General features: G+C 59.9%; 56 protein-coding genes (2 of these 56 running past the window's edge). 35 read left to right on the top strand and 21 right to left on the bottom strand.

The annotated features are described in order from the left end of the window. On the bottom strand, positions 1-362 hold the 5' portion of the coding sequence (locus tag JNB88_RS04235; protein WP_220354425.1) for a branched-chain amino acid ABC transporter permease. 535 nt of this gene lie to the left of the window's left edge; 362 of the gene's 897 nt are visible here — the first part of the coding sequence; its start codon is at positions 360-362; its stop codon lies beyond the left edge, outside the window. Positions 363-425: 63 nt separating this feature from the next. Between JNB88_RS04235 and JNB88_RS04230 the strand changes: the two genes are divergently transcribed. Further along, positions 426-977, top strand: coding sequence for a CGNR zinc finger domain-containing protein (locus tag JNB88_RS04230; protein WP_220354424.1), 552 nt, complete (start codon positions 426-428; stop codon positions 975-977). Next, entirely contained in the window at positions 974-1,477 is a 504-nt protein-coding gene (locus JNB88_RS04225; protein ID WP_220354423.1) for a hypothetical protein, read from the top strand. Before JNB88_RS04230 ends, JNB88_RS04225 begins: the two co-directional genes overlap by 4 nt. Positions 1,478-1,546: 69 nt before the next feature. Here the strand turns inward: JNB88_RS04225 and ndk are convergent, their stop codons facing one another. Continuing rightward, positions 1,547-1,969, bottom strand: a complete 423-nt coding sequence (ndk, locus tag JNB88_RS04220) for a nucleoside-diphosphate kinase (protein ID WP_037134611.1) — start codon at positions 1,967-1,969, stop codon at positions 1,547-1,549. Between the two features lie 336 nt (positions 1,970-2,305). Between ndk and JNB88_RS04215 the strand changes: the two genes are divergently transcribed. From JNB88_RS04215 to JNB88_RS04195, 5 genes are all read left to right on the top strand, one after another. Continuing rightward, positions 2,306-3,358: a GGDEF domain-containing protein gene (locus JNB88_RS04215; protein WP_220354422.1), complete on the top strand. Its 1,053-nt coding sequence runs from the start codon at positions 2,306-2,308 to the stop codon at positions 3,356-3,358. A 46-nt stretch (positions 3,359-3,404) separates the two neighbouring features. After that, positions 3,405-5,288, top strand: a complete 1,884-nt coding sequence (gene abc-f, locus JNB88_RS04210) for a ribosomal protection-like ABC-F family protein (RefSeq protein WP_220354421.1) — start codon at positions 3,405-3,407, stop codon at positions 5,286-5,288. Positions 5,289-5,416: 128 nt separating this feature from the next. After that, positions 5,417-6,244 (top strand): polysaccharide deacetylase family protein, encoded by an 828-nt coding sequence (locus JNB88_RS04205; protein WP_220354420.1) that lies wholly within the window; start codon positions 5,417-5,419, stop codon positions 6,242-6,244. 99 nt (positions 6,245-6,343) lie between these two features. Next, positions 6,344-7,270, top strand: coding sequence for a Gfo/Idh/MocA family protein (locus tag JNB88_RS04200; protein ID WP_220354419.1), 927 nt, complete (start codon positions 6,344-6,346; stop codon positions 7,268-7,270). A gap of 60 nt (positions 7,271-7,330) precedes the next feature. Continuing rightward, positions 7,331-7,876 (top strand): GrpB family protein, encoded by a 546-nt coding sequence (locus JNB88_RS04195; RefSeq protein ID WP_220354418.1) that lies wholly within the window; start codon positions 7,331-7,333, stop codon positions 7,874-7,876. Positions 7,877-7,888: 12 nt separating this feature from the next. On the opposite strand, the gene JNB88_RS04190 is transcribed toward JNB88_RS04195, so the two are convergent. Both JNB88_RS04190 and JNB88_RS04185 read right to left on the bottom strand, forming a co-directional pair. Beyond that, positions 7,889-8,338, bottom strand: coding sequence for a DNA polymerase III subunit chi (locus JNB88_RS04190; RefSeq protein ID WP_037134602.1), 450 nt, complete (start codon positions 8,336-8,338; stop codon positions 7,889-7,891). Next, complete coding sequence (locus JNB88_RS04185) at positions 8,335-9,828, bottom strand: leucyl aminopeptidase (RefSeq protein ID WP_220354417.1); 1,494 nt, start codon at positions 9,826-9,828, stop codon at positions 8,335-8,337. Before JNB88_RS04185 ends, JNB88_RS04190 begins: the two co-directional genes overlap by 4 nt. Before the next feature lie 260 nt (positions 9,829-10,088). On the opposite strand from JNB88_RS04185, the gene JNB88_RS04180 reads away from it, so the two are divergent. The 7 genes from JNB88_RS04180 (at position 10,089) to rsmA (ending at position 18,489) form a co-directional block, all read left to right on the top strand. Continuing rightward, positions 10,089-10,787 carry a phosphatase PAP2 family protein gene (locus tag JNB88_RS04180; protein WP_220354690.1) on the top strand — a complete coding sequence of 233 codons (699 nt, stop codon included), beginning with the start codon at positions 10,089-10,091 and terminating at the stop codon, positions 10,785-10,787. A 97-nt stretch (positions 10,788-10,884) separates the two neighbouring features. Further along, on the top strand, positions 10,885-12,051 hold the full coding sequence (lptF, locus tag JNB88_RS04175) for an LPS export ABC transporter permease LptF (RefSeq protein ID WP_220354416.1): 1,167 nt from the start codon (positions 10,885-10,887) through the stop codon (positions 12,049-12,051). Continuing rightward, positions 12,048-13,136: an LPS export ABC transporter permease LptG gene (gene lptG, locus JNB88_RS04170; protein ID WP_220354415.1), complete on the top strand. Its 1,089-nt coding sequence runs from the start codon at positions 12,048-12,050 to the stop codon at positions 13,134-13,136. Before lptF ends, lptG begins: the two co-directional genes overlap by 4 nt. After that, on the top strand, positions 13,136-15,493 hold the full coding sequence (locus tag JNB88_RS04165; protein WP_220354414.1) for an LPS-assembly protein LptD: 2,358 nt from the start codon (positions 13,136-13,138) through the stop codon (positions 15,491-15,493). Before lptG ends, JNB88_RS04165 begins: the two co-directional genes overlap by 1 nt. A 187-nt stretch (positions 15,494-15,680) precedes the next feature. Beyond that, a complete protein-coding gene (locus JNB88_RS04160) occupies positions 15,681-16,631 on the top strand; it encodes a SurA N-terminal domain-containing protein (protein WP_220354413.1) in 951 nt (316 codons plus the stop codon). A gap of 5 nt (positions 16,632-16,636) precedes the next feature. Next, positions 16,637-17,662, top strand: a complete 1,026-nt coding sequence (gene pdxA, locus JNB88_RS04155) for a 4-hydroxythreonine-4-phosphate dehydrogenase PdxA (RefSeq protein WP_220354412.1) — start codon at positions 16,637-16,639, stop codon at positions 17,660-17,662. Next, positions 17,662-18,489, top strand: coding sequence for a 16S rRNA (adenine(1518)-N(6)/adenine(1519)-N(6))-dimethyltransferase RsmA (rsmA, locus tag JNB88_RS04150; RefSeq protein ID WP_220354411.1), 828 nt, complete (start codon positions 17,662-17,664; stop codon positions 18,487-18,489). Before pdxA ends, rsmA begins: the two co-directional genes overlap by 1 nt. A gap of 67 nt (positions 18,490-18,556) precedes the next feature. Here the strand turns inward: rsmA and gmk are convergent, their stop codons facing one another. The 7 genes from gmk to fabD form a co-directional block, all read right to left on the bottom strand. Beyond that, positions 18,557-19,222, bottom strand: a complete 666-nt coding sequence (gmk, locus tag JNB88_RS04145; protein WP_037134591.1) for a guanylate kinase — start codon at positions 19,220-19,222, stop codon at positions 18,557-18,559. 3 nt (positions 19,223-19,225) lie between these two features. After that, entirely contained in the window at positions 19,226-20,113 is an 888-nt protein-coding gene (locus JNB88_RS04140) for a YicC/YloC family endoribonuclease (protein ID WP_037134590.1), read from the bottom strand. Between the two features lie 15 nt (positions 20,114-20,128). Beyond that, positions 20,129-21,364 carry an endolytic transglycosylase MltG gene (gene mltG, locus JNB88_RS04135; protein WP_037134589.1) on the bottom strand — a complete coding sequence of 412 codons (1,236 nt, stop codon included), beginning with the start codon at positions 21,362-21,364 and terminating at the stop codon, positions 20,129-20,131. Between the two features lie 116 nt (positions 21,365-21,480). Further along, the gene (gene fabF / locus JNB88_RS04130; RefSeq protein ID WP_220354410.1) at positions 21,481-22,743 is read right to left on the bottom strand and encodes a beta-ketoacyl-ACP synthase II; all 1,263 of its coding nucleotides are present in this window, start codon (positions 22,741-22,743) and stop codon (positions 21,481-21,483) included. Positions 22,744-22,835: 92 nt separating this feature from the next. Further along, a complete protein-coding gene (locus tag JNB88_RS04125) occupies positions 22,836-23,072 on the bottom strand; it encodes an acyl carrier protein (RefSeq protein ID WP_003547058.1) in 237 nt (78 codons plus the stop codon). A 289-nt stretch (positions 23,073-23,361) separates the two neighbouring features. Next, the gene (fabG, locus tag JNB88_RS04120; protein ID WP_037134586.1) at positions 23,362-24,099 is read right to left on the bottom strand and encodes a 3-oxoacyl-[acyl-carrier-protein] reductase; all 738 of its coding nucleotides are present in this window, start codon (positions 24,097-24,099) and stop codon (positions 23,362-23,364) included. Positions 24,100-24,128: 29 nt separating this feature from the next. After that, entirely contained in the window at positions 24,129-25,073 is a 945-nt protein-coding gene (gene fabD / locus JNB88_RS04115) for an ACP S-malonyltransferase (RefSeq protein ID WP_220354409.1), read from the bottom strand. A gap of 204 nt (positions 25,074-25,277) precedes the next feature. On the opposite strand from fabD, the gene JNB88_RS04110 reads away from it, so the two are divergent. The 6 genes from JNB88_RS04110 (at position 25,278) to rplI (ending at position 30,997) form a co-directional block, all read left to right on the top strand. Then, on the top strand, positions 25,278-26,321 hold the full coding sequence (locus JNB88_RS04110; RefSeq protein WP_220354408.1) for an aldo/keto reductase: 1,044 nt from the start codon (positions 25,278-25,280) through the stop codon (positions 26,319-26,321). Between the two features lie 191 nt (positions 26,322-26,512). Beyond that, positions 26,513-28,288 (top strand): adenylate/guanylate cyclase domain-containing protein, encoded by a 1,776-nt coding sequence (locus JNB88_RS04105; RefSeq protein ID WP_220354407.1) that lies wholly within the window; start codon positions 26,513-26,515, stop codon positions 28,286-28,288. 253 nt (positions 28,289-28,541) lie between these two features. Further along, positions 28,542-29,000, top strand: a complete 459-nt coding sequence (rpsF, locus tag JNB88_RS04100; protein ID WP_112656099.1) for a 30S ribosomal protein S6 — start codon at positions 28,542-28,544, stop codon at positions 28,998-29,000. 12 nt (positions 29,001-29,012) lie between these two features. Beyond that, a complete protein-coding gene (gene rpsR / locus JNB88_RS04095; protein ID WP_007531286.1) occupies positions 29,013-29,261 on the top strand; it encodes a 30S ribosomal protein S18 in 249 nt (82 codons plus the stop codon). Between the two features lie 155 nt (positions 29,262-29,416). Further along, complete coding sequence (locus JNB88_RS04090) at positions 29,417-30,400, top strand: hypothetical protein (protein ID WP_037134578.1); 984 nt, start codon at positions 29,417-29,419, stop codon at positions 30,398-30,400. 21 nt (positions 30,401-30,421) lie between these two features. Continuing rightward, a complete protein-coding gene (gene rplI / locus JNB88_RS04085) occupies positions 30,422-30,997 on the top strand; it encodes a 50S ribosomal protein L9 (RefSeq protein ID WP_220354406.1) in 576 nt (191 codons plus the stop codon). Positions 30,998-31,056: 59 nt separating this feature from the next. On the opposite strand, the gene JNB88_RS04080 is transcribed toward rplI, so the two are convergent. The 3 genes from JNB88_RS04080 to JNB88_RS04070 are packed head-to-tail and all read right to left on the bottom strand — an operon-like array spanning position 31,057 to position 34,273. Further along, the gene (locus tag JNB88_RS04080; RefSeq protein ID WP_220354405.1) at positions 31,057-32,121 is read right to left on the bottom strand and encodes an HlyD family secretion protein; all 1,065 of its coding nucleotides are present in this window, start codon (positions 32,119-32,121) and stop codon (positions 31,057-31,059) included. A gap of 15 nt (positions 32,122-32,136) precedes the next feature. Further along, positions 32,137-33,819, bottom strand: coding sequence for an MFS transporter (locus JNB88_RS04075; protein ID WP_220354404.1), 1,683 nt, complete (start codon positions 33,817-33,819; stop codon positions 32,137-32,139). Between the two features lie 10 nt (positions 33,820-33,829). Beyond that, positions 33,830-34,273, bottom strand: a complete 444-nt coding sequence (locus tag JNB88_RS04070) for a MarR family winged helix-turn-helix transcriptional regulator (RefSeq protein ID WP_037134573.1) — start codon at positions 34,271-34,273, stop codon at positions 33,830-33,832. Positions 34,274-34,614: 341 nt separating this feature from the next. Here JNB88_RS04070 and JNB88_RS04065 point away from each other — a divergent pair, with 341 nt between their 5' ends. Beyond that, positions 34,615-36,108: a replicative DNA helicase gene (locus JNB88_RS04065; protein WP_037134820.1), complete on the top strand. Its 1,494-nt coding sequence runs from the start codon at positions 34,615-34,617 to the stop codon at positions 36,106-36,108. Between the two features lie 28 nt (positions 36,109-36,136). On the opposite strand, the gene JNB88_RS04060 is transcribed toward JNB88_RS04065, so the two are convergent. The 3 genes from JNB88_RS04060 to JNB88_RS04050 all read right to left on the bottom strand — a co-directional run bounded on the left by JNB88_RS04060 (position 36,137) and on the right by JNB88_RS04050 (position 38,033). Beyond that, positions 36,137-36,439, bottom strand: a complete 303-nt coding sequence (locus tag JNB88_RS04060; RefSeq protein WP_220354403.1) for an AzlD family protein — start codon at positions 36,437-36,439, stop codon at positions 36,137-36,139. Continuing rightward, positions 36,436-37,140 (bottom strand): AzlC family ABC transporter permease, encoded by a 705-nt coding sequence (locus tag JNB88_RS04055; RefSeq protein ID WP_220354402.1) that lies wholly within the window; start codon positions 37,138-37,140, stop codon positions 36,436-36,438. Before JNB88_RS04055 ends, JNB88_RS04060 begins: the two co-directional genes overlap by 4 nt. A gap of 71 nt (positions 37,141-37,211) precedes the next feature. Next, positions 37,212-38,033 carry an AraC family transcriptional regulator gene (locus JNB88_RS04050; protein WP_220354689.1) on the bottom strand — a complete coding sequence of 274 codons (822 nt, stop codon included), beginning with the start codon at positions 38,031-38,033 and terminating at the stop codon, positions 37,212-37,214. Positions 38,034-38,212: 179 nt separating this feature from the next. On the opposite strand from JNB88_RS04050, the gene alr reads away from it, so the two are divergent. Continuing rightward, the gene (alr, locus tag JNB88_RS04045; RefSeq protein ID WP_220354401.1) at positions 38,213-39,379 is read left to right on the top strand and encodes an alanine racemase; all 1,167 of its coding nucleotides are present in this window, start codon (positions 38,213-38,215) and stop codon (positions 39,377-39,379) included. A 4-nt stretch (positions 39,380-39,383) separates the two neighbouring features. Here alr and JNB88_RS04040 read toward each other — a convergent pair whose 3' ends face one another. Continuing rightward, positions 39,384-40,019 carry a LysE family translocator gene (locus JNB88_RS04040; protein ID WP_220354400.1) on the bottom strand — a complete coding sequence of 212 codons (636 nt, stop codon included), beginning with the start codon at positions 40,017-40,019 and terminating at the stop codon, positions 39,384-39,386. A gap of 151 nt (positions 40,020-40,170) precedes the next feature. Here JNB88_RS04040 and radA point away from each other — a divergent pair, with 151 nt between their 5' ends. The 4 genes from radA to JNB88_RS04020 all read left to right on the top strand — a co-directional run bounded on the left by radA (position 40,171) and on the right by JNB88_RS04020 (position 44,776). After that, positions 40,171-41,574, top strand: coding sequence for a DNA repair protein RadA (gene radA / locus JNB88_RS04035; protein WP_220354399.1), 1,404 nt, complete (start codon positions 40,171-40,173; stop codon positions 41,572-41,574). 93 nt (positions 41,575-41,667) lie between these two features. Then, positions 41,668-42,300: a CvpA family protein gene (locus JNB88_RS04030; protein ID WP_220354398.1), complete on the top strand. Its 633-nt coding sequence runs from the start codon at positions 41,668-41,670 to the stop codon at positions 42,298-42,300. Positions 42,301-42,471: 171 nt separating this feature from the next. Further along, positions 42,472-43,962, top strand: coding sequence for an amidophosphoribosyltransferase (purF, locus tag JNB88_RS04025; RefSeq protein WP_037134564.1), 1,491 nt, complete (start codon positions 42,472-42,474; stop codon positions 43,960-43,962). Between the two features lie 73 nt (positions 43,963-44,035). After that, positions 44,036-44,776 (top strand): SDR family NAD(P)-dependent oxidoreductase, encoded by a 741-nt coding sequence (locus JNB88_RS04020; RefSeq protein ID WP_220354397.1) that lies wholly within the window; start codon positions 44,036-44,038, stop codon positions 44,774-44,776. 7 nt (positions 44,777-44,783) lie between these two features. On the opposite strand, the gene JNB88_RS04015 is transcribed toward JNB88_RS04020, so the two are convergent. Continuing rightward, on the bottom strand, positions 44,784-45,548 hold the full coding sequence (locus JNB88_RS04015; protein ID WP_222857920.1) for a glycoside hydrolase family 25 protein: 765 nt from the start codon (positions 45,546-45,548) through the stop codon (positions 44,784-44,786). A gap of 334 nt (positions 45,549-45,882) precedes the next feature. Between JNB88_RS04015 and cysS the strand changes: the two genes are divergently transcribed. Genes cysS through cimA form a run of 6 tightly spaced genes read left to right on the top strand, consistent with a single transcriptional unit; the run spans position 45,883 to position 51,307 of the window. After that, a complete protein-coding gene (cysS, locus tag JNB88_RS04010) occupies positions 45,883-47,274 on the top strand; it encodes a cysteine--tRNA ligase (RefSeq protein ID WP_220354396.1) in 1,392 nt (463 codons plus the stop codon). Next, positions 47,271-47,747: a GFA family protein gene (locus tag JNB88_RS04005; RefSeq protein WP_220354395.1), complete on the top strand. Its 477-nt coding sequence runs from the start codon at positions 47,271-47,273 to the stop codon at positions 47,745-47,747. Before cysS ends, JNB88_RS04005 begins: the two co-directional genes overlap by 4 nt. Further along, complete coding sequence (locus tag JNB88_RS04000; RefSeq protein WP_220354394.1) at positions 47,744-48,232, top strand: GFA family protein; 489 nt, start codon at positions 47,744-47,746, stop codon at positions 48,230-48,232. The genes JNB88_RS04005 and JNB88_RS04000 overlap by 4 nt, the downstream gene beginning before the upstream one ends. Beyond that, a complete protein-coding gene (locus tag JNB88_RS03995; RefSeq protein ID WP_220354393.1) occupies positions 48,229-48,705 on the top strand; it encodes a GFA family protein in 477 nt (158 codons plus the stop codon). The genes JNB88_RS04000 and JNB88_RS03995 overlap by 4 nt, the downstream gene beginning before the upstream one ends. Then, on the top strand, positions 48,702-49,661 hold the full coding sequence (pip, locus tag JNB88_RS03990; RefSeq protein ID WP_220354392.1) for a prolyl aminopeptidase: 960 nt from the start codon (positions 48,702-48,704) through the stop codon (positions 49,659-49,661). The genes JNB88_RS03995 and pip overlap by 4 nt, the downstream gene beginning before the upstream one ends. 29 nt (positions 49,662-49,690) lie before the next feature. After that, positions 49,691-51,307 carry a citramalate synthase gene (gene cimA / locus JNB88_RS03985; protein ID WP_220354391.1) on the top strand — a complete coding sequence of 539 codons (1,617 nt, stop codon included), beginning with the start codon at positions 49,691-49,693 and terminating at the stop codon, positions 51,305-51,307. A gap of 2 nt (positions 51,308-51,309) precedes the next feature. Here cimA and JNB88_RS03980 read toward each other — a convergent pair whose 3' ends face one another. Continuing rightward, a complete protein-coding gene (locus JNB88_RS03980) occupies positions 51,310-52,200 on the bottom strand; it encodes a protein-L-isoaspartate O-methyltransferase family protein (protein ID WP_338110954.1) in 891 nt (296 codons plus the stop codon). A gap of 80 nt (positions 52,201-52,280) precedes the next feature. Between JNB88_RS03980 and rarD the strand changes: the two genes are divergently transcribed. Beyond that, positions 52,281-53,195 (top strand): EamA family transporter RarD, encoded by a 915-nt coding sequence (rarD, locus tag JNB88_RS03975; protein WP_220354390.1) that lies wholly within the window; start codon positions 52,281-52,283, stop codon positions 53,193-53,195. Positions 53,196-53,204: 9 nt separating this feature from the next. Here the strand turns inward: rarD and JNB88_RS03970 are convergent, their stop codons facing one another. Then, positions 53,205-53,831 carry an LOG family protein gene (locus JNB88_RS03970; RefSeq protein ID WP_081930956.1) on the bottom strand — a complete coding sequence of 209 codons (627 nt, stop codon included), beginning with the start codon at positions 53,829-53,831 and terminating at the stop codon, positions 53,205-53,207. A 155-nt stretch (positions 53,832-53,986) separates the two neighbouring features. On the opposite strand from JNB88_RS03970, the gene JNB88_RS03965 reads away from it, so the two are divergent. Both JNB88_RS03965 and JNB88_RS03960 read left to right on the top strand, forming a co-directional pair. Further along, positions 53,987-55,975, top strand: a complete 1,989-nt coding sequence (locus tag JNB88_RS03965; protein WP_220354389.1) for a LysM peptidoglycan-binding domain-containing protein — start codon at positions 53,987-53,989, stop codon at positions 55,973-55,975. A gap of 203 nt (positions 55,976-56,178) precedes the next feature. After that, positions 56,179-56,573, top strand: partial view of an ABCB family ABC transporter ATP-binding protein/permease gene (locus JNB88_RS03960; RefSeq protein WP_220354388.1) — the 5' end (the start) only. Its footprint extends 1,483 nt past the window's final position; 395 of the gene's 1,878 nt are visible here — the first part of the coding sequence; it begins with the start codon at positions 56,179-56,181; its stop codon lies off the right edge, out of view.

Raw genomic sequence — 56,573 nt, 5'->3', positions numbered from 1 at the left:
GCAAGCCTCGCCGTTTCCATCAAAACGATTGTGATGCCGAGTGCCGCGACGATCACGGTGTTGGATGACTGGCGCACCAGCGGCAGCATGATGGAGCGTCCGATCCATACCGCGGCCAGCATCGAATAAACAACCGAGAACAAGGCTCCCAGCACCAGTGCGGCCGGCAGGACAAGCCACAGCCTGTTATAACCAATGTCGGTGAAGAGCAGGAGAATCTGGCCCGAAAACGCGAAGATCGCCCCATAGGTTATATCGGCACGCTTGGTGACCCCGAAGGCGACGGCGTACCCAAATGCAAGCGCAGCATAGAGCGCAGCCAGCGGCACCGCGTTCGCCAATTGCTGCAGCAGATAGGCCATGAGAAGCTCCCGATTGCAGAAATCATAACTAGCAAAACTTATTTTACCAGTTATATTTTCGGAATGAGTTTTGCCTGGACCCCTCACCGCTTTTCCGGAGGCGCGTTGGCACTGGATGTGGCCAACAGCGTCGTGCTTCGGCATGACGAGGCGCGACGGATCGACCGTTTCGACGCACCGGCCCAACTTGAGGCCTTTCCGCAAGCTGCCGCCGCATTCTGCGCCGAGCGCGCGCTCTTCGGTGATATTATCGGCCCAGCACCAAGCAACCGGTCGAACTTCCTGGAACTGCGAGAGGCGATTGACAGGTATTTCCGGGCTCGTGTCTCAGGCGAAATCGATGATCGGTTGCTCGTCGACCTCCTGGAGGCGCTGGCGCGTACGTTGCGAGGCGCCAACGGAGAAAACGGCCTCGATGCAGCAACCGCGCATTCGGTGTTGCGGCTGATCGCCATGCCGGATCCCGAACGCATGAAGATCTGCAGCAATTGCGGCTGGCTCTTCATCGACCGCAGCAAGAACCGGAGCCGCGCCTGGTGTGACATGGCGGTGTGCGGCAATCGCGCCAAGGCGAGCCGCCACTATCGCCGGAGGAAAGAGGAGGAAGCGCCATGAAAGTATTGTCGATGGCCGTTCTCGTTGCAGCCGTAGTGCTGACGGGATGCCAGCGGGAGACCGACAAGCTGGTAGAGATCAGTGGCCGCGTCTTCGTTTTCAACTACAGGATAGCAGTTGCGACCTATGTCGTAACCTTGAACAAGAAGGCACCAATCCCGGAAGGTACGGTTGCCATCGCAGAATTCGAGAACCCGGCAGGCGGCGACGTGCTGGTCACCAACGAAAAGATCTATCCGTTCTGGGACAAGATCACGCTTCAGAGCCCGGCAATTCATTGCGTGAAGAAAGATAAGCCTTACGCCGTGAACGTTCGTCTTGTCGACACCAAGGGAGAGACCCTGCAAAGCCTGAAGACCGAAGTGATCTCCAGCCTCGACCAATCGGCCATGCCGGGCAAGCCGCTGGTCATTGGGCCGCTCTACACAAAGAACCCTGAAGTCTTCAAACCAGACGGCACCGTGGACTACGACTCCGCTGCCACCTGCCCTTCAACGTAAGAAGCCGGAGCAGAGCCCCGGCTTTCAGAGTCAATTCAAAAGCTTCAGCGGTTTTGCTGAGAGCCTGAATCAGCCGACGATTTCGGTGTCGGAGAACCAGTACTTGATTTCCTGAGCAGCGGTTTCCGGAGCGTCCGAGCCATGAACCGAATTTTCGCCGATCGACAGAGCGTGCGTCTTGCGGATCGTGCCTTCGTCGGCGTTTGCCGGGTTGGTCGCGCCCATGACTTCGCGGTTCTTGAGGATGGCGCCTTCGCCTTCCAGAACCTGAACGATGGTCGGGCCGGAGGTCATGCCTTCGACCAGCTCGCCGAAGAACGGACGTTCCTTGTGAACAGCGTAGAAGCCTTCAGCTTCGCGCTTGCTCATCCAGACGCGCTTGGAAGCGACGACGCGCAGGCCGGCATCTTCGAGCATCTTGGTGATAGCGCCCGTCAGGTTGCGCTTCGTTGCGTCCGGCTTGATCATCGAGAAAGTGCGTTCAATCGCCATGGGTCGAATTCCTTTATTCCGTGGGAAAAGTGGGCGGTGTTTACCCGCCTGATAGCCTGAAAACAAGTGGGCACTGGCAATTTCACGCCGCTGTCATGTAGCGACCACCCCTGGCCCCGCGGGTGCGATGCCTGTTACTGCACGATATCGCGTCCGCTTAGATCAATATCCAAGATCCAGCACGGCAGTAAATGTCAGATGGATACTCTCCATTAACTGCGTTTGACTGTTCGGCACCGCAACTCAACTATAAACGCCCGAATTTAAGCTATTTTTAGCGCGGTAGTTGCATAGACAAACCGAACGCCACGCTGCGGTCGGAAAAAGGGAAACGTCATGCGAACTGCGCCGAATTCACAGGCACAACGAGAAGCAGTACAGCGTCCGGCCGCCGCTCCGACCGATATCCAGCGCATCGCCCAGCATATGGCGCGACTTGCAATCGCCGGCCTGCCTCGCAACTACGAACTTCTGCATGAAGCGATCATCGGCCAGAACGCCGCGCTGGCGCAGGACATCGCAGCGCTCGGTCCGACCCCACGACAAGCCTCCCTGGATGAGCTCGGCTTGAAATACCGACTTGTGAGCCATTGCGGACTTGCGAATGAAATATCCCATGCAGAGACGAGCAAGATGCTGCGAGATGCGGCTGACCGTCTTTCGGAAGTCCTCCGCCAAAAGCAGGCCTTTGTGCGAGCCGCGGAAACGGTGCTGCAATCCATTGCGGGCAACCCGGATCAGAGCCTCAGTTCGTTCATGAGCGAGATGGATTATCTCTCGACCTCCCTCTCGAACGTGGTGGCTTCGGAAAAGGACATCGAGGCCCGGCTGAAGAGCGACGTCGAACGCCTCGAGGCAATCGAACTCGGCATTGCCGCCGCTCATTCCGCGTCCGCAACCGACAAGCTCACGGGGATCCCCAACCGTATCGCGCTCAACAAGGCCATCGCCGATCTCTATGAACGCGAAGAAGGCGCGTCCGGCAATGCCCTCATCATGGTCGACGTCGATGACTTCAAGGCGCTCAATGTCCGATACGGCACCCAGGTGGGCACGCGACTGCTGAAGAAATTGGCGGATCTCTTCCGCAAATCGATCAAGAAGAACGATCTCGTCGCCCGGACGGACGGAGATGAGTTCGCCTTCCTGTTTGCGAATGTCGGCATGCAGGAGGCTCTGGCCATAGCCGAGCGCCTGCGCGCGTCTGTAGAAGATCACATGACCTTCGCAGCGTCGGACAACTCTGCCACTGTCGGGCTTACGATTTCACTCGGGGTCGCCTTGAGCGCGGACGCAACGACGGCATCGCAGCTGCAGGCAAATGCACGCGTGGCGCTCCTTTCGGCTCAGTCGAACCGCCGCCAACCAGTGCAAGCCTTCGGGCGCTGAGTTCAGGCTCTTGCGCTGATCGCGGCTTTCGGCCAAAACGCCGGCCATGATTACGATTTCCGATATCTCCGCACGTATTGCCGGCCGGCTGCTCCTCGATCATGCCAGCGTTTCTCTACCAGCCGGTACGAAAGCTGGTCTTGTCGGCCGGAATGGCGCGGGCAAGTCGACGCTTTTTCGAGTCATCACCGGCGATCTGGCTTCGGAAAGCGGCTCGGTGTCGATCCCGAAGAATGCCCGCATCGGACAGGTTGCCCAGGAAGCACCGGGAACTGAAGACGCCCTGATCGAAATCGTGCTGGCCGCCGACAAGGAACGCTCTGCCTTGCTGGCTGAGGCAGAAAGCGCCACAGATCCGCACCGGATCGCCGAGATCCAGATGCGACTGGTCGATATCGACGCGCATTCAGCGGAAGCTCGTGCCGCCAGCATCCTGGCAGGCCTTGGCTTTGATCAGGAAGCACAATCACGGCCGGCATCGTCCTTCTCGGGCGGCTGGCGAATGCGTGTCGCCCTTGCAGCAGTGCTATTCGCCGAACCAGATCTGCTGCTCCTCGACGAGCCGACCAACTATCTCGACCTCGAAGGCACCTTATGGCTTGAGGACTATGTCCGTCGGTACCCGCACACGGTCATCATCATCAGCCACGACCGCGACCTGCTGAACAACGCGGTCAACTCGATCGTTCATCTCGATCAGAAGAAGCTCACCTTCTATCGGGGCGGCTACGACCAGTTCGAAAGGCAGAAGGCAGAAGCCGACGAGTTGCAGACCAAGGCACGCGCGAAGAACGAGGCGGCGCGCAAGCACTTGCAGAGCTTCATCGATCGTTTCAAGGCAAAGGCCTCCAAGGCACGCCAGGCCCAGAGCCGCGTCAAGGCGCTGGAACGCATGGGAACGGTGGCTGCAGTCATCGAGGATCACGTACAGCCGATCACGTTCCCCGAGCCGGAAAAGCAACCTGCCTCCCCGATCGTGGCCATCAGCGGTGGTGCTGTCGGCTACGAGCCAGGCAAGCCGATCTTGAAGGGCCTGAACCTGCGGATCGACAATGACGATCGTATTGCCCTGCTCGGCTCCAACGGCAACGGCAAATCCACCTTCGCGAAATTCATCTCCGGTCGCCTCCAAGCCGACGCGGGCGATGTGAAGCTCGCCCCGAACCTGAAGATCGGCTTCTTCGCACAGCACCAGCTCGACGACCTGATCCCGGACCAATCACCCGTCGATCACGTGCGCCGTCTGATGCCGGATGCACCGGAAGCGAAGGTACGGGCGCGTGTCGCCCAGATGGGCCTTGCGACCGAAAAAATGTCAACGGCGGCCAAAGACCTGTCGGGCGGAGAGAAGGCGCGCCTGCTCATGGGGCTCGCCGCGTTTCATGCGCCGAATCTCCTGATCCTCGACGAGCCAACCAACCATCTCGACATCGACAGCCGTCGGGCGCTGATTGAGGCGCTCAACGACTACGAGGGGGCCGTTATCCTGATCTCGCACGACCGCCATCTCATCGAGGCGACAGTCGATCGACTTTGGCTCGTCAACAAGGGGACCGTCACGGCCTTCGAAGGCGATATGGACGAATACCGCGACCTCGTTGTCGCCTCGGGCAAGAAGAAGGACGAAAAGCCCCAGTTCGTTGAAGAGTCTGCCTCGAAGGCTGACCAGCGCAAGCTGAATGCCGAAAAGCGCGCATCGCTTGCGCCGCTCAAGAAAAAGATCAACGAAATCGAATCCTTGACCGGCAAGCTGGAGAAACTGATTCAGGCGCTTGATGCGGAACTTGCAGATCCGCTGCTCTACGAGAAAGCGCCCGCTAAGGCTGCGGAGAAGGCAAAGCAACGCGGCGAGGCTGCCGCAAAACTTGCCGCAGCCGAGGAGCAGTGGCTGGAGCTCTCCACCCAATACGAGGAGGCTATGGCAGGATAGCCACAGCCCTCGGCCAGAGCATGGCTGGCACTGCACTATTCGGTGCGCTGCCTGGCAATCGAAACCGTTCGTTAACCATAATCATAAAGGTTGTCTCAACTTTCATTACTGATTTGTTGAGCCCTTTCATGCGTCGCTTCGCCTTCCTTTCCGGTCTCCTCTTGAGCGTGGCGCTCGCCGGCTGCCAAACCGCCAAGCGCCCCGCGCCCGATACCACGATCAAGACCTCCTCAATCGTTGCGCCGGAAGGTCAGATTTCAGGAACCGAAGGTAGCCCGTTTCAAATGTCTCGCGATACGCGTCCGCATCACCTCGCCGGTCGAACGTTGACCGTGGCTTCCATCCACGACCTGCGGCTTGGGGACAAGGAAGTCATCCTCAGCTTTGACGACGGTCCGATTCCCGGCCGGACGGACCGCGTCCTCTCGACGTTGGACCAGTTCGGGGTCAAGGGTGCCTTCATGATGGTCGGAGAAATGGCCGAGTTGCATCCAGAGCTTGCCCGCAGGGTCGCGATGGAAGGCAATGCCATCGGCAGCCACACTTACCGGCACGAAAACCTGGCCGCGCTCACCTTCGATCTGGCAATGAAGGAGATCACCCGCGGCGAAGCCGCTGTCACCAAGGCGACCGGTGTCGATGTCAACTTCTTCCGCTTTCCGTACCTTGCAGACAGTCACAAGCTGCGCGCGGCCGTCGCAATGCGCGATATGGTCGTGATGGATGTCGACGTAGACAGCAAGGACTACTTCAACACATCGCCTGCCGCCGTGACCAAGCGAACGATGGATCGCCTGCACGAACGCGGTCGCGGCATCATTCTCATGCACGACATTCACAATCGTACGGCCACAATGCTACCCACGCTGCTTTCAAGGCTCGAGGCGGAAGGGTATAAGGTGGTGACGCTGCAGTTCAAGAAGTCAACCGCGCCCGCCGAGATGGCGTCTCTCTGAATGGGGCTATCGACGCTTGCCCACCGGCATCTTTCTGGTAAAACAGCCGCAAAATAAGTCATACTTTTTTGAGCGAAACACCGAACGCGAGCCAACAGCATGTCACCTATCAATCTCGCCATCGTCGGCGTCGGCAAGATCGTCCGCGACCAGCACCTTCCCTCGATCGCCAAGAACCCGGACTTCAAGCTCATTGCGACGGCGAGCCGTCACGGCACCGTCGAGGGCGTCCAGAGCTTCACCACGATCGATGCGATGCTCGACGCCGTTCCTGATATCGATGCGGTTTCGCTGTGCATGCCGCCGCAATATCGCTACGAAGCTGCACACAAGGCGCTTTCGGCGGGCAAGCATGTCTTCCTCGAGAAGCCACCAGGCGCCACGCTGAGTGAAGTGGCCGACCTCGAAAGCCTGGCGGCAAGCAAGGGTGTTTCGCTGTTCGCGAGCTGGCATTCACGCTATGCGGCTGCCGTGGAGGCAGCGAAATCTTTTCTCGCGTCGACCACGATCAAGAGCGTCCATGTCATCTGGAAGGAAGATGTCCGCCATTGGCATCCGAATCAGGACTGGATCTGGCAGGCTGGCGGCCTCGGCGTCTTCGATCCCGGTATCAATGCCCTGTCGATCGTCACGCATATCCTGCCGAAGGCGATTTTCCTGACAAGCGCGACGCTGGAGTTCCCCGAGAACCGCGATGCACCGATTGCCGCCGATCTGCACTTCAAGAACGCCGACGGCATTCCCGTTCATGCTGAATTCGACTGGAGGCAGACCGGCAAACAGAGCTGGGACATCCTCGCTGAGACCGAAGCCGGCCACATGGAGCTTGCCGAAGGCGGCTCGAAGCTTTCCATTAACGGCGAGCTGAAGTTCTCGGCTCCCGAAGAGGAATACCCGTCGCTCTACCGCCAGTTCGCCGAACTCGTCAAAACAGGCAGGTCCGATGTAGACATCGCGCCGCTGCGTCATGTGGCCGACGCCTTCATGCTCGGCAAGCGCAAGTTCGTCGACGCATTCCACGATTGATGCAAAATTGCCGAACCCCGTGATACTGTGGTTGTGCTCACTGGTATTGCGGAGTTCGGCATGCGGGATGATGCGTCTTTCGGCCTTGGATTGAAGAACCTGACGGTTTCTCTGGCCGCGCCGAACAAACTGTGGAACGACGCATACGAGAGCGAAGCCGAAGCCATTCGGCTTGCGCTTGGCGATGCGGCTCTAGGCATTGAGCATGTCGGTAGCACGGCCATTCCCGACATCAAGGCAAAACCGATCATCGACATCATGGTCGGCATCAAGCGCTTCGAAGACGGGCCAAAGCTTGTCGGTGCGATGGAAGCGATCGGCTATGACTACGCCGGAAAGGACATCGTTCCCGACGACCATATTTTCGGCCGCGGCATCAAAGGCGAGACCCGCACTCATCTCGTCCATGTCGTGGAGTATCACGGCTATCACTGGAACCGCATGCTCGCCTTTCGCGATGCGCTACGGGCCGACCCGGGCCTTGCGCGCGCCTACGAGCGATTGAAGGTCGGCTTGGCCGACGAACATGCCGATAGCCGTTCAGAATATACGAAATCCAAACGAGAATTTATCGACAAGGTCGTGGCCGACGCCGGCCTGCCCTGACCGTCAATCAGGTCAGGCCTTCTTTTCCCAACGACCTTCAGCCGTTTGCTGCCAATAGGTGAGGTTATGTCCCTCACCTTTCAGCTTCTTCCACTGCGCACGCGCACCCTCCAGCTGTTCCTGGTCGTAACCATCGAACATGAAGACAACCCGCTGATAGGAATCGACCGGTGGCGGCTCTGCGCCATCGACGATAAATCGAACGGTCGCAGCATTGGCATTTCCCTCGGAAATAGTGAGTAGAACCGGCTGATTTTCAGCCATGTCCCCCTCGTCGGTGCCGTGCGGCAAGAAGCTATCCTCGCGAAATGTCCAGAGATGCTGATCGAGCAGCTCCCGCCGTGACCCTTCCTTCAACTGCACGGCGACGCGCCAGCCACGCTCCACGCTTTTCTCGAGCAGCGGCGGCAGCGCGTCCTCCAATTTGGATTCCGTCAGATGATAGAACAGAACTTCCGTCATGACTCGTAGTTGGTACGAACCAGCTCGTCGAGAAGCCGCACGCCATAGCCGGAACCCCAGGACTGATTGATCTCATCCTGCGGCGACCCCATGGCCGTTCCCGCGATGTCGAGATGCGCCCAAGGCGTATCCTGCACGAATCTCTTCAGGAAATGGGCCGCTGTAATCGAGCCTGCATGACGGCCGCCAGTGTTCTTCATGTCGGCAAACTTGCTGTCGATCATCTTGTCGTATTCCTTGCCGAGCGGCATGCGCCAGAGCTTCTCGCTGGTCGTCAGACCCGCCGCGGTCAGCTGTGCCGACAATGCATCATCGTTGGAGAACAGACCGGCATGGACATTGCCGAGTGCGACAAGAATAGCGCCGGTCAAGGTTGCCAGGTTGATCATGAACTTCGGCTTGAAGCGGTCGTTGCAATACCAGAGCGCATCGCAGAGGACGAGCCGACCCTCTGCATCAGTATTGATCACCTCGATCGTTTGGCCGGACATCGACGTGACGATGTCGCCAGGACGCTGAGCGTTACCATCAGGCATGTTCTCGACCAGGCCAATGATGCCCACGGCATTCACGGCAGCCTTGCGAGCGGCAAGGACGTGCATCAGACCGGTGACCGCTGCGGCTCCGCCCATGTCACCTTTCATTTCTTCCATGCCGGCGGCTGGCTTGATCGAGATGCCACCGGTGTCGAACACGACGCCCTTGCCGATGAATGCGATCGGGCTTTCACCATCCTTGCCGCCCTTCCATTGCATGATCGCAAGTCGCGGAGGTCTGACAGAGCCTTGTGCCACGCCCAAAAGGGCGCCCATGCCGAGTTTCTGCATCTCCTTTTCAGTGAGGATTTCCACCTCGACACCAAGCTTTGCCAGCTCGCTGGCCTTGGCCGCAAATTCGACAGGTCCCAGGACATTCGGCGGCTCATTCACGAGGTCGCGCGCCAGATTGACGCCAGCAGCAACCGCCTCTGAACCCTTGAATGCCTTGGCAGCGCCAGCCGCATCTGCCGTGACTATTGTCACCGCGATCCGACCGTTCTCACTGTTGCCGTCCTCGTCCTTCTTCTTGGTCTTGTAGGTATCGAAGCTATAGGCTCGCAGCAGCATGCCGAGGGCAAAATCCGCCGCTTCCTTGGCTCCGACACTGACGTCAGGAGCATCGATAAAGATCGCGACCTTCCCTGCCTTCTTGATCTTGGAGGCAGCGACCCCACCCGCCTTGAGCCAATCGTGAGTGGTCAACTCGTCCGGCTTTCCAACACCAATCACGAGAAGGCGCTCGGCCGCAGAGCCTTCCGGCGCGACGAGATCAAGCACGGTCGTCGGCTTGGCCGAAAAACCGGCGATCTTTGCCGCTCTGGCAATCACGCCCGCAGGGTCCGCGGCCTTTGCACCGGCGGCGACCGCCGCGCCTCTTGCTTGCAGCAGGACCGCGTAGCCACCGGCGATTTCGGCGGACTTCTCAAACGAAATATCGAATTTGGCTGACATATCTTCTCCAGTGGGATTTTCCTAAATCCGCTCTACCCAATCATTTCGGGTTTCACCCCCGAAAACAAGTCTTCAACCAATAGCGGCGCTACGCGCCCTGCCAGGTCTCGTTAACGGGATGTCATCTTCGGCGCATATTCCTCCAGTGGAATTGAGTCCACAGGAATTGCCACGTGATTTCGGCACTAAGGTCATCGGTGACAGCAGCGCCTTGGCGCATCGCAGCACTTGAAACCGTTCCCGCCCGCGCATTCATCGCCATGCTCTGTCTCTGGTGGCTGCTGCTCCTGCTGTTCAGCACTTTTCCCCAGATCGATCTCTACGCATCAACACACTTCTTCGTGCGGGAGGCCTGCAAGACTGCGGCAACCCTCGGGGAAAATTGCGGGTATTTCCCCTACCGGCGCGAAACCTATCTCGGGCTCCTGCGAATCGTCTTTTTCCGACTTCCCTATGTCATCGCCATAGTGATGTTGTGGAAACTCGCGCATTGTTATTGGCAGTTTGGATCCACATTCAATGTCGTACGCGCCCGCGCATTCAAGGTCGCGCTCGGCTCGCTCATCATCGGTCCCGGGCTCCTGGTGAACCTGGTTCTGAAGGAGCACTGGGGCAGGCCTCGCCCCTGGCAGACGGTGGATTTCGGCGGCCAACTCGACTTCGTGCAGGCCGGGTCAGTGGCCGGCAAGTGCGTGTCAAACTGTTCCTTCGTTTCCGGTGAGGCGGCAGGCGCAGGCTGGCTCTTCTGCCTCATCGTCTTCGTACCACAACCGGCACGCTCCGCTCTTGCCCTCCCGCTGGCCGCGATCTCGTTCCTCGCGCCTGCCATGCGGCTCGCCTTCGGCGCTCACTACCTATCGGATGTGACCCTCGGCTGGCTCTCCTCCGTCGTCGTTTTCGCCGGCCTGCTTGCACTCACCGATTCGCCACAGGGCGAAAAAAAACTGAAATTTGAATGAATTTTCGATTCTGCCTTGTCGCAAAAGCAAACCAAAGAGCGTAGATGGATTTCGCTGCATAGCGGCATCGGTTCGCAACTGGCGTTCAAGGGCATGAATGAAACTGCTTGAGACATATATACTCCGGCGCGTTGGCCAGATGTTTCTCGTTGCCCTGTTGCCGGTGCTCGCGATCATTTGGACGACCCAGGTGCTGCAGCGCGTCAATCTGGTTACCGATAGCGGCCAGTCGATGGGCTCGTTCGCCAAATTGGCGACGCTGATCCTGCCGTCGATCATTCCGATCGTGCTGCCGTTCGCCTTGGTCATCGGCGTGACTCAAACGCTGACGACGATGAACAACGATTCGGAACTAACCGTCATCGACGCGGCTGGCGCCAAGCGCGGTATCATCCTGCGGCCGATCCTGATTCTCGCGGCTGTCATCAGCGCTTTTTCTTTTTTTGTAGACAACGTCGTGGAGCCGAAGGCCAAGACCGGCGTTCGGCAGATGGTGGCCGCCGCCTACGCAGATCTGCTTTCCACGGTCATCGAAGAAAAGAACTTCCGCCGCATCGACACCGGTCTCTACGTGCAGATATCCGAAAGGCTTGCCGGACGCGTGCTGAAGGGCCTCTTCGTCGTCGACGAACGCGATCCCGCATTCGAGCTTATCTATTATGCACGCGAAGGCGCGGTTGACGAGAAAGGCACCTCGCTCATCATGCATGACGGCGAGGTTCATCGCAAAACGTCGACCGGTGATGTCTCGGTCATCCGCTTCGATTCCTACTCTTTCGACCTTTCCGACCTCACGCAGAATCGTGGCCAGGCAACCCTTCGCGCCTCGGACCGCGAGCTTCCGTTCCTTTTCAACCCCGATCCGACCGACAAGGACTATATTGCCAAGCCCGGCAGCTATCGAGCGGAGTTGCACCGCCGTCTGACAGATTGGGCTTTGCCCATGGTGTTCGCATTGATTTCGCTTGCCATTGCCGGTGACGCACGCTCCCACCGTGAGGCGCGCCTGCATCCCATGGTGGCGGCGCTCATATTTGCATTTGCGATTCGCTGGGCGTCATTTTACGCCGCCAACCAGATCGATACCGATCCGGAATATATCGGTATCCTCTATGCGATTCCTGTCGTCGCGAGCCTTCTCGCGATCGCATCGATCTCGCATCACAAGCGTCTTGGGGTCATATCGACAATGAGCGACCGCGCTGCCACATTCTGGCAGAAGGTTCAGCGCCGGCTAAATCGCTCTACCGGGAGCAGCGCATGATTTTCGGAACGCTCAGCCGCTACTTTTTCCGTCGCTACCTCCTGACCACGATGTGGTTTTTCCTCGGTGTTATCGGCATTGTTTTCCTTGTCGATTTCAGCGAGACGGCCGGTCGCCTTTCCGGTCTGCCCGGCTATACCGTGACCAGCGGCCTCTTGATGACTGCCGTGCGCCTGCCGCTGATCCTGCAGCAGACCGTTCCCTTCATTGCCCTCTTTGTGGGGATGACGGTCCTGATCGGCCTCAACAGAAAATACGAACTGGTTGTTACGCGCGCTGCGGGCATTTCAGTCTGGCAATTCATGTCGCCCTTCCTTGCTGGCGCCTTTCTGCTTGGCGTCCTCGTCATGACGGTCCTCAATCCGCTCGCAGCATGGGGACAACGCCAGGCGGCCGTCGTCGAAAGCAACTGGCGCGGAGAGAGTTCGACGTCCAACGCGGCACCCCAGGTTCCATGGATCCGCCAGATCAGCGGCAAGGACGATGTGATCATCGGAGCGCATACGATTCTCGAGGACGGCACGCTGCTCATGGACGCGGTCTTCGTGCATTTTGATTCGACTAATCACATCGCCCTGAGACAGGACGCCGCGTCGGCAAAATTGGAAGATGGTTACTGGCTTCTTAAGAATGTTGTGGAGCGTCGCCCCGGCGAAATCGCAGTCCGCAAAGATGAGGTGCGAGTCCGCACCAATTTGAAACAGGATTTCGTCCAACAGAGGCTCGCATCCCCTGAAACCATTGCGTTTTTTGACCTTTCGAGCCGAATTCAAGCAGCCAAATCCTTCGGGATTCCGACCAAGGCTCTGGAAACCCAATTTCACTCGTTGCTGTCTCAACCACTGCTGCTCGTCGCAATGACTCTCATTGCTGCAACAGTGTCCCTAAAATTTAGCCGGTTCAACCAATCGAGGTCAGTGATTCTGGGTGGAATCCTGTCAGGCTTCGTGCTTTATGTGGTCACCGTGCTTGTAAAAGCATTCGGAAGCAGTGGGGTTGTCCCGCCTTTCGTGGCGACGTGGATTCCGGTCACCGTCGCCTTGGCTTTGGGTGCAACAATTCTGCTTCATCAGGAGGATGGCTAGTGGCGGCAGGCGACCGCAAGACTCTTAGTAAACAGATGGTTGCCCTGCTCGTAGGCGCAGCCCTGTCCACCTATTCCAGTGGCTTTCCTGCTGCTTTCGCACAAGATGCCCTGCAAGGTTTGAAGCCGAACGTATCGGGCGAACAGAAACTGATTCTGTCGGCCAACGAACTTGTCTACAACAAGGACGCGCAGATCGTTTCCGCCATCGGTGGCGTGCAGATCAACTACGGCGGCTACCGGATGGTATCGCAGCGCGTAGAGTATAATCAGCAGACCGGGCGCCTGATGGCGCTTGGCAACGTCGAACTCATTGGCCCCGACGGCAGCCGCATGTACGCCGATAAGCTCGATGTCACTGACGACTTCGGGAACGGCTTCGTAAACGCGCTCCGAATCGAAACCCCTGACAATACGCGCCTGGTTGCCGAAACCGGTGAGCGTGTCGGCGGCACGCAGATGATTCTGAACAAGGGCGTTTACACCGCCTGTCTGCCTTGCGCCGAGAGGCCGGAGCGGCCTCCGTTCTGGCAGGTCAAGGCTGAACGCGTCATACAGGATGGTGTCAAGCACACTATTCGGTTGGAAAAGGCCCGTTTCGAACTCCTCGGACACCCGCTCGCGTATGTTCCTTGGATCGAGGTTCCCGACAACACCGTGAAGCGGAAGTCCGGCTTCCTCTTTCCCAGTTTTGTCACGGCTGAAAACCTCGGTTTTGGCCTGTCGGTCCCGTACTACTACGTTATCTCTCCCAGCAGCGACGTAACTGTTACCGGTACTGGCTATACGACGCAGGGATTCTTGCTGGACGCAGAGTATCGCCAGCGGTTCGAGAACGGCACGCATATTCTTCGAGTGGCTGGAATTAATCAGCTCAGCCCCGAAACCTTCACACCCGGCACCAGTGATGCCGAAAACGACCTCCGTGGGGTGGTCTCGTCAAAGGGCGCTTTCCAGATCAATCCGCGCTGGGCGTTCGGCTGGGACGTGATGGCCCAGAGCGATAACAATTTCTCCCGCACCTACAGCCTCAACGGGTTGGATGGTTCAACGCAAACGAACCAAGTCTATCTGACGGGCCTCGGCAAGCGGAATTTCTTCGATCTTCGTTCGTTCTACTTTGATGTTCAGAACGCCGATCCGAATGATGTCGCCGAGAAGCAGCAGGCGATCGTCTATCCGGTGATGGACTATCACTTCGTTGCACCGCAGCCACTCGCCGGAGGTGAGCTTTCGGCTGACGTCAACTTCACGAACCTGTCGCGCACCCACGATGATTTCTACAGCGTCGCAGGCTTTGACCGGTTCCGTGGCCTTGAAGGCCAGACCTCCCGGCTCACCGGCGAACTGGAATGGAAGCGGACATTTGTCACGCCTCAGGGTTTCCTGATCACTCCGCTGCTGGCCGCCCGTGGCGACGCATTGGCGTTGAACATGACTGCGCCGCCGACCTCCGGCACATTTGCCTATGATGGCAACTACGAGGACGGCAATGCGGCGGCCCGCTCGATGTTCACCGCCGGATTGGAGATGCGTTATCCGATCCTCGGGACGACGGCAAACAGCACGCACCTGTTCGAGCCGATCGCGCAGATTTACGCGCGTCCCAACGAACGCCTCGCCGGTGCGCTTCCCAACGAAGACGCACAGAGCTTCGTGTTCGACGCGACGAATCTTTTCGAGCGCGACAAGTTCTCGGGCTATGACCGCATTGAAGGTGGTACGCGCGCCAATCTCGGTTTCCAGTACACCGGCACGTTCGATAACGGCTACAAGCTGCATGGCATTTTTGGCCAGTCTTACCAGCTCGGCGGTCAGAATTCCTTCGATACGGCCGACCTTGTGAACGTCGGTGCCGATTCCGGCCTTGAGACCGATGTCTCCGACTTTGTCGGTCTGGCCGGCATCGAGACGCCACAGGGTCTGGCGCTTGCAGCGTCTTACCGGCTTGACGAGAAGGACCTCGCGTTCCGCCGTGGCGATTTGACCGCTGGCTTCCAGACAGACAGCTATCAAAGCCAGCTCATCTATACCCATATTTCGGCACAACCAGAGTATGGCTTTGCCGATGACAATGATGAAATCCAGGCCAAGGGAAGCGTTAAGTTCAAGGATTACTGGACGGTATTTGGCGGCGTTGCTTGGGATCTCCAGGAAAACACTCTCGTTAGGAAGACATTCGGCCTGACCTATGAGGACGAGTGCACGATCTTCACCATCGCTTACACCGAGAAGCGCGACACCAGCGCCGAATCCGCGAGCGACTGGACGATTGGCGCCAGGTTGACGTTCCGGACGTTGGGAGACATCAACGTCGGCGGCGCGGTGGATACCAGCACAACGATCTATCAGAACTGACGTACAGTTCAGTCTTACGGCGAAAGAAAGGGCCTTTCTTTCGCCGTAAGACTATGCAGGACATTGTCGCCAGTTGATATCTGGGGCATATGCTGAATTTTCAATTTGAAGCGGTAGTGCCCGTTTGTCTCGAAAAGGTATGTGCGCCGCGACGCAAATGCGCGGCGTCAATGGGAAGGGTCGATAGATGATTGGCGCCAAAAGAACCATCAAAACGATGATTGCCGGCGTGGCTTTCGCGGTGCTGGCAGCATTTGCCGCGCCACAGGCCGGATCGGCGTTTGCCGCAAGCGAAGTCAGAGTGGTTGTCAACGGCACGGCAATTACCAGCGGCGATGTCGCCAAGCGTCAAGCATTCCTCAGGCTGCAGCATCAGAAAGCGGACGCCAAGGCAGCAGAAGAGCAGCTGATCGACCAGACGCTGAAGCAGCAGGAAATCTCGCGCGTGCGTATGTCGGTTTCCAAGGACGACGTCGACGCATCCTTCGCGCGCTTTGCAAGTGGCAACAAGCTGACGACCGCCCAGATGACGCAGATTCTCGATCGCGCCGGCGTCGGCGTCGATCATTTCAAGGCTTTCATTGCCGTGCAGATGAGCTGGCCGCGGTTGGTGAACGCGCGCTATGGCTCAAGCGCCCGCATGTCGAATTCCGACCTCGTCGCTCGCATGATGGAAAACAAGCAGAAGCCTGAAACTACAGAGTATATTCTGCAGCAGATGATCTTCGTCGTCCCTGCAAGCAAGAAGGGCATCGTCGGCAAGCGCAAGAGCGAAGCCGAAGCGTCGCGGTCGAAGTATCCGGGTTGCGACCAGGCGAAGGTATTTGCGGCAACGATGCGCGACGTCTCGGTACGCGACCTCGGCCGCGTTCTTGCACCAGAGCTCCCCGCCGAGTGGAAGCCGCTCGTCGAGCAGGCCAAGGGAAATACGACGGCTACCCGAGTGACCGAGCGCGGTGTCGAGTACATCGCGATCTGCAGCCAGCGTCAGGTATCTGACGACCAGGCCGCTGAAATGGTGTTCCGCCAGGAAGACCTCGACAAGGCGAAGGCAGACAAGAACGGACCTGCGGAGAACCCGAACGCCAAGAAGTATATCGATGAGCTGCGCAAGAAGGCGCAGATCATGCGCCCCTGAGCCAAATGACAATTCCGTTCTCGCGCCCCCTCGCTCTTAGCCAGGGCGATCCGGCCGGTGTCGGCCCTGATATTACATTGCTGGCATGGCTGAGGCGCAGGGAATTGGGCCTCCCACCGTTTGTCTATATAGGCGATCCGGATGTGCTGGCCCTGCGTGCACGGCTGTTGGGCTTGGCGGTTACCGTCCGCGAGACCGATTGTGCGAACGCCGGTGACACGTTTGCTGACGCGCTACCGGTTCTTCCCATCTCAGCGGGTATCGAGGTGGTAGCAGGCGAGCCGCACGTGGCAACCGCGAAGAGTACGATCGCAGCTATCGAAAAAGCCGTCTCGCTCACCATGAGCGGCGAGGCGCTTGCCGTTGTCACCAATCCGATCGCCAAGTCCGTGCTTTACGAATCCGGCTTTCCCTTTCCGGGGCATACGGAATTTCTGGCGGATCTCTCCGGGAAAGCCACAGGGCAGTCGGTCACGCCGGTGATGATGCTTACCGGTCCAAAGCTTCGCGCCATTCCTGTAACGATCCATATCCCTATCAAGGATGTGCCCCAAGCGCTGAGTACGGAGCACATTATCGAGACCTGCCGGATCGCGGATGCCGATCTCCGGGCGCGGTTTGGGATCGATCATCCGCGCCTTGCCGTTGCCGGTCTCAATCCTCATGCCGGCGAAGACGGTACGATCGGCAAGGAAGATGCAGCGATCATCACGCCGGCAATTCAATTTCTCCGCTCCGAGGGCATCAATGCGATCGGTCCGCTGCCCGCCGACACCATGTTCCATGACGAAGCCCGGGCGCGTTACGACGTCGCGATCTGCATGTACCACGATCAAGCCTTGATACCGGCCAAAGCGCTTGGCTTCGACGATTCCGTCAATGTGACCCTTGGTTTGCCTTTCGTGCGCACCTCGCCTGATCATGGCACGGCGTTCGGCATCGCCGGCAAGGGGCTTGCAAGAGAGAGCAGCCTCGTCGCCTCCCTCAAGCTCGCCGGCCACCTCGGACGTACCGCGGAAGGGCGTCGTTGATGGCTGCTCTGGACGGGCTGCCGCCCCTGCGCGACGTTATCCAGCGCCATGGCCTCGATGCCCGCAAGGCACTCGGCCAGAACTTTCTGCTCGATCTCAACCTGACACAGAAGGTTGCCAGGACGGCTGGCTCGCTTGAAGGTGTCACGGTCTTCGAAGTCGGCCCCGGTCCGGGCGGACTGACGCGAGCGATCCTGGCGCTTGGCGCAAAAAAGGTGATCGCCGTCGAGCGTGACGCGCGCTGCCTGCCTGCGCTGGCCGAGATCGCCTCGCACTATCCGGGGCGGCTCGAAGTTATCGAAGGCGACGCTCTGAAGACGGATTTCGAGGCTCTTGCACCGGAAGGCCCGGTGAAGATCATAGCGAACTTGCCCTACAATGTCGGCACGCAGTTGCTGGTCAATTGGATCCTGCCGAAGCAATGGACTCCTTTCTGGGAGTCGCTGACGCTCATGTTCCAGAAAGAGGTAGGCGAGCGGATCGTGGCTACCGAAGACGACGACCACTATGGCAGACTGGGTGTTCTCTGCGGATGGCGCACAAATGCGCGCATGGCATTTGACGTACCGCCGCAGGCCTTCACGCCTCCGCCGAAAGTCACGTCAACGGTCGTCCATCTGACGCCAATCGAGAGCCCGATCCCCTGCTCCGTCACTGATCTGGAAAGGGTCACGCACGCCGCCTTCGGGCAACGCCGCAAGATGCTGCGGCAAAGCCTCAAGCCTCTTGGGGGTGAAGCCCTGTTGAGCAGGGCGAACATAGATCCGCAGCGCCGGGCTGAAACGCTTTCGGTTGCCGAGTTCGTGCGGCTGGCGAATTGCCTCTAGGTCTCGCTTACTGCTGCGGGGGCTGATCCGTTAAGCTGCCCCGAACATCACTGCAGAACTTGCGGTCCTAAAGCTTCGGCTCTTCCGTCAGCAGTCCATTGACGAAGTCGAACAAGCCGTGGCGCCGGTCGCGGCGGACACGTTCTGCATTGACGATACAGCTCACGTTGCGAAAGGCTTCGTCGAGATCGTCGTTTACAATGACGTAGTCGTATTCCCGCCAGCGTTCAATCTCGGCCCGGGAATTGAGAAGCCGTGTACGGATGACCTCTTCCGAATCCTCAGCGCGACGATGTAGTCGCGACTGAAGTTCGGTCATGGTGGGCGGCAACACGAAGATCGAAACGATATCCGCCTTCATCTTGTCCTGGAGCTGCAGAGCGCCCTGCCAGTCGATATCGAACAGCATGTCGCGGCCTTCGGCCATTGCTGCTTCCACGGGTTCCCGCGGCGTGCCGTAGAAATTGCCGTGTACTTCTGCCCATTCAAGCAGATCACCCGCGTCACGCATCCTCTCGAATTGAGGGACGGTGATAAAATGATAGTGCTTGCCGGCGATTTCGCTCGGCCGTTTCGCCCTGGTCGTGACGCTGACAGAAATTTCCAGGCTATGGTCATCCCTGAGGAGATTGCCGGCAATCGTCGACTTCCCCGCGCCGGACGGCGACGAAAGGACGAGCATGAGCCCGCGCCGGGCGATCTTGGTGGGTGGGCTCGACTGGGCCGGGTTCATGTATCACTCCAGATTCTGGACCTGCTCGCGGAACTGGTCGATGACGACTTTCAGCTCGATACCGGCGGCCGTGACAGCCGCGGCATTCGACTTCGAACAGATGGTATTCGATTCTCTGTTAAATTCCTGCGCAAGGAAATCCAGCTTGCGCCCGACGGGTCCGCCCTTCCCGATCAAATCCCGGGCGGCGGCGACATGTGCTTTCAGCCGATCGATCTCCTCGCGAAGATCGGCCTTCGTGGCCAGCAATGCTGCTTCGGCATGCAACCTGTCGCGATCCAGCTTACCCGAACCGTCCATCAGCAAGGCGACCTGCGCAGCCAATCGGCCAGCAATCTCCTGTGGTGAACGTGACGGGTCGCGTTCGATCGCCTGGGTTAGTCCTTCAATCGTGGCGACATGGTCGAGAAGGATTCTCGACAGGGCGGCGCCTTCGAGTTCACGCATCTGCCGCAGGTCGGCAAGGGCAGCGATCAGGCCTGCGGTGATATCGGAATCGCGCGCCGCTATCGCTTCATCACCATCTTCGGTCTCGCGGAATTCGATGATACCTCGGATGCCGAGCAAGGTATCCAGCTGCAACGGCGCGGGATCTATGATACCGCCGAGCTGGTCACGCAGGGCAAGCACGGCGGACAGCGCCTCCTGATTGAGGACGGTCTCAATGCGACTCTCGCCGGCAGATACGGAAAGCGATGCCTGCATGTTGCCGCGGCTGAAGCGCTCACCGACAAGGCGGCGCACGTCATTCTCCATGCGCTCCAGACCTGACGGGAGGCGCAAGCGCAGATCAAGGCCCTTGCCATTGACAGAGCGCAGTTCCCAAGCCCAGCGCCAGCGCCCGCTTGTGCCTTCACGCCGCGCAAAACCGGTCATGGACTGCAAAGCCATGCAAGCCTCCGAAAATCAGTTTGTTTTCTTTTTCTTCTGTGCGGCGGGTGCCGCAGGCGCATCCGACTGCGTCTGGCTTTCGGGCTGCCCGTCGACGGCGATGTTGGGGTCACCCCCCTTGGCCGCTTCCAGTTGCCGCCAGCGCTTGACGTTAGCATTGTGCTCTTCAAGCGTGGCCGCAAAGACATGGCCGCCGGAGCCATCCGCAACGAAGTAGAGATCCTGCGTCTTCCAGGGATTGGCCACAGCCTCCAGAGCGTCACGGCCCGGATTGGCGATCGGCGTGGGAGGGAGGCCCTTGATGACGTAGGTGTTGTAGGGCGTTTCCTTCTTGAGATCCGATTGATAGATCGGACGATCCGTCGGCTTTCCGTCGCCACCGAAGAGGCCATAGATGATCGTCGGATCGGATTGAAGGCGCATTCCCTTGCCCAGGCGGTTGAGGAAGACCGAAGCCACGTGGGCGCGCTCGTCAGGAACACCGGTCTCTTTTTCGACAATGGAAGCAAGGATGATCAGTTCATCCTTCGACTTGAGTTGCAGCGACGGATCGCGCTTGTCCCAGACCTGATCGACGAGTTTTTGCTGTGCAGCGGCCATCTGCTCGATGATTTCGCCGCGCTTTGTCCCACGGGAGAACTTGTAGGTATCCGGGCGCAGACTTCCTTCCGTCGGCAGCACGGTCGGCAGGTCGCCTTCCAGCACGGCATCCTCGTTCAGACGATTGAACATCTGGCGAACAGTGAGGCCTTCCGGGAAGGCGACGGAATAGAGGATCGACTTGCCGGACTTCAGCAGTTCCATGATGTCATTCATGGAAGCGTGCGCCTTGATCTCGTATTCGCCTGCCTTAAGGCTTTCGCCGTCACCGAGATGCGTCGTCGTCAGGTAACGGAAGATGCGCGAATCCGAGATGATGTTGTTGCGTTCGAGGCTTTGGGCGATTTCCGCAATGCCTGCGCCGTTTCGCACGATGAAGTTGGTGTTAGTCTCCAGCGGGCCCGGATTCTGATAGGCATTGATCGCGTAGTAGAACAGGAAGACGGCAGCGGCAAATCCGAGCACGACGAGCGTCATCATAAAGTTCAGGAAGATGACAACCTGACTACGTGCCTTCTTCGAGCGCTTCGGCGGCTCAGGCACACGTTCCGGCCGTAGCGCTTCGCTTGGCGACTTGGGAATGATTGGTCCGCCCTGCGTCGGCTGGCTTTCCTCGCCAATCGTCCCGTTGCTCTGGTTCGTATCGCTCACGGCAATCCTCTAAACTTGGCCTCAGGTCCCGCTTCTTGCTAAGCAATGCGGCAAAATGCAGGTGGGGCCACGCCGCGCAAGGTGCAGCCCCACTGCGAGGACGTCAACGCCTGAACTCAAGCGACGTAGCGGCGAAGCACCAGCGATGCATTCGTACCGCCGAACCCGAAGGAATTCGACAGCGCAACGTTTATTTCCCGCTCGCGCGCCTTATGCGGCACGAGATCGATTGCAGTTTCACGCTCCGGATTGTCGAGATTGAGCGTTGGAGGCGCAATATTATCGCGGATTGCAAGCGTTGCGAAGATTGCCTCGATCGCGCCGGCGGCCCCCAGCAGGTGGCCGGTCGCCGACTTGGTCGACGACATCGAGATCTTGGAGGCTGCATTGCCGACAAGGCGCTCAACAGCGCCGAGTTCGATCGTATCAGCCATCGTCGACGTGCCGTGGGCGTTGATGTAGTCGATGTCGGCTGGCGTCAGGCCGGCGCGCTTCAACGCCATCGTCATGCAGCGCTGTGCGCCTTCGCCATCCTCTGACGGTGCGGTAATGTGATAGGCGTCACCGGAAAGACCATAGCCGACGACCTCGGCATAGATTTTGGCGCCACGGGCCTTGGCGTGTTCCAGCTCTTCGAGAACGACGATTCCGGCGCCCTCGCCCATGACAAAGCCGTCACGATCCTTGTCGTAGGGGCGCGATGCCTTCGTCGGATCATCGTTGTGCTGCGTGGAGAGTGCCTTGCAGGCCGCGAAGCCGGCCAGCGAGATACGGCTGACCGGAGATTCCGTGCCACCGGCAACCATAACGTCTGCATCACCGAATGCGATGAGGCGTGCGGCATCGCCGATTGCGTGTGCGCCGGTCGAGCAGGCGGTAACAACCGAGTGGTTCGGACCGCGCAGCTTGTGGCGGATCGAGACCTGGCCCGATACGAGATTGATCAGACGTCCGGGAATGAAGAAGGGCGAAATGCGGCGTGGGCCCTTGTCGCGCAGCGTATAACCGGCCTCGACAATGCCTTCGATGCCGCCGATGCCAGAGCCGATCAGGACACCCGTGGAGATTTGCTCCTCGTCGGTCTGCGGATGCCAGTTCGCATCGTTGAGCGCCATATCTGCGGCGGCCATGCCATAGATGATGAAGGGATCGACCTTGCGCTGTTCCTTCGGCTCCATCCAGTCGTCGGCGTTGAAGGTGCCGTCGCTGCCGTCGCCAACCGGAATGCGGCAGGCAATCTTTGCGGGGAGATCGTCGACTTCGAATTCAGTGACCAGCCGGGCTCCGTTTTGACCCGCCAGCAAGCGCGCCCACGTCACTTCCGTTCCGCATCCCAAGGGGGATACCATACCGGTACCTGTTATAACGACCCGTCTCATCGACCCCATTCCCCGCCTTTTATGTTCTTGGAGAACCATGCCAGAAATAAAAAGGGCGGACTCCGGGTCCGCCCTTTTTCAAATGCCCAGGATTAAGCCTGAGCCTTTTCGATAAACTTTACAGCATCGCCGACCGTCAGGATCGAGTCAGCAGCGTCGTCCGGAATTTCAACGCCGAATTCTTCTTCGAACGCCATGACCAGTTCGACGGTATCGAGCGAGTCAGCGCCCAGATCGTCGATAAAGCTGGCGCTTTCAACAACCTTGTCGGCGTCGACGCCAAGATGATCAATAACAATTTTCTTTACGCGTTCTGCGATATCGCTCATGTCGGTTTCCTCGACCTTATGTCTGATCAGGATGCCGTATGACATCCCTACCCTGTTTCAGCCTGCGGCGCCCCTTAAAGCCACCTCGGCAAACTCTTTGAACCCGGCTACCAGAAATGTCCCAGGCTTGCACAAAAGCCCGCCGGTCCGTCTGCTTTCTCGGGAGACTGTTCACAGTCATGGCCCGCTTAACACGGTTTAAGTCTGCCGCAAAGCCAGAAAATCAACCCCATAGGGTTGGTCAACACGCTATTGCGGGGAAAATCCGCCCGGAGGGCAGTTTCCCGTTTCAGATCATGGCCATGCCGCCGTTTACGTGCAAAGTCTGGCCTGTCATATAAGCGGCTTCCGACGAGGCGAGATAGGCGACAGCAGAGGCGACTTCCGCGCCCGTGCCCATGCGCTTCATCGGGATCGCTCCCATGATCGCTTCCTTCTGCTTGTCGTTCAGCTTGCCCGTCATGGCGGACTCGATGAAACCAGGCGCCACGCAGTTGACCGTGACATTGCGGGTTGCGATCTCCTGAGCCAGTGACTTGGTGAAGCCGATCATGCCTGCCTTGGAGGCGCAGTAGTTGGCCTGGCCCGGATTGCCGGTGACACCGACGACCGAGGTGATGTTGATGATGCGGCCATAGCGGCGACGCATCATCGGATGGGTCAACTCGCGTGTCAGGCGGAACATTGCCGTCAGGTTCACCTCGATGACGTTGTCCCAGTCCTCATCGCTCATGCGAACGAAGAGACCGTCCTTGGTGATGCCGGCGTTGTTGACGAGGATGTCGACACCCTCGAGATCGGCTTCGGCCTTGACGCCGAGCGCCTTGACTTCGTCGCGGTCCGCGAGATTGGCCGGGAAGATCTTGACGCGATCGCCGAGATCATTTGCCAGAGCCTCCAGCTTCTCGACGCGCGTACCATGCAGGCCGACGATGGCGCCCTGCTTATGCAGGATGCGGGCGATTTCTTCGCCGATGCCGCCGGATGCGCCAGTTACCAAAGCCTTGCGGCCGGAAAGATCGAGCATGGAAGTGTTCCTTGTATTCGTTAAATCTATCAGGCCATCAGGGCGGCAACAGCCGCATCAATATCGGCGGGCGTGTTGACGGCAATGCCGTTCACGGTCTTGTCGATACGACGTGCAAGTCCGGTCAGAACCTTTCCGGAGCCGATCTCGTAGAGGGTCGTCGCGCCGTTGGCAGCAAACCACTCGACGGTCTCGCGCCAGCGAACCTGGCCCGTCACCTGCTCCACCAGCAGCTTTGCAATCTCGTCGGCGTCGGTTACCGGCGCAGCCCGCACGTTGGCGATAACTGGCACGATCGGATTGGACTTCTTCACGCCGGCCAGAGCTTCACGCATCGCGTCAGCAGCAGGCGCCATCAGAGAGGAATGGAAGGGAGCGGAGACAGGGAGCAGGATCGCGCGCTTGGCGCCCTTTTCCGTCGCTATCGCAGCGCCTTTTTCGACCGCTGCCTTCTCGCCCGATATGACGATCTGGCCGCCACCGTTGTCGTTGGCGATCTGGCAGGATCCGACGGCAGAGGCTTCCTCGCAGACAGCGACGACGTCAGCATGTTCCAGACCGATGATGGCAGCCATGGCGCCGACACCAACGGGTACAGCCGCCTGCATGGCATTGCCGCGAATGCGCAGAAGGCGCGCGGTATCAGCAAGCGAAAAGGTGCCGGCCGCACAGAGCGCAGAATATTCGCCGAGCGAATGGCCGGCAACATAGGAGACCTTCGTCTTCAGGTCGACGCCCTTGGCTTCGAGGACACGGATCACTGCCATCGAGACCGCCATCAGCGCCGGCTGCGCGTTGGCCGTCAGGGTCAGCGCGTCTTCCGGACCGTTGAACATGGTCTCCGAAAGCTTTTCGCCCAGAGCTTCGTCGACTTCTTGGAAGACAGCGCGCGCCTCGGCGTAGTTCTCGGCAAGATCCTTGCCCATGCCGACAGCCTGGCTGCCCTGACCCGGAAATGTAAAAGCGATTGTCATCCTATGTCCTTTTTGTGACGGACCTCTGGCTATTGCGCCTCCAATTGACATTCTTTCCCGTAGAGTCAAGTGCCGAACGCCCACGTTCCAAGGCTTTTGCGGCTGCGAGAAAGCGTGTCTTTGCCTCTTGCGCTCGCACGATTCCGGTCTAGATTTGCGCCGTCTTTGACGAATTCGTTTCAAGATCACTTTCAAAGGTTTCAGATGAAATACAAGAAACTTGGCCGCACGGATATTTCCGTGTCCGAAATCTGCCTCGGCACCATGACCTGGGGCACGCAAAATACGGAGGCCGAGGCGCATGAGCAGATGGACTATTCCGTCGAGAAGGGCGTCAACTTCTTCGATACGGCCGAGCTTTATCCGACCACACCGGTTTCCGCCGAAACGCAGGGGTTGACCGAAGACTACATCGGCACTTGGTTCCAGAAGACCGGCAAGCGCAAGGATATAGTGCTCGCCACCAAGGTCGCCGGGCCCGGCCGTTCCTATATTCGTAATGGCGACGGCGCCGACGCGAAAAACATTCGACTCGCGATCGAGGACAGCCTCAAACGCCTGAAGACCGACTATATCGACCTCTACCAGATTCACTGGCCGAGCCGCGGGCATTTCCATTTCCGTCAGGCCTGGCACTACGATCCTTTCAAGCAGGATCGCTCCAAGGCCATCGCTAATATCAACGAGATCCTGGAAACGATGGGTGCCCTCGTGAAAGAGGGCAAGGTTCGCGCCTTCGGCCTCTCCAATGAGACCACTTGGGGCACGCAGAAGTATCTGACGCTTGCCGAACAACTCGGCCTGCCGCGCGTCGCCACGATCCAGAACGAGTACAACTTGCTCTACCGCCATTACGATCTCGACATGGCAGAGCTGTCGCATCACGAAGACGTCGGCCTGCTTGCCTACTCCCCGCTCGCCGGCGGCATCCTGAGCGGCAAATATATCGACGGCGCGAAGCCGGAAGGCTCGCGCGGGTCGATCAACGGCGACCTCGGTGGACGCTTGCAGCCACTGCAGGAGGCGCCCACGAAGGCCTATCTCGAGATCGCAGCAAGGCACGGGCTCGATCCTTCTGCCATGGCGCTCGCCTTTTGCCTGAGCCGCCGCTTCATGGCCTCCGTCATCATCGGCGCGACGACGATGAAGCAGCTCGAAACGGACCTCGGCTCGGTCAGTCTCAAGCTGTCGCACGACGTTCTCGCTGAAATCGAGGCGGTTCATCGCCAGTATCCGATGCCGATCTAGGCCAACCAGGCAACACAACCGCGACCTGGTTTTCTAACGCCAGGTCGCCCCTCTGCAGGTCAGCCGCTGCTGCGTCAGCCACAACGACAAGTTTTGGCAACTTTGCCGGCTCGACAATTTCCTGCTTCTACGTTCCGTCCATTTCGGCTAGGTTTATAGGGCTCTGGCAGCGCCGCAGGGGAGCTCATCCCGTGGAACGGAAGCTCGCAGTCATACTTGCCGGCGACGTTGCCGGCTATAGCCGCCTTGTTGCATCCAACGAGGAAGACGCGCTTGCGACACTGAGCATTTACAGCACCACAATCGGCGATCTCGTTCGAGAGCATGGCGGCCGGGTTTTCGGCAGCGCCGGCGACAGCATCGTCGCGGAGTTCCCGAGCGCAGTGCAAGGCGTTCGCGCTGCCGTTGCCATTCAGCGTGCACTGCATCGACGAAATGCGGACCTGCCGGTGGACAGGCGGATGGAATTTCGCCTTGGACTCAATCTGGGTGACGTCGTTGTCTCGGGCGAAAACCTGCTGGGAGACGGTGTGAACGTCGCCGCGCGCCTGCAGGAAGTGGCGCTCCCTTCCGGCATCTGTATTTCCGGTAGTTTGCGGGAGCAAATCGAGGGGAAGCTCGACTTCCCCCTGGTGCCGATGGGCGACCGCACACTGAAGAATATTCCTCGTCCGGTCCCGGTGCATCGGGTTCATTGGAGTCGAGAGGACCCGGTGGAGGCAGGCGCGCTCGGCGGGCCGCTCAGGCTGCCTGACAAGCCCTCGATCGCCGTGCTCCCCTTCGTCAACATGTCCGATGACCCAGAGCAGGAGTTCTTCGCGGACGGCCTGACGGAGGACATCATCACCGCGCTGTCGCTCTATCGCTGGTTTTTCGTGATCGCGCAGAACTCGTCTTTTGCCTACAAGGGGCGGGCCGTCGATGTGAAGCAGATCGGACGCGATCTCGGCGTGCGCTATATCGTCGAAGGTAGCGTGCGCAGATCGGGCACGAGGGTCCGCGTAACCGGGCAACTTATCGAGGCTGAAAGCGGCGTTCATTTGTGGGCACAGCGCTATGACCGGGAAATCGCAGACATCTTTGCCATCCAGGACGAGCTGACGCAAAACGTCGTCGGCGCCATCGAGCCGGAAATCCTTATCGGCGAGAGTCGCCGGGCACTGCTCAGAACGACCGACAATCTCGACGCTTACGAAAGCCACATGCGCGGCACGTGGCTGCACAACGCTCAGGATACGGCAGAACACTTCACGGACGCCATCATCTGGCACCGTCGGGCAATCGAACTCGATCCCGACTTTGCGCGTGCGCGCATGATGCTTGCCCGCTCCCTCTACGCCCGTTGCTTCCACGGCTTTAGCCACGATGTTGACAGAGACAGCACCGAACTTCGCGCCGAGGCGGAGCGCGCCTTGGCACTCGATCCGCGAGACCCCTACTCGCATTATGCGATGTGTCTTGGCCACTTTGTCGCCCACAATGCACCCGCTGCGGTCGAAGCAGCGCAGCAGGCAATCGACCTGAACCCGAACTTTGCACTGGCGCATATGGCGCTGGGATGGGCCCGCATCTTCACAGGCCACTTCGCGGAGGCCTATGATCCGCTTCATATGGCCCTGCGTCTCAGCCCGCATGATCCTCTCGCCTATCTCATTCTCGACCGGCTGGCACTATCTCACTATCATCTCGGCAATTACGAAGAGGCCATTCACTATTCCGAACGTGGGCTGTCGCTGCGCCGCGCCTATTTCAACCGTGTCGTGCTTCTCGCAAGCCTCGGGCAGCTCAATCGCCAGGATGACGCGCGACGGCTGATACCGGAGATCCTGGCCAACGTGCCGGCGGATCTTGAGCACTACTGGAAGATCCTGACGCCCTATGTTGCCCATACCCACTACGACCATTTCGTCGATGGTTTGCGCAAGGCTGGGCTGCCTTCCCTGAGCTCGCAGCGAGAACATTGCTGACTGTCCCTTGCGTTTCCGCCAGAAATCCGTATAAGCCGCCCTGTTCGCAAACCCGGTCTTCTGGCTGGTGGCTGAACGGAGGGCCGGTTTCCCACGGGAAATCGTTCGGAACGGAAGCGTTCCAGCCTCCCGTGTCTCCGCTCTCGACCGTCTCGGAACGCTTTTCTTGCCTGGGTTTACCCAATCAGGAGCAGTCGTTGAGGCTTAGCCGCCGAATATCGGGTTGAATAAACGCAAGAAAGGCAAAGCTGTCATGGCTCTTTATGAACATGTATTCCTTGCCCGACAGGATATTTCCGCTCAGCAGGTTGATGCCCTCGTAGAACAGTACAAGGGTGTTATCGAAGCTAACGGCGGCAAGGTCGGGCGCGTAGAAAACTGGGGCCTCAAGTCCCTCACCTACCGCATCAAGAAGAACCGCAAGGCTCACTACGTTCTCGTCGACATCGACGCCCCGGCTGCTGCCGTGCAGGAAATGGAACGTCAGATGCGCATCAGCGAAGACGTCCTGCGCTACATGACGATCGCTGTTGAAGCTCACGAAGAAGGCCCGTCTGCCATGATGCAGAAGCGCGACCGCGACGACCGCGGCCCGCGTGAAGGCGGCGACCGTGGTCCGCGCCGCGAGTTCGGCGATCGTCCGCCGCGTCGTGACGGCGACTTCCAGCGTGGCCCGCGTCCTGACCGCGCTCCGCGCGAAGACCGTGCATAAGGAGAACTGAGAATGTCTGAATCTTCCTCCGCACCGGTTCGTCGCCCGTTCCATCGTCGTCGTAAGACTTGCCCGTTCTCCGGCGCAAACGCTCCGCGCATCGACTACAAGGACGTTCGTCTCCTGCAGCGCTACATTTCCGAGCGCGGCAAGATCGTTCCTTCCCGTATCACGGCTGTTTCGCAGAAGAAGCAGCGCGAACTCGCTCAGGCGATCAAGCGCGCTCGTTTCCTCGGCCTGCTGCCGTACGTCGTCGCCTAATCGGCTGACGAGACCGAATCGAGGGAAGGCAGCGATGCCTTCCCTTCTCCCTTTCGCGATGGGCGCGGATCGGAACCTTTAAAACCCATGTTGAGGTCTTTCTGAAACCGATTCAGAAGAACCCTCTAACTGCTTGATGAAGCAGGACAGCGAACGTGAACCAACTGAACACAAAAACGCTAGGCATCGGCGCACTCGCCGGATTGACCGCCGCACTTCTGGTGCTTGGCGCAAGCCTGCAGCCGTCGTTCAGCGCGGTCCTATACGCCGCCTCGGCGCTCCCTATTCTTCTCGTCGGACTCGGCTGGGGCAACATGGCGGCAATCTCTGCCGTTGTTACGGCCGCGGCGGTAGGCGCGATCGCCATCTCGCCGTCGTTCGCGCTGATGATGACGCTGGTCACGCTTCTGCCGGCCGGGTGGCTGAGCCACCTTGCAAACCTTGCCCGCCCCGCTTCCGAACTCGGTGGCCCCGAGCATCTGATGGCCTGGTATCCGCTTTCGGATATCCTGCTGCACCTGTGCGGCCTCGTCACCATCGCTGTCATCGTCGTCGGCGTGATGATCGGTTACGGCCCTGAACTCATCGATCGGCTGGTCGACGTCCTCTTTGGCTCACTCGCCCAGCAGCAGCCCGAATTTTCGCCCGATCCGGCAGTGGCGGCCCAAACCAAGTCGCTGGTTCTGCTCATGCTTCCCGCTATCCAGGGCGGCATGTGGGTCGTCATGCTGTTTGCGGCCTATTACATGGCGACCCGGATCGTCAGCGCATCCGGCCGCGGCCTGCGTCCGCGCGAGGATATTCCCTCAGCGCTGCGCATGAACCGCAATTCGATCTTCGTTTTTCTCGTCGGTCTTGCCGCCACCTTCTTTGGCGGCTTGCCGGCCCTGATCGGAGCAACCGTCGTTGGTGCCTTCGGCGCCGGCTTCCTGCTTTCCGGCTTCGCTGCGCTGCACTTCCGCACGCGCGGTAAGGATTGGCGCCTGCCGGCACTCATCCTCTGCTACCTGGCATCGCTCATCCTGATGGTGCCAGCCTTTTTCATCCTCGTCATGGGCTTGAGCGATACCCGCAAGGCAATCGCACTGACCCCGAACAAGGATGTCGATGCCCCCAAACAGACAGACACGAAAATCTAGAGACACGAAAGGAACACGAACATGGAAGTCATTCTTCTTGAACGCATCTCCAAGCTCGGCCAGATGGGCGAAACCGTAAAGGTTCGCGACGGCTTTGCTCGTAACTACCTGCTGCCGCTCGGCAAGGCTCTTCGCGCCAACGAAGCCAACAAGAAGCGTTTCGAATCCGAGCGCGCAACGCTCGAAGCTCGTAACCTCGAGCGCAAGTCGGAAGCACAGAAGGTTGCCGACGTCCTCGACGGCAAGTCCTTCATCGTCGTTCGCTCTGCTGGCGAAACCGGCCAGATGTACGGCTCGGTCGCTGCTCGCGACGTCGTTGAAATTCTCGCTGCAGAAGGCTTCAACATCGGCCGTAACCAGGTTCACCTCAACACGCCGATCAAGTCGATCGGCCTGCACAAGGTTGAGCTGCAGCTCCACGCTGAAGTTGAAATCCACGTCGAGCTCAACGTTGCTCGTTCGGCTGAAGAAGCTGAGCGTCAGGCCAAGGGCGAAACCCTCACCTCGGTTGACGCCATCTACGGCGTTGACGAAGACGCTCTGCGTCCGGAAGACTTCTTCGATCCGGAAGCCGACCTCGAAGGCGACGAAGCCTAATTTTCCGAGATACAATCTCCGGAAATGTACGAAAGCCCGGCTCGCGCCGGGCTTTCTGCTTATTTGGCTGCCGTGTTCTGTTGGGGAGCAGCGCTCTTGTCGACATCGACGACGACCGAAAGCCCAGGCCCCAAATCCTTGACGGCCGGCTGATCGGGATCAAAGCCGATGCGAACGCCGACGCGCTGCGCAATCTTCACGAAATTGCCAGTCGCATTGTCGGCCTTGATAACCGCGAATTCCGAGCCGGCCGCCGGCGAAAAGCGCTCGACGTAGCCCTTGAGTTTCTGCTTGCCGAGCGCGTCGACCGTGATCGTCACCGGCTGGCCAACCTGCATGCCGTGGAGCTGCGTCTCCTTGAAATTCGCAACGACCCAGACCTCCTCCGGTACGACCGCCATCAGTTGCGTGCCCGCCGTCACATACTGCCCGACGCGCACGCCGACTTCGCCGAGATGACCGTCGCGCGGGGAAACGATCCTGGTATTCTGCAGATCGATTTCCGCCAAGTGTACTGCAGCCTCCGCGCTTGAGACGTTGGCTTCCAGGAGCGAGCGGTTGACGATGATCGTTGCCAGATTTTGCTTGGAAACCTCCAGGGCGGCCTTGGCCTGGTTCACGGCGGCCTTGGCCTGGTCAAGCGTTGCCTGCGCTGCCTCCGTTTCACTCTGCGATGCGACACCGCGGTTGCTGAGGTTGTTGACGCGATCCCAGGTCTGCTGCGCGCGCGTCAGCGATGCGTTCGCGCTATCGATCTGCGCCTCGCTGGAGGCGATGCTCGCCTTGGCCGCCAGCTCGGACTGGCGAGAGTTTTCCAGCGAAGCCTTCTGGCCGTCGAGGGCTGCGCGCGCCTGAGCAAGCTTCTGGGCGTAGATGCGGTCGTCGATCTGCACAAGTGTGTCGCCCTGCTTGACCTGCTGATAGTCCTTCACCGGCACATCGACGACATAGCCGCTCACCTGCGGGCTCATGATCGTGACGTAGCCTCGCACATAGGCATTGTCCGTTGTCTCAACCGACGTGACGAACGGCGGCAGGCGCCATGCATAGAGAACGAGCAGAACGCCAGCTATGCCAGCGAGCACTGCGATGATGGTCGATGGGGACCGAAAGAACTTCGACATGCTGGGACCCTGAGATCACGGTTGAGCGGGAATTGCGCCTGGCTGGCTTATCCGTGGCCAGGGCAGCCTGCGCCACGCCTGATGGAGAAGGATGACAATCAGGCCGAGGACGGAGGCGTAGCCGATCACCAGAAAGGTGTCGTTGTAGGCGAGAATATAGGCCTCGCGACTGACCTGCTGCGAGAGCAGCACGAGGCCTTCGGCATTCAGTAGCGTCTTGTCACCGAGCACCTTTCCGTATGCCGCGCTCATCTGGGAGATCCGTTGAGCCACGATAGGGTTCTGCAACAGGATATGTTCGACGAGCACGTTCGAGTGAAACTTCTCACGGATTGTCACGAAGGTCCCGAGCATCGCCGACGCGAAGAGCGACCCGATGCTCTGCGTGAAGACGAAGATCACCAGGAAGTTAACGATATACTGCATGCCGCGGGCCATGGCCGCCTTGAATCCGTTTGCCATCACGGGCGGAAGAAACATTGCCGCGCCCGCGGCAACCATCGCCTGACTGAGATACATCTGAGGCGGACGGGTCAGGCTTGTGGACTGGCTGTCCAGAAAGGCACCGCCGGCAATAAGGGCAAGCGCCAGCACATGTGCGGTCTCGACGTAGCGCGTGGTCATCAGGAACGCACAGAAAAGCCCTCCAACCACGGACGCAAGGAGGATGATCGCGTAGAGCGTCACGGTCTGGTCGTTCAACAACCCGAGCTGCTGGTAGAAGTTGGCAGCCGTTGACGACTGCTCGGAGGACACGAAGCGGAAGAGCAGCAGGATTCCCGCCATGCGCATATTGGCGCCAGTAAACAGCCAGCGAAAATCGATCAGCGGGTTGGTGCGCGGAAGCTCCATAGCGAGCACAAGCGCAAACGTGCCGACCGATACCGCCAACAGGACACCGATCCACGGCGCCTCGAACCACCAATAGAGCCGGCCGAGCGTCAGTACGACCGCAAGACACCCGAAGCTCGCCGCCAGCAGGAGATAGCTCAGTATGTCGCGCCTCTGTATCACGATAGCGCGCGGGGGGGCGGTAAGCGGCAGCAGATAGATGATTGGGAAAGCTATGAGTGCGAGCCCCATCTCGAACATGTAGAGCGCCTCGTAGCCGCCGAAATGCAGCAGCGGCGGCGAGACGATGCGCGCGACGGGAGAAGCAAACAGCGTGCACATCAGGGCAAGGCTTATGCCGAGCGACAGCTTCCTTTCGGGCGGAAACGGCTCCAGCATGTAAAGGAAACCGAGCGTGGAAAGGGGTGCGGCAGCCATTCCGCTCAATGTACGCACGACGATCGCGGAATGCAGGTCCGTGATGAAAAGGTTGAGAAGCGCTGCGGCTACGAAACAGATGATGCCCAGCTCGGCAAAGCGGCGAAGGCCATATTGGGTGCGGATCTTGAACAGCGCGATCGACATGCTGGCATAAGGCGCCATGTAGGCGGCTGACAGCCAGGAAATCTCCGTTGTGGTCGCGGAAAACGACCCCTGCAGCTGATAGATGTTGGCGGTCAGCAGGTTCATGCCGAGGCCCTGCGTCAGAAAAAGCAAGGCCGAGGCGCCCATATAGAGCGCCACCTTCCAGGGCGGCATCGGTACGCCCGCCGCGGTCGACGGCGGCGGCTGTTGTTGTGCGTCGGGTTTTGCCTCCCCGGCTGGTCTTGGCGCCACATTATCGTTGGCGGTCTGGGCGAGGCTCATCGGCAGGACCTCAAATTCCGCGAATGCCCTGCAGGTTGGCTTGCATGGCCCGGATCACTTCCAAAGTAGTCTTCAGATCACTTTCGGGAATACCGGCGATGACCTGCGCCCGCACTTTCACGGCGATGTCATCGATCTCACCGGCAACGACCTTGCCGGTCTCGGTGATGTGGATTTCCTTTGCCCGGCGATCAGAGCCGGCAACGCGGCGCTCGACGAAGCCCTGCCCTTCCATCGCATCAAGAATCCTGACGAGCGTCGGGGTCTCGAGTTCCAGCCGCTCTGCAAGTTCGCGCTGATTGATACCGTCCTTCTTGTTGAGCGTGAAGAAAACGCGAGCCCGCGGCAACGTCATGTTGCGCTCCCTCACTATCTTGTCGAAGACAGCTCTCAGTTTGCGATTGAAAGCTGCAAGGTCTTCGATCAGCTCACGCCCGAGAACGGGATTTCCCATATATTTCAGCCCTATTTTGTTAGCGCACTAATTATATCTTTACTACCTATCCCGTTTTCCGACATTTTTCAAGAGGTGGCTGCCTGTGTTTGGGTGCAAGTCTCCCCCGGCAGGCTTACACTAACACGCAAGGCACTATCGAAGTGAGTCGTTTCTGGCCGTGTTCCGCAGGTGACACTTTCGGTATTTTTATATCGACCGCAAGTGCGGCTGTGGAGAAGTCGAACAACGGGCAAACCGTCCCGGTATCGACGGCGGCATGCGAAGCACCTCGCTTCCGCACTTGATTTTGTTGCTTGCTCGCGCCACACCCGAAGCTGAAAAAGACAGAACGGATCAAGATGAACGACGTCGCTCGAAAGATTGCCGCCGTTGCTCCCGCGGAGCAGCACTATCGGGAAGCACCCAACAACATCGAAGCAGAACAAGCGCTGCTCGGCGCGATCCTGATGAACAACGACGCCTACTACCGGGTGTCCGACTTCCTGAAGCCGATCCATCTCTACGAACCGCTGCATCGCAAGATCTTCGAAGTTGCCGGCGACATCATCCGCATGGGCAAGATCGCCAATCCGGTCACGATCAAGACCTTCCTCAAGGCGGAGGAAAAGGTCGGCGACATGACGGTCTCCGAATATCTCGCCCGGCTCGCCCGCGAAGCCGTCACCATCATCAATGCCGAGGACTACGGCCGCGCGATCTATGATCTGGCGCTCCGCCGCGCGCTGATCACCATCGGCGAGGACGTCGTCAACATCGCCTATGACGCTCCCCTCGACATGCCGCCACAGGCGCAGATCGAGGACACCGAGCGCCGGCTGTTCGAACTCGCCGAAAACGGCCGTTATGACGGTGGTTTCCAGTCGTTCAACGACGCGGTGGCGCTCGCGATCGACATGGCGGCTGTTGCCAAGGAACGCGATGGCGGCCTATCGGGCATCTCGACGGGCATCCATTCGCTTGATGGCAAGATGGGTGGTCTGCAGCGCTCCGACTTGATCGTGCTCGCAGGACGCCCCGGCATGGGCAAGACCTCGCTTGCGACCAACATCGCCTACAACATCGCCGCCGCCTACGAAGGCGAAGTGCAGGCGGACGGCAGCATGAAGGCAAAGCAAGGCGGCGTCGTCGGCTTTTACTCGTTGGAAATGTCGTCCGAACAGCTCGCCACGCGTATCATCTCCGAGCAGACGGAAGTCTCCTCCTCGAAGATCCGCCGCGGCGACATCAACGACGCGGACTTCGAAAAACTCGTCGCCTGCTCGATGATGATGCAGAAGGTGCCGCTCTACATCGACCAGACCGGTGGTATCTCGATTGCCCAGCTTTCGGCTCGTGCGCGTCGTCTGAAGCGCCAGCGCGGTCTCGATTGCCTAGTGGTGGACTACATCCAGCTCATGACGGGCGCCGGCAAGGGCGATAACCGCGTGCAGGAAATCACCCAGATCACCACAGGCCTGAAGGCGCTCGGCAAGGAACTCAACGTTCCGATCATCGCCCTTTCGCAGCTCTCGCGTCAGGTCGAAAGCCGCGACGACAAGCGTCCGCAGCTTTCCGACCTTCGTGAATCGGGCTCGATCGAGCAGGACGCCGACGTCGTTCTCTTCGTGTTCCGTGAAGAATACTACGTCAAGAACCTCGAACCTCGCGATCCCAATGATCCGAAATATGCGGAATGGGAAGCCTTGTTCGACAAGGTCAAGGGCACGGCCGATGTCATCATCGCCAAGCAGCGTCACGGACCGACAGGTACTGTGAAGCTCGCCTTCCAGTCGGAATTTACGCGCTTCGCGGATCTCGCCGATCCCTCCTTCATCCAGTACGAAGAGCACTGACGCGAAGCTCTCGTCGTGCTCCGAGGGACTACAAGCCTGCGGCTCGCAGGATCGCGACCGTCGCAACCCCAACGGCAACGCTTGCCAGCATCGGCAGGCGGCGTGCTGCGAGCGCCGTGGCAAGGCAGGCTGATGCCTCGGCCCAACCCGTGGCAAATGCGGTGGGGGCGATCACCGCCATCAACACTGCCGGCGGTATCGCCTCGATCGCGGTCCGGGCCTGCTCAGTCATCTCGACATGGCGAATGAGGAGCAGGCCGCTTACCCGCGTCAGCATTGTTGCAACCGCCATGGCGAAGATCGCAAGCAGCGTGTGAATGTCCAAGGTCATACCGTGACCTCCTTCGACTTGCCGGTCCATAGTGCAGCCGCAAGGCCGGCGAGAGCGCCGGCGGCGATGTACCAGACTCCGGGCACGAATTGGTGGACAACAACGGCGGCGAACGCACTCGCGGCCAACACCAATCCAGTCTCGCGGCCCTTCCAGAAACCCATTGCGAGAACCACGAAGACTGCGGGAAAGGCGAAATCCAGCCCGATGGCGGCAGGATCGCCCAGGAAGGCGCCGAGCGATGCTCCAACCATGGTCGAGCCGACCCAGGCCGCGTAGAACGGCATGGCAATGCCTGCGAACCACGCGGGTGTCAGCCGCGCCACACCCGCCCGGAACTCGGCGATCGCCCATATCTCGTCGGCGAGGAACAGCATCGCCGCATATTTCCGCCAACCCGAGAAGGCTTGCAGCTTCACGCCAAGGGATGCACTCATCAGCACGTGGCGGACATTGACCAGCAGGGCGGCAAAGCCGACACCCACCCAGCTTGCCGGATGTGCCCAGATGTCCATGGCGACGAACTGCGAGCCGCCGGCGAAGACGAGCGCACTCATCAGTGTCGCTTCCAGCGTCGAGAGACCCTTCGTTGCCGAAACAGCACCGAAGACGAGGCCAATCGGAATGACAGCGACAACGAGCGGCAGAATTGCCCGCGCTCCGGCAACAAAGTCGCCTGCGGATCGCCTTTGAGTAAGCATCGAAAACCTCCAGAACTCCAAAGTTCGGAGGTGGTAGGCCGTCATGGCGCGGCCGTCTTGAACGAAAGTGATCAGCCGGCGCGATATTGCCCGGGGGTAACGCCAGTGCGCGCCTTGAAGTGGCGGGTGAAGTGCGCCTGATCGGCGAAGCCGCATTGGACAGCAACGTCCGCCGGCGCACTGCCCGCCCGCAACAGCTTGCGCGCTTCGCGAACCCGCTTGTCAGTCAGAAAGGCGTGCGGAGTGATGTGATACTCGCGACGGAAAGCCCGGATGAGATGTGCACGGCTCAAGCCGGCGACGCCAGCCAGTTCCTCAAGCCCGATGTCGCTGTCGAAGTTGTCGGTGAGGTAGTCGCGAGCGCGACCTACCGCCGTACGCTCCTTGGTATCCACGGGCACGACGATGGTGCTGCCGTAGCGCTGGAAGATCGCAGCAAGCACGCGAAACATGCCTTCCTCCGATTCAAGCGCGCCGGCGCCGCTCTCCAGCACCCGATGGGCGGCATGAAAAGCAGCCGCCATCTCGGGATCGCTGAGGAGCTCCTTCGGGAAAGACGGCACGGCATTGAAGGCCTTGCCGGTCACATCCTCGAGGATATCCACGAAGAGCTTTGTATCGGGATATATCATTCGATAGCGATACCCTTCGCCGCCGGGAACGCCGTCATGTACCACGCCTGGGTCGATCAGATAGAGGTCACCTGCGCCAGTCTCCTCGCGAACCCCCTTCATCGTTGCGATCTGCGTGCCGCTTTCGATGGCGCCGATCGAGAAGGTGTCGTGGGCGTGGGGCGCATATTCGTGCGTCAGGAAACTTGCGCTCAGGCATTCCATGTTGCGAAAACGCCGGTCGCGCCAAAACCGCGCCCGTTCAGCGCCGGCAAGCGGCATCGCTTCTGCCGCCTCTTTCTGAGAAACATTCTCCATCAAACCAAACTATCCTAGGTGCGACCGCCGCGTCTTGAACAAAAGTGATCGCGGGCGCGATATCTCCTTGGCTTGCTTTCACTTTGCCTTATTGATCCTTAGACTGCGAGGCGACAAGCACTCACCCATTTTTGTGAAGCACCATGACTGATTTTGTTGATAGTTTCGAAGATGAAGACCCATTCGATTCCGCAGGCCTGCGCCTTACTGTCGATCTGACAGCCTTGACGGAAAACTGGAAGGAGATGGCGCGCCGTTCTGGAAGAGCGCGCGCTGCTGCGGTTGTAAAGGCGGATGCCTACGGTACCGGCATCGAGGATGCCGGCGAGGCGCTTTACCTGGCCGGCGCGCGTGATTTCTTCGTGGCGACTGCCGACGAGGGTGTGACGCTACGACCTTATGCCCCCGACGCCCGCATTTTCGTCCTTTCGGGCATATGGCCCGGGACGGAACGGAAATTCTTCGGATACGATCTGGTCCCGGTGATCTCGTCGGAGGAGCAGCTTGCCTTCTGGATGGCGGTTCTCGCCGATTACGGCGACCATCCTTGCGCGCTTCACATCGACACTGGCTTCAACAGGCTTGGCCTTTCCATGGACGATGCTATCGCTCTTGCCGATGACGTTTCACGTCCAGCAAGTTTTGCGCCGGTGCTCATCATGAGCCACCTCACCTGTGGCGACGACCATTCCTCGGAGATGAACCGGCAGCAGCTTGAATCATTCCGGCAGGTTAGCGCCGCTTATGAAGGTATCGCTTCAAGCCTTGCGGCCTCGGCCGGCGTCTTCCTCGGCAGTGACTATCACTTCGACCTTACCCGTCCAGGCATTACGCTCTATGGCGGAGAGGCAGTCCAAGGCATGAAGAACCCGATGCGGCCGGTCGTGACCGCCGAGGCGCGGATCATCCAGGTTCGGACTGTCACGGCTGGCCAGTTCGTGAGCTACGGCCGCGCCCTGCAACTGACCCGCGACAGCCGACTGGCCGTCGTATCCGCCGGCTATGCCGACGGTTATCTGCGCAGCCAGTCAAGCGGCGGCGTGCCATTGCGACAGGTCGTGCCGCAGGGCGGTCAGGGCTTTCTGGCCGGGCGGAAGGTTCCCATTGCCGGCCGCATCACGATGGACCTGACGATTTTCGACGTCACAGATATTCCGGAAAATGCAGTGCGCGCAGGCGATTACGTGGAACTGTTCGGAAAGAACGTGCTCGTCGACGACGTCGCCCGCTCGGCCGGCACGATCGGCTACGAGATTCTGACCAGCATCGGTCTGCGGCATGAAAGACGCTATCTCGTAGAGGAAGAGTAAGACCTCAGCGCGTCGTCAAAGCCAGCCGCACGCCGAGCGCCACAAGCAGCGCGCCAAGGCCACGATCGAGCCAGAGGCCGATGCTTTTCTTGCGCTTGATGAGATCGGCAAGGCGTCCTCCGGCCAGGATGAGCGGTGGCTCGATGAAGGCGGCCACGGCAATGATGAGCACGCCATGGACTGCGAGTTGCAGCCAGGTCGGTCCGGCGCCCTCGACCACGAACTGGGGCAGGAAGGCAAGAAAGAAGATCGCCACCTTCGGGTTCAAAAGCGAAACGAGGATGCCCTGCCTGTAGACGCGGCTCCATGGCAGGACGTCCTTCGCCGCGCTGACCAGACCGCCCTCGCCCTTCGAGCGCAATGCCTGAATGCCGAGCCAGACGAGATATATCGCGCCGGCCCACTTGACGGCCGAGAAGGCCAGCGCCGAGGCGGCGAGGAGCGCCGACAGTCCGAAGGCTGCCATCGCCACATGCAGGCTGGCACCAGTCCAGATACCGAAGAGCGCCGCAAAGCCGGTCCTCGCTCCGCTCTTGAGGGTGTGGCCGAGAATGAAAGCCATGTCCGGACCGGGCGACAGATTGAGCAGCACCGCCGCGGTCAAGAACGCGATCCAATGCGCAAGCGAGTAATCCAGCATAGTCGTTGCCTCCAAGACAGTGGAGAACAGGTGCACCCAGACACACTTATAGGGAAATCATTAGTTTTGATCGGTGCCGCGAATGATTATTTGAGCCACCAAAGTGATTCGATGCGGCGCGCTGGCGACCATCCAACCGAAAGCATGACTGATGGCGAAGGCCAGGACACAATTCATCTGCCAGAGCTGCGGCGCGGTCCATAACCGCTGGGCAGGCAAATGCGACAATTGCGGCGAGTGGAATACGATCGTCGAAGAAGACCCGATGGGCGGCATCGGTGGCGGACCGGCCAAGACGCCGAAGAAGGGCCGGCCGGTCACGCTGACGACGCTGTCAGGCGAAATCGAGGAAGCTCCACGCATCCACACAGGCATTTCCGAACTCGACCGGGCGCTTGGCGGCGGCTTCGTGCGCGGCTCCGCTGTGCTGATCGGCGGCGATCCCGGTATCGGCAAATCGACACTGCTGATGCAGGGAGCGGCAGCATTGTCACGCCACGGCCACCGCGTCATCTACGTATCGGGCGAAGAGGCGGTCGCCCAGGTGCGGCTGCGGGCGCAGCGTCTGCAGGCCGCCGACACCGATGTGCTGCTCGCCGCGGAAACCAATGTGGAGGACATCCTGGCGACGGTCGCGGAAGGCAAGCGGCCGGATCTCGTCATCATCGACTCCATCCAGACGCTTTGGAGCGAACTGGCCGAATCCGCGCCCGGAACCGTGACGCAGGTACGCACCGGTGTTCAGTCGATGATCCGCTTCGCGAAACAGACCGGTGCGGCCATGGTTCTTGTCGGCCACGTCACCAAGGACGGCCAGATCGCGGGCCCGCGTGTCGTCGAGCATATGGTCGATGCCGTGCTCTATTTTGAAGGCGATCGCGGTCACCACTACCGTATCCTGCGCACCGTCAAGAACCGTTTCGGACCGACCGACGAGATCGGCGTCTTCGAAATGTCGGACAAGGGACTGCGCGAGGTCGCCAATCCGTCCGAACTCTTCCTTGGCGAGCGCAACGAGAAATCGCCGGGGGCCGCCGTCTTTGCCGGCATGGAAGGCACGCGCCCGATCCTCGTCGAAGTGCAGGCACTGGTTGCCCCGACATCGCTCGGCACGCCCCGTCGCGCCGTGGTCGGCTGGGACTCGGCACGCCTGTCGATGATCCTTGCCGTGCTCGAGGCTCATTGCGGCGTCCGGCTCGGCCAGCACGACGTTTATCTGAACATCGCTGGCGGCTATCGCATCTCCGAACCGGCCGCTGACCTCGCTGTCGCGTCGGCTCTGGTTTCCTCGCTCGCCGGTATTGCTCTGCCGGCCAATTGTGTCTATTTCGGCGAAGTCAGCCTGTCGGGCGCCGTCCGGCCGGTTTCACATACGTCCCAGCGCCTCAAAGAAGCCGAGAAGCTGGGCTTTTCTGCCGCACTGCTTCCCTCGGCATCAGCCGACCTGCCGAAGGGTTCCGGCGGTCGTTGGAGCGAGATAGAGAGCCTGCCGGACCTGGTTGCGCGCATTGCCGGGTCGAAAGGTGCGCTGCGACGTGTGGAAGAAGAGGTTTGATCCTTTCATCGCCTACACCGGTGATGTTATAGGAAGCACGCAATGAGGCGCGACCAAGCCGTAGATAAGCGGCGGTCCTGGAGTTGAATTTATATGCCCATTACGATTTTCGACGGTATTGTCATCGGCGTCGTTCTTTTTTCCGCCGTACTTGCAATGGTGCGCGGCTTCTCCCGCGAAGTCCTCTCGATCGCAAGCTGGGGCGGCTCTGCAGCCGCCGCATACTATTTCTATCCATACCTGGTCCCCTACGCGAAGAAGTACACGGATGACGACCGCATCGCGCTCGTGGGTTCAGCCGCGGTGGTGTTCCTGATCGCGCTGATCGTAATCTCCTTCATCACCATGAAGATCGCGGACTTCATCATCGACAGCCGGATCGGCGCGCTGGACCGCACTTTGGGCTTTCTCTTCGGCGCGGCTAGGGGCATACTTCTTCTCGTCGTCGCCGTCGCCTTCTGGAACTGGCTCGTGGACGTGGATCACCGCCCGGCCTGGGTGAACAACGCCAAGTCGAAGCCGTTCCTGGACTCGATGGTCGTCAAGTTGCAGTCCGTACTGCCGGCGGAATTCGCGCAGATGGTGCGAGCGAGCGTGATGGACAAAATTCAGCCGCAGGGCGGCAATACTGAGAGCGGCGACGCGCCGGCGGCATCCGACCAGGCGGCGCCCGCTGAAGATGCAGCGCCCGCCCCTGCAACCGGTGCACAGCAGCCGTCTAATTGACGCAGTGTTCAACAGCTTGACCCGCCACCTGGCAATTGCCATCTGAGCGGAACGTGAATAAAGGTCCGGCCGGGCATCCGCTCTGTCGGGCCTCAGCCGTTTAAAACGCATGATCACGGCGTCATGCTATGGAAAGCCGATCCATTCTTGTGAGAGCAAAGGCCCGCATCGATGAACCAGTCCCATTCCTTGACGCTTAATGACGAATTCGATGGAGACACCCTCCACGAAGAATGCGGCGTCTTCGGCATTCTTGGCCATGACGATGCGTCTACCCTGACCGCGCTCGGCCTGCATGCACTTCAGCATCGCGGGCAGGAAGCAGCCGGTATCGTTTCCTTCGACGGTCTGCGCTTCCACTCGGAACGGCATATGGGCCTGGTCGGAGACCACTACACGGACCCAACCACCCTCGCCCGCCTGCCGGGCAATATCTCCATCGGCCACAATCGCTACTCCACGACAGGCGAAGTCGCGCTCCGCAACGTGCAGCCGCTCTTCGCCGAGCTTGAAGTTGGCGGCATCGCCATCGCCCACAACGGCAACTTCACGAACGGCCTGACGCTTCGTCGCCAGTTGATCGCCGGTGGCGCCATCTGTCAGTCGACCTCCGATACCGAAGTCGTTCTCCACCTCATCGCCCGCTCGCGCTACACCTCGACCGCTGACCGCTTCATCGATGCGATCCGTCAGATGGAGGGCGGCTATTCGATGCTCGCCATGACGCGCACGAAGCTGATTGCGGCACGCGACCCCACGGGTATCCGCCCGCTCGTCATGGGCGAACTCGACGGCAAGCCGATCTTCGCTTCGGAGACCTGCGCACTCGATATCATCGGCGCGAAGTTCATCCGCGACGTCGAGAACGGCGAAGTCATCATCTGCGAGATCCAGCCTGATGGTTCGATCTCGATCGACGCACGAAAGGCCGGCAACGGCCAGCCCGAGCGCCTCTGCCTGTTCGAGTATGTCTATTTCGCCCGCCCGGATTCGGTCGTCGGCGGTCGCAGCGTCTACGTCGCCCGCAAGAACATGGGCATCAACCTTGCCAAGGAAGCGCCCGTCGAGGCTGACGTCGTCGTTCCCGTTCCGGATGGCGGCACACCGGCTGCACTCGGCTACGCGCAGGAAAGCGGCATCCCGTTCGAATACGGTATTATCCGTAACCACTATGTCGGCCGTACCTTCATCGAGCCGACACAGCAGATCCGCGCTTTCGGCGTCAAGCTGAAGCACTCCGCCAACCGGGCGATGATCGAAGGCAAGCGTGTCGTTCTCGTCGATGACTCGGTCGTGCGCGGCACGACATCGCTGAAGATCGTGCAGATGATCCGCGATGCCGGCGCCAAGGAAGTGCATCTGCGCGTCGCAAGCCCGATGATCTACTATCCCGATTTCTACGGCATCGACACGCCTGATCGCGAGAAGCTGCTGGCCAACCAGTACGACAGCCTCGAAGCCATGTGCAAATATATCGGCGCTGACTCGCTGGAGTTCCTGTCGATCAACGGCCTTTATCGCGCCGTCGGCGGCGAGGATCGCAACGATGCCCGCCCGCAGTTTACCGACCACTACTTCACGGGTGACTACCCGACCCGCCTCCTCGACAAGGAAGGCGAAACGATGGGACGCAAGGTTTCCTTGCTCGCGACCAACGGCTGACAGCCATTGTGGCTTTGACATTTGACCAAGGGGCGCTTATTGCGCCCCTTGCTTTTTCAGCTACGGGGGGACCATGACTATCAACCTTGAAGGCAAGATCGCGCTCGTCACCGGCGCATCCCGCGGCATCGGCTATTTCACCGCGCTGGAACTGGCAAAGGCCGGGGCGCATGTGATTGCCTGCGCCCGTACGGTTGGTGGTCTTGAGGATCTCGATGATGCGATCAAGGCCGCAGGCGGCTCGGCGACCCTCGTTCCGTTCGATCTCGCGGACATGAACGCGATCGACGCTCTGGGCGCCTCGATCTTCGAGCGCTGGGGCAAGCTCGACATTCTCGTCGCCAATGCCGGCGTGCTCGGCGTGATCTCGCCGATCGGCCATGTCGAGGCGAAGACCTTCGAGAAGGTGATGAACATCAACGTCACCGCGACGTGGCGCCTGATCCGCTCGGTCGATCCGCTGCTGTCGCGCTCCGAGGCTGGTCGTGCTGTCATCCTCTCGTCCGGTGCTGCGCACAAGTGTCGCCCGTTCTGGGGTCCCTACTCCGCGTCGAAGGCTGCTGTCGAGGCGCTTGCCCGCACGTGGGCCGGCGAAACGCAGCGCACGCCGCTTCGCATCACCAGCGTCGATCCGGGCGCAACCCGCACAGCCATGCGCGCCCAGGCCGTTCCGGGTGAAGATCCCGAGACGCTGCCGCATCCCTCCGAGATCGCCAAGGCGATCCTGCCTTTGGTTGGTCCTGATGTGACCGAGACTGGCAAGCTCTTCATCGTCCGTGAGAACAAGCTGGTCGACTATCGCCTGCCGGAATAAGTATGCGTCAATTGGCGGCCAGTGCCGGGAACAGGTGCGCGAAGCCTGTTTCTGACGGGCAGAGCGCGTTGAGGTCGACGGGACCTTGAATGCCGTCCAACGTACCATTGTCGGCGAACTGCCAGATTGACCAATCCTGGCAATCGTTCTGGCGTGGTTCCTGCGCGATGCTGCGCAGCCAGAGATAGTGATCCGGAAAGCGTGCCTCGTTTCCCTTGAGATACTGATCGAAGAACTGCTGGTTCAGGTAGAAGATCGGCTTGCCTGGATAGGCGCCGTTCAGTTCGTCGAAGAACACTTTGATTTCCAAGCTTAGTTCGTCAACCGTCGGCACCTTGCCGCAGTTGCCGGTGAATTCGAGATCAATCGCGATCGGCAGCGCATCCGCTTCCACCGGCACCGTCTGGATCAGATTACGCGCCTGTTCTCGGCCAGGGCGGCAGAAGGTGAAGAAGTGATAGGCACCGCGCACGATGCCGGCGTCCTTCGCAGCCTTCCAGTTTTCCGTAAAGCTCGTGTCGCGGTGGTCGCCGCCCTCCGTCGCCTTCATGATCGCGAAACGGACCTTCGGCTGACGGGCCAGAGCCTGCCAGTCTATCGCGCCCTGATGATGGCTGATGTCGATGCCCTGTATCGGATAGTCGGCAAGCGTCGGAGGATTGAATGGTGCCATGGCGCGATCGTATGCCAGATAGGATGCGACCGCGACAGCCAGAATCACCAGTCCGAGGATTGTTCGATAGAGGGTTTTCACATCAGGGGTCTTCCGCATTTCCTGGTGCGTTGTAGCAGAATTTTGCGGGGCTCGTGCGAATGGGACCGGGCCGACCCTTCGCTTGTGCTTCGGGCGTTCGTCGCTGCAATCGATTCACTGGATCGATTGCTCCGGCTTACGCCGGACTGCTCCTCACCCCCCTTGACCAAACCCTGTTCCCGCGCCATAAAACCCGCCATGAAAACGGTTATCTGCATTATCTGCCGGAAGATTATTCGCTAGCGCGCTCGCTGGCCTGGCCGTTTTCGTCTCCTGAAAAGTCCAAGATGAGAAACGCCCCGGCCCGCCGGTGGTAGAGTTTTTTCGGATCATTGCATTTGGGAGAGTAGACATGGCCGGCGCGCCAGACACTAAGAAGCCGGAACTGAAGCTTTACAACACGCTGACGCGCGAAAAGATGGCCTTTGCGCCGATCGATCCGCAGAATGTCCGCATGTATGTCTGCGGTCCGACCGTCTACGATTTCGCCCACATCGGTAACGCGCGCCCGGTCATTGTCTTTGATGTGCTCTTTCGGTTGCTAAACCATGTCTATGGCGGCGACCACGTCACATATGCGCGCAACATTACCGACGTTGACGACAAGATCAACGCGCGTGCCCTGCGTGACTATCCCGGTCTGCCGCTGAATGACGCCATCCGCGCAGTGACGCAGAAGACCGAGAAGCAGTTCCTCGATGACGCCAAGGCGCTCGGCTGCCTTGAGCCTTCGGTTCAGCCCCGCGCCACGGACAATATTGGCAAGATGATCGAGATCATCGAAAAGCTGATCGCCAACGGCCATGCCTACCAGGCATCCGGCGAAGTGCTCTTCGACACGAAATCGATGGTCGATTACGGCCAGTTGTCGAAGCGCAATCTCGACGAACAGCAGGCTGGCGCCCGCATCGCCGTCGACGCACACAAGAAGAACCCCGGCGACTTCGTATTGTGGAAGCTCTCCAGCGACAGTGAACCTGGCTGGGAAAGCCCGTGGGGCCGTGGCCGCCCGGGCTGGCACATCGAGTGCTCGGCCATGAGCGAACGTTACCTCGGCGAGGTCTTCGATATTCACGGCGGCGGCCTGGACCTGATCTTCCCGCACCACGAGAACGAGATCGCCCAGTCGCGTTGCGCTCATGGTACCAAGGTCATGGCCAATGTCTGGATGCACAACGGCTTCCTGCAGGTCGAAGGCCGCAAGATGTCGAAGTCCGAAGGCAACTTCGTTACCATCTACGAATTGCTGCACACCGAGAAGTTCGGTGGCCGGCAGTGGCCGGGCGATGTGCTGCGTCTTGCTATGCTGATGACGCATTACCGCGAGCCGATCGATTTCTCGATCAAGCGCCTCGAAGAAGCCGAACGCCTGCTCGCCAAGTGGCCCGCAGCGGATGCTGCGGGTGCGCAGCCCGACGCCGCCGTCGTCAATGCCTTGGCCGACGACCTCAACACAGTGGCAGCAATCCAGGCATTGCATGCGCTTGCCCAGTCCGGCGACCGTGCAACATTTGCCGCCAGTGCTGCGTTGCTCGGCGTCCTGCCCGAAATGGCGGAGATCGACGAGGCGGTTGCCATTGAGATCGACCGGCGGGTCAAGGCGCGGCTCGAGCTGCTCAAGGCGAAGAACTTCGCCGAGGCAGACAAGATCCGCGACACACTGTTGGCCGAAGGCATCCAGCTCAAGGACGGCAAGGATCCGGCGACCGGCGAACGCGTAACCAAGTGGGAGGTGAAGAGATGAGCACCTACACCGGCGGATGCCAGTGCGGAGCGATCCGCTTCAGGGTTCGCGGAGAGCTCAAGGATTCATCCACCTGTCATTGCCGCATGTGCCAGAAGGCTTTCGGCGCCTACTATGCGCCGCTGGTTTCTGTTCGCGGTGCCGAATTCGAGTGGACGCGTGGCGAACGCAAGCGCTTTCGTTCCTCTAACCTAGTCGAGCGTGGTTTCTGTGCCGATTGCGGCACACCGCTGACGTACGAGGCGCCGGATGGGATGGCGGTCGCGGCAGGCGCTTTCGACGACCCTTCCGCACTTCCGCCGGTCATCCAGTTCGGCACGGAGCGCAAGATCGATTTCGTCGATCACCTGCATGAGTTGCCTGCGCGCGAAACCGAAGAGGATGCCGAGGCAGCACCTTTCGTGCTCGACATCGTCTCCTACCAGCATCCGGATCACGACACGACCACCTGGCCTGGGGAGAGGAACTCGTGACAACGGTTGCGGCTCTGAGCGGAGGTTGCCAATGCGGCGCGGTTCGCTACCGGGCCGTTGGCGAACTGGGCTATCCGCACCTTTGCCATTGCCGAATGTGCCAGAAAGCGGCCGGGAACTACTTCATGCCGCTGGCCGCTGCCAAACGACGGGATTTTGCGCTGACGCGCGGCGAGCCGAAGTGGTTTCATTCGTCCGATATCGTTCGCCGCGGCTTTTGCGCCGATTGTGGGACACCGCTTTTCTATGATGTTCCGGATGCGGACTTCGTCAATATCGTGCTCGGCTCACTGGACGATCCCGATAGCGTCAAGCCGGTGATGCAATCGAACACCGGACGCAGGATGAGCTGGTTTCATGAACTCCATGCCCTGCCTGTCGAGTCGGAGCCGGAAACGCCCGAGCGTGAAAACGCGATTGCCGCGAGCAATCACCAACATCCCGATCACGACACGGCCCATTGGCCAAGCGGAGCCTCAAAATGAGCGAACCTATTCGAACCGGCGGCTGCCAGTGCGGCGCAGTCAGATTTCGCATCAGCGGCAAGCTCGGCCGCCCTTCGATCTGCCACTGCCGCATGTGCCAGAAACAGTTCGGCGGTTTCTTCTCCGCGCTCGTAACCGCGCCCGATGAAGGCATGGAGTGGACGCGCGGTGCGCCGAGCTACTTTCAGTCTTCCGTCAATATCGAGCGGGGCTTCTGCAAGAACTGCGGCACGCCGATGACGTACCGCCACCCCGGCGGCCTTGAGCTGGCAATCGGCACGTTCGACGATCGCAGCGATCTCTCACCGCAGATCCAGGTCAACTACGACGCCCGCATTCCCTGGGTCGAGACGATCTTCGACCAACCTCTCCACAAGGACCCGGATTACTACTCGCAGCAGGAGAAGATTATCTCCTTCCAGCATCCCGATCACGATACTGCAATCTGGCCATCTGAAGGCGTCAAAATATGACTGAAGTGCTCCGTACCCTCTATCCCGAAATCGAAGCCTATGCGTCGGGTCACCTCGACGTCGGTGACGGCCACAAGATCTATTGGGAGCGTTCGGGCACACCAGGTGCAAAGCCGGCAGTCTTCCTGCATGGCGGACCAGGAGGCGGTTTCTCGCCGAGCCATCGCCGCCTGTTCGATCCCGCTCTCTACGACGTGCTGCTGTTCGACCAGCGTGGTTGCGGCAAGTCCACGCCTCACGCCGACCTCAATGCCAACACCACCTGGCACCTCGTTGCCGACATAGAGCGGCTGCGCGAGATGGCCGGCGTCGAAAAGTGGCAGGTATTCGGCGGCTCGTGGGGTTCGACGCTGGCTCTCGCTTACGCCGAGACCCACCCGGAGCGCGTTTCCGAGCTGGTCGTGCGCGGTATCTACACGCTCACCAAGGCCGAGCTCGCCTGGTACTATCAGTTCGGCGTGTCGGAGATGTTCCCCGACAAATGGGAACGCTTCATAGCACCGATTCCTCCGGAAGAGCGGCATGAAATGATGCTTGCCTACAATCGGCGGCTCACCGGCGCCGACAGGGCCGTCGCCCTTGAAGCTGCGCAGGCGTGGAGCATCTGGGAAGGCGAGACGATTACGCTGCTGCCGGAAAAGGCGACGAGCGGCAAGTTCGAGGACGCGAACTTCGCCTATGCCTTTGCCCGGATCGAGAACCACTTCTTCGTCAATGCCGGCTGGATGGACGAAGGTCAGCTGCTGCGCGATGCCTACAAGCTGAAGGACATTCCCGGTGTCATCGTGCATGGCCGCTACGACATGCCCTGCCCGGCCAGGTATGCCTGGCTGCTGCACAAGGCGTGGCCGACGGCCGAGTTTCACCTGATTGAAGGCGCCGGGCACGCCTACTCGGAGCCCGGCATCCTCGACAAGCTTATCCGCGCCACGGACAAGTTCGCCGGAAAGCAATAACAAGCCGCAAGGCCGACAGGACGACCATCATGACACGCGAAAAGATCTACCTCTTCGACACGACGCTCCGCGACGGGCAGCAGACGCCCGGCATCGACTTCTCCGTCGAGGACAAGATTGCGATCGCGAGCATGCTGGACGAATTCGGCCTCGACTATGTCGAAGGCGGCTATCCCGGCGCCAATCCGACGGATACCGCCTTCTTTGCGGAGAAACGGACGTCCCGCGCCTCTTTCGTTGCCTTCGGGATGACGAAGCGTGCCGGTGTTTCGGCCTCGAACGATCCCGGCCTGGCGGGACTGCTGCAAGCCGAAAGTGACGCGATCTGTTTTGTTGCCAAGAGCTGGGACTATCATGTGAAGGTCGCGCTCGGCTGCACCAACGAGGAAAACCTCGAGAGCATTGCCGAAAGCGTCAAGGCCGCCGTCGCTGCCGGCAAGGAAGCAATGGTCGATTGCGAGCATTTCTTCGACGGCTACAAGGCGAACCCCGACTATGCCATCGCCTGCGCCAAAACCGCCTATGAGTCGGGCGCGCGCTGGGTCGTGCTCTGTGACACCAATGGCGGCACGCAGCCGCCCGAAATCCGGATGATCGTTGAGGCGCTCATTGCTGCAGGCGTTCCCGGCCACTGTCTTGGCATCCATGCGCACAACGATACGGGCCAGGCAGTTGCCAACTCGCTGGCAGCCGTCGAGGCAGGCGTGCGCCAGATCCAGGGCACGCTGAATGGGATCGGCGAGCGCTGCGGCAACGCAAACCTCGTGACGCTGATCCCGACGCTCGCCCTCAAGGAAACGTACGCACATCGCTTCGAGACATCGATCGACAGCGAGCGGCTGACCAACCTGACGCGCCTTTCGCATGCGTTCGACGAGCTTCTGAACAGGTCCCCGGATCATCAGATGCCCTATGTCGGCGCCTCAGCCTTCGCCACCAAGGCCGGAATCCATGCTTCGGCGCTGCTGAAGGATCCGCGCACCTATGAACACGTGACACCGGAAAGCGTTGGCAATTTCCGCAAGGTCATGGTCTCCGACCAGGGTGGCAAGGCAAACTTCATCAACGCGCTGAAGCGGCGCGGCATCGAGGTCGGGAAAGACGATCCGAAGCTCGACCGCCTGATCGCGCTGGTCAAGGAGCGTGAGGCATCGGGCTATGCCTATGAGGGCGCCGATGCGAGCTTCGAATTGCTCGCACGTCGCACCCTCGGCACCATCCCGGAATTCTTCTCGATCGAGGGCTTCCGCGTCATGGTGGAGCGCCGCTTCGATTCGCATGGCCGCGTAAAGATCGTCTCGGAAGCGGTGGTGAAAATTGCCATCGACGGGCAGACGATCATGTCGGTCGCCGAAGGCGACGGTCCGGTCAACGCGCTCGACCTCGCACTGCGCAAGGACTTCGGCAAGTACCAGCACGAGATAGACGATCTGGTTCTGGCAGACTTCAAGGTGCGTATCCTCAACGGCGGCACCGAGGCCATCACCCGCGTCCTCATCGAGTCCACTGACAGCGATGGCGTTCGCTGGTGGACGGTCGGCGTATCGGAAAACATCATCGACGCGTCCTTCCAGGCGCTGATGGACTCGGTGATCTACAAGCTGATGAAGAACAGGCAGTTGGCCGGCAAGATCGCCGCGGAATAGGCTCACGGAGTGAAGGCGAGGCCCCAGTCCGCCTCCGAATACCACTCCTCGCCCTGCCGCTCTGTCTTCCAGCGCAGGGCGCCGATGCGGTGGGCACCGCCCCTGCTAAAGGCGGTTTCGAGCCGTCTGTAGCTATCGAATCCACCCGCTACGGCCTCTGCCCAGACAAATGCAACCGGGCAGAGATATTCCGCTGAGTAGCCCTGCTTTTCGCGGCGAAACAGAAAGAAGCCGGCATAGGAGGCAAGGCCCGTCGGCCCCTTCGCATCGACGTCGGGAACGCCCACTGGCAAGATCAATCGCCCCCCGGGCCTCAGACGCTCCACCCAGGCGTCGGCCGGACGATGGATCGCAAAGTTCACGTAGACGGCGTCCGTCGGATCGCGCGGCCATTCTATGCCGTTGCCGTGGACGACTTGAACGTTCGGATAGGGTCGCAGGTTATCCTCTGCGCGCCGCGCCAAATCTCCGTCGAATTCGACAGCGATGACACGACCATCCTGTCCGACGAGCAGGGACATGATCGCCGTGTAGTAGCCGCTGCCGGCGCCAATATGACAAACCCTATCGCCTCTTCTGAGAGCGAGCCTATGTATCCCCCGTGTGTGCAAGCTCGGACTGCCGTTGTTGACGTGCCGTTCATGCTGAAGTGCAAACAGGGCATCCTGGTAAACGACCGATGCATCTCTCGAAGGAATATCGACGTAGCCGCCCCAACTCGCCATCTTCCATGGCGGCGGCCCCAGGAAGCGCTCGCGCGGGACGGTCGCAAAGGAGTGCAACAGCGCGTCGTTTTGAATGCCTTCCTTCGTCAGCAGACGGGAGGCAAATGCTCTGCGGCAGCTCGCGAGAGCCTGTTCGTCCATCTCCTTCACCGTCGCGATGGCCGCCATCCATTCACCGAAATGAATTGGCCTATTCACGCCCGTTAGGTTAAGCGCATCCACAACAAGAACAAATATGGAAACACTCGATGTCCGCCAATGCAAGCGCTCCTGTTGTCAAGAACGAAGACAGTCCGCGTGGCTTCGCCTTTGCGCTGACCGCCTACCTGCTGTGGGGTTTCCTGCCTATCTACATGAAGGCCGTCGCCCACATTTCGCCGGCGGAGGTAATTGCCCATCGCATTCTTTGGTCCCTGCCCCTGGCGGGTTTGGTGCTGATCGTTCTCGGACGCACGAACGATATCCGCACGGCCCTGCGCTCGCCGCGGATGCTGGCCATGGCGGCACTCACGGCAGCCCTCATTACGATCAACTGGGGCACCTATGTTTGGGCGATCGGTGCTGGCCACGCGCTCGATGCCGCACTCGGCTATTTCATCAATCCGCTGTTCAGCATTTTTCTTGGCGCCGCAGTCCTGAAAGAGCGGCTGCAGCCGCTGCAAATCGGCGCTATTGCGCTTGCTGGCCTCGCGGTTGTCGTACTCGCTCTCGACAGTGGCGGCGTTCCGTGGGTATCGTTGACGCTGACGATCTCCTGGGGGCTCTACGCATTGTTTCGCAAGACGTTGCCGCTCGGTCCGAACCAGGGCTTCTTCCTCGAAGTGCTGATCCTCAGCGTCCCGGCGTTCTTCTACATTCTCTATCTCGAATTTGGCAGCGGCTCGGGACACTTCTATCGCACAGGTTGGGCAGATACTGCCTTGCTGCTCGGATGCGGCGTCGTTACCGCCGTCCCGCTGATGATCTATGCCAACGGCGCCAAGCTGCTGCGGCTTTCGACGATCGGTATCATGCAGTACATCGCGCCGACGATGATCTTCCTGATTGCGATCTTCGTGTTTCACGAGCCTCTCGGCACGGCACGCATGATTGCGTTCCCGCTGATCTGGGCGGGTCTCTTCCTCTACAGCTGGGGAATGTTCAAGGGGAGCCGGGCGCGCTAAGCCCGGCCTTTACATCTTCGAGATCACTGCATCCTCGCCCTCGCGATCGAGCGATGCGATCTCGGCCGCCTGCGCCATGATGCCGGGGATGATCTCGGATATATCGTCGATGACGAGCGGCTGGACACGGTGCGCCGTGTGGACGAAGCCCTCGTCGGTCATGTGGCGCATAAGTTCCATCATCGGATCCCAGAAGCCATTGATGTTGGCAAACACCATCGGCTTTTCATGGCGGCCGAGCTGTGCCCAGGTCATGATCTCGACGATCTCCTCCAGCGTACCGATACCGCCAGGCAGGGCAACGAATGCATCGGAGCGCTCAAACATCGTGTGTTTGCGCGTATGCATATCCGGCGTTACAATCAGTTCATTGAGCTGGCCGAGGGAATGGCGCGTAGCCTCCATGTCGATCAGGAACTCGGGGATGATTCCGGTTACCTGACCACCGTGCGAAAGCACACCGCTCGCCACAGCCCCCATGATGCCCTTGGTGCCTCCACCATAGATGAGGCGCAGGCCATATTCGGCGATTTCCTTACCCAGCGCACGGCCCGCCGCCATGTGGCGAGGATCGCTGCCCGGTCGCGAGCCGCAGTAAACACAGATGGAGCGAATGGAATGAGATTGATCTGTCATAGGGGCAAACAACTATTCTCTCTGCCTCCAGTCAAGAAAAATGACGGAAAACCTGCGTCTTACATTTTCCTGGCTACTTTGACTGCTTGTGCAAAGCAGCGGGAATCGCTAGCAATTTTAGGAAGTCCGGCAAGATTGCCGCCTGGGGAGACGTGATGATGAGAAACCGTGCCGGCTTGCTGGCCCTTGCAGTGCTTGTAGTCGCAATTCTTTTGATGGTCTTTTTCGTCATGCCCCGCATCGGCGGAGACGCCGCCAAAGTTGGTGACGCAATCAATCAGGCCGGCTCCGAAGTGAAGAAGACGGTCACCGAATCCGCAAAGACTTCACGCCCCTCTACCCCCGACGATGCTGAAACGACCCAGAAAGTCGGTCGCCTTGCTTCAGAGGCGGGCCAATCCATTTCGGAACTTAAGGCGCTCTTTGCAGACGGCAAGGGTCCGGTTCAGGAAGTTTTCGAGGCAGCCAAATCCAAGGCCACGACGTCTCTTCAAACGCTCGCTGATTTTGCGATCCCGGACGGCAGCAACCCAGTCACGGTGGCTGCCGCGAGCAAGATCAAGGATGGCGCAGCCAAGGCCCTGACAATAATCAAGGCGTTGCCGGAGAATACTGCCGATGCGGCAGCCGCGATCGCGAAGGCGGAGGCAGCGCTAACGGGCTCGCCTGAGCCGACATCCGCTGGCCAACCCGCACCGGCTGCCGCCCCTGCGGAGAGTGCCAGCAATCTCCCGACCTTCGACGTGCTGAGAGTTGAACCGGATGGTTCCACCGTGATTGCCGGCTCGGCCGAACCGAACAGCAAGCTTGAAATTCTGGACGGGGACAAGGTCGTGACCACGACGGACGTCGGTCCGACCGGCGACTTTGTTGCGGTGCTCGACACCCCCCTCGCGCCCGGCGATCACCAGCTCGTTCTGCGGGCCACCGGCAAGGATGGCAAGGCCTCGACATCGGAAGAGGTCGCGACTGTGTCCGTGCCGAAGGACGGCAAGCCCGCCGAATTGCTGGCAATGGTTTCCAAGCCTGGCAAAGCCAGCCGCATTATTACGGCACCCAAGCCAGACACACAGGTTGCCGCAAATGGCGCTGCCGCCTCTTTGGATCAGTCTGGAGCTCAAACGGATCAGGCAAAGGCCTCGAGCGACGCGGCAAGCGCAGCAAACGGTGTGCCATCTGGTGCTGCTACGAACGCCGATGTGATGGTCAACGCCGTGGAGATTGAAGGCGACAAGATCTTTGTCGCAGGCACTGCCAAACCATCGGCGTCAGTCGTTGCCTATGCCGATGAAAAACTGATCGGCAAGTCGAAGGCCGGGCCTGATGGTCACTTCGTCATCGACGGCGTGATGCCGCTTGCAGTCGGCGATCACAAGATTCGCGTCGACGTGCTTGATGACGCCGGCAAGGTCGCCGTTCGTGCATCCGTGAACTTCAACCGCCCGGAAGGGAACCAGGTAACGGTTGCGGCACAGGGGGCTGCCTCCAAGACCGGAGACGCGGCGGCAATGGTGCCACTCGATGAAAGTGCGCTTGGAAAGCTGAAAAATGATGCAGCCAAGGCATTTGCACTGCTGAACGGGCTCTTTGCCGATGGCAAGACACCCGGTGCGGAACAGCTTGCCGCAGCCCGCTCCGCCAACGAGTTCGCCCTGCGTGCTATCGTGGACTTCCGCGCGGCAGCCGACGCGACCGCCGAATTCAAGGAGCAGGCTTCAGCCGCAGCGCAGACCGCCGCCGGCGCCCTGAAGACATTGCAGGCGCTGCCAAAGGATGCGAAGTCCGTTGGCGATGCGCTCGGTAACCTCGGCTCTGAAATTGCCCAGTTTACGGCGCCCGCCACGCCCGACGCAGCTGCGACAAGCGAAATTGCGGCGAACCAAAATGGTCCGACGACAATCGAGCAGGCACCGCTAGCGCCGAGCAATGAGACTGTGATCATCCGCCGTGGCGATACGCTCTGGCAGATATCGCGGCGCATCTACGGTGCGGGCGTTCGCTACACGACGATCTACGTCGCCAATGAAGACAAGATCACGAATCCTGACCGCATCTTGCCTGGACAGATTTTCGGCCTGCCCAAGGACGCGCTGCCGAATGCGGAAGAGCTTCATCGCAAGCGGATGTCCCGCGAGCATCTCTGAGGCAATCATGCACTATTGGAGCGGCCGGACAGAGATCATGTCCGGCCGCTCTTTTCCTATAGTGCCAATCTGTGTATTGCTCCCGCCGACCCCTATCTAGCGGTGACGACGATCATGTCCGGCGAGGCCCTTTTCGGTATTTCCGCCGCTCGCAATTTTGTCGGCAGCGCAGCGCCATCAGCGCCTTTCGGCGGGAGATTCGCATGGCAAACGACAAGACAGTCTCTGACTCCAACCTGCTGCGGACTCTTCTCAACCTCTGGCCGTACATGTGGCCAGCCGGCCGTACGGATCTCAAGATGCGAGTCGTATGGGCGACCGTCTTCCTGCTGATCTCCAAGTTTGTGCTGTTGCTCGTCCCCTACTTCTTCAAGTGGGCCACGGATGCTCTGAACGGCAAGCTGGATCTGGCCGGCAAGCTGCCGGACCTGCTTGTCGGCGCAACCGCACTGGTGATTGCCTACAATCTCACCCGCCTCATCCAACTCGGCCTGAACCAGCTGCGCGACGCCCTTTTTGCCAGCGTCGGGCAGCACGCTGTCCGACAACTCGCCTACAAGACCTTCGTGCATATGCACGAACTGTCGCTGCGCTTTCA

It is taken from the genome of Rhizobium cauense (assembly GCF_019511525.1).
GTDB classification, from domain to species: Bacteria; Pseudomonadota; Alphaproteobacteria; order Rhizobiales; family Rhizobiaceae; genus Rhizobium; species Rhizobium cauense.
This window is presented reverse-complemented; position numbering and strand designations above follow the sequence as displayed.

Coding starts and splice junctions, on each gene's coding strand:
- JNB88_RS04230 (WP_220354424.1), top strand. CDS start 426: ATGAGTTTTGCCTGGACCCCTCACCGCTTTTCCGGAGGCGCGTTGGCA.
- JNB88_RS04225 (WP_220354423.1), top strand. CDS start 974: ATGAAAGTATTGTCGATGGCCGTTCTCGTTGCAGCCGTAGTGCTGACG.
- ndk (WP_037134611.1), bottom strand. CDS start 1,969: ATGGCGATTGAACGCACTTTCTCGATGATCAAGCCGGACGCAACGAAG.
- JNB88_RS04215 (WP_220354422.1), top strand. CDS start 2,306: ATGCGAACTGCGCCGAATTCACAGGCACAACGAGAAGCAGTACAGCGT.
- abc-f (WP_220354421.1), top strand. CDS start 3,405: ATGATTACGATTTCCGATATCTCCGCACGTATTGCCGGCCGGCTGCTC.
- JNB88_RS04205 (WP_220354420.1), top strand. CDS start 5,417: ATGCGTCGCTTCGCCTTCCTTTCCGGTCTCCTCTTGAGCGTGGCGCTC.
- JNB88_RS04200 (WP_220354419.1), top strand. CDS start 6,344: ATGTCACCTATCAATCTCGCCATCGTCGGCGTCGGCAAGATCGTCCGC.
- JNB88_RS04195 (WP_220354418.1), top strand. CDS start 7,331: ATGCGGGATGATGCGTCTTTCGGCCTTGGATTGAAGAACCTGACGGTT.
- JNB88_RS04190 (WP_037134602.1), bottom strand. CDS start 8,338: ATGACGGAAGTTCTGTTCTATCATCTGACGGAATCCAAATTGGAGGAC.
- JNB88_RS04185 (WP_220354417.1), bottom strand. CDS start 9,828: ATGTCAGCCAAATTCGATATTTCGTTTGAGAAGTCCGCCGAAATCGCC.
- JNB88_RS04180 (WP_220354690.1), top strand. CDS start 10,089: ATGCTCTGTCTCTGGTGGCTGCTGCTCCTGCTGTTCAGCACTTTTCCC.
- lptF (WP_220354416.1), top strand. CDS start 10,885: ATGAAACTGCTTGAGACATATATACTCCGGCGCGTTGGCCAGATGTTT.
- lptG (WP_220354415.1), top strand. CDS start 12,048: ATGATTTTCGGAACGCTCAGCCGCTACTTTTTCCGTCGCTACCTCCTG.
- JNB88_RS04160 (WP_220354413.1), top strand. CDS start 15,681: ATGATTGGCGCCAAAAGAACCATCAAAACGATGATTGCCGGCGTGGCT.
- pdxA (WP_220354412.1), top strand. CDS start 16,637: ATGACAATTCCGTTCTCGCGCCCCCTCGCTCTTAGCCAGGGCGATCCG.
- rsmA (WP_220354411.1), top strand. CDS start 17,662: ATGGCTGCTCTGGACGGGCTGCCGCCCCTGCGCGACGTTATCCAGCGC.
- gmk (WP_037134591.1), bottom strand. CDS start 19,222: ATGAACCCGGCCCAGTCGAGCCCACCCACCAAGATCGCCCGGCGCGGG.
- JNB88_RS04140 (WP_037134590.1), bottom strand. CDS start 20,113: ATGGCTTTGCAGTCCATGACCGGTTTTGCGCGGCGTGAAGGCACAAGC.
- fabF (WP_220354410.1), bottom strand. CDS start 22,743: ATGAGACGGGTCGTTATAACAGGTACCGGTATGGTATCCCCCTTGGGA.
- JNB88_RS04125 (WP_003547058.1), bottom strand. CDS start 23,072: ATGAGCGATATCGCAGAACGCGTAAAGAAAATTGTTATTGATCATCTT.
- fabG (WP_037134586.1), bottom strand. CDS start 24,099: ATGCTCGATCTTTCCGGCCGCAAGGCTTTGGTAACTGGCGCATCCGGC.
- fabD (WP_220354409.1), bottom strand. CDS start 25,073: ATGACAATCGCTTTTACATTTCCGGGTCAGGGCAGCCAGGCTGTCGGC.
- JNB88_RS04110 (WP_220354408.1), top strand. CDS start 25,278: ATGAAATACAAGAAACTTGGCCGCACGGATATTTCCGTGTCCGAAATC.
- rpsF (WP_112656099.1), top strand. CDS start 28,542: ATGGCTCTTTATGAACATGTATTCCTTGCCCGACAGGATATTTCCGCT.
- rpsR (WP_007531286.1), top strand. CDS start 29,013: ATGTCTGAATCTTCCTCCGCACCGGTTCGTCGCCCGTTCCATCGTCGT.
- rplI (WP_220354406.1), top strand. CDS start 30,422: ATGGAAGTCATTCTTCTTGAACGCATCTCCAAGCTCGGCCAGATGGGC.
- JNB88_RS04080 (WP_220354405.1), bottom strand. CDS start 32,121: ATGTCGAAGTTCTTTCGGTCCCCATCGACCATCATCGCAGTGCTCGCT.
- JNB88_RS04075 (WP_220354404.1), bottom strand. CDS start 33,819: ATGAGCCTCGCCCAGACCGCCAACGATAATGTGGCGCCAAGACCAGCC.
- JNB88_RS04070 (WP_037134573.1), bottom strand. CDS start 34,273: ATGGGAAATCCCGTTCTCGGGCGTGAGCTGATCGAAGACCTTGCAGCT.
- JNB88_RS04065 (WP_037134820.1), top strand. CDS start 34,615: ATGAACGACGTCGCTCGAAAGATTGCCGCCGTTGCTCCCGCGGAGCAG.
- JNB88_RS04060 (WP_220354403.1), bottom strand. CDS start 36,439: ATGACCTTGGACATTCACACGCTGCTTGCGATCTTCGCCATGGCGGTT.
- JNB88_RS04055 (WP_220354402.1), bottom strand. CDS start 37,140: ATGCTTACTCAAAGGCGATCCGCAGGCGACTTTGTTGCCGGAGCGCGG.
- JNB88_RS04050 (WP_220354689.1), bottom strand. CDS start 38,033: ATGCCGCTTGCCGGCGCTGAACGGGCGCGGTTTTGGCGCGACCGGCGT.
- alr (WP_220354401.1), top strand. CDS start 38,213: ATGACTGATTTTGTTGATAGTTTCGAAGATGAAGACCCATTCGATTCC.
- JNB88_RS04040 (WP_220354400.1), bottom strand. CDS start 40,019: ATGCTGGATTACTCGCTTGCGCATTGGATCGCGTTCTTGACCGCGGCG.
- radA (WP_220354399.1), top strand. CDS start 40,171: ATGGCGAAGGCCAGGACACAATTCATCTGCCAGAGCTGCGGCGCGGTC.
- JNB88_RS04030 (WP_220354398.1), top strand. CDS start 41,668: ATGCCCATTACGATTTTCGACGGTATTGTCATCGGCGTCGTTCTTTTT.
- purF (WP_037134564.1), top strand. CDS start 42,472: ATGAACCAGTCCCATTCCTTGACGCTTAATGACGAATTCGATGGAGAC.
- JNB88_RS04020 (WP_220354397.1), top strand. CDS start 44,036: ATGACTATCAACCTTGAAGGCAAGATCGCGCTCGTCACCGGCGCATCC.
- JNB88_RS04015 (WP_222857920.1), bottom strand. CDS start 45,548: ATGCGGAAGACCCCTGATGTGAAAACCCTCTATCGAACAATCCTCGGA.
- cysS (WP_220354396.1), top strand. CDS start 45,883: ATGGCCGGCGCGCCAGACACTAAGAAGCCGGAACTGAAGCTTTACAAC.
- JNB88_RS04005 (WP_220354395.1), top strand. CDS start 47,271: ATGAGCACCTACACCGGCGGATGCCAGTGCGGAGCGATCCGCTTCAGG.
- JNB88_RS03995 (WP_220354393.1), top strand. CDS start 48,229: ATGAGCGAACCTATTCGAACCGGCGGCTGCCAGTGCGGCGCAGTCAGA.
- pip (WP_220354392.1), top strand. CDS start 48,702: ATGACTGAAGTGCTCCGTACCCTCTATCCCGAAATCGAAGCCTATGCG.
- cimA (WP_220354391.1), top strand. CDS start 49,691: ATGACACGCGAAAAGATCTACCTCTTCGACACGACGCTCCGCGACGGG.
- JNB88_RS03980 (WP_338110954.1), bottom strand. CDS start 52,200: ATGGCGGCCATCGCGACGGTGAAGGAGATGGACGAACAGGCTCTCGCG.
- rarD (WP_220354390.1), top strand. CDS start 52,281: ATGTCCGCCAATGCAAGCGCTCCTGTTGTCAAGAACGAAGACAGTCCG.
- JNB88_RS03970 (WP_081930956.1), bottom strand. CDS start 53,831: ATGACAGATCAATCTCATTCCATTCGCTCCATCTGTGTTTACTGCGGC.
- JNB88_RS03965 (WP_220354389.1), top strand. CDS start 53,987: ATGATGAGAAACCGTGCCGGCTTGCTGGCCCTTGCAGTGCTTGTAGTC.